This window comes from Streptomyces sp. NPDC023481 (genome assembly GCF_055560195.1).
The window spans coordinates 1-56,087 of sequence record NZ_JBVHJE010000007.1 but is presented as its reverse complement, the minus strand read 5'-3'; the positions used below and the strand labels follow the sequence as shown (position 1 = coordinate 56,087).

Annotated in this window: 49 protein-coding genes (1 of these 49 running past the window's edge); 23 read left to right on the top strand and 26 right to left on the bottom strand. The window is 70.4% G+C overall.

Features of this window, described 5'->3' with window-relative positions:
* The 3 genes from ACZ3ZD_RS16210 to ACZ3ZD_RS16200 all read right to left on the bottom strand — a co-directional run.
* Window positions 1–453: the start of an MFS transporter gene (locus ACZ3ZD_RS16210; RefSeq protein ID WP_467397331.1), read on the bottom strand. The gene continues 828 nt to the left of window position 1, outside the view; the window shows 453 of its 1,281 coding nt (coding positions 1–453); the start codon lies at window positions 451–453; its stop codon lies beyond the left edge, outside the window.
* Between the two features lie 103 nt (window positions 454–556).
* Window positions 557–1,639 (bottom strand): inositol-3-phosphate synthase, encoded by a 1,083-nt coding sequence (locus tag ACZ3ZD_RS16205; RefSeq protein WP_467397330.1) that lies wholly within the window; start codon window positions 1,637–1,639, stop codon window positions 557–559.
* Between the two features lie 43 nt (window positions 1,640–1,682).
* Complete coding sequence (locus ACZ3ZD_RS16200; RefSeq protein ID WP_467397328.1) at window positions 1,683–2,366, bottom strand: PadR family transcriptional regulator; 684 nt, start codon at window positions 2,364–2,366, stop codon at window positions 1,683–1,685.
* Between the two features lie 396 nt (window positions 2,367–2,762).
* Here ACZ3ZD_RS16200 and ACZ3ZD_RS16195 point away from each other — a divergent pair, with 396 nt between their 5' ends.
* Together ACZ3ZD_RS16195 and ACZ3ZD_RS16190 are read left to right on the top strand one after the other, a co-directional pair.
* Window positions 2,763–5,444 carry a transglycosylase domain-containing protein gene (locus tag ACZ3ZD_RS16195; protein ID WP_467397325.1) on the top strand — a complete coding sequence of 894 codons (2,682 nt, stop codon included), beginning with the start codon at window positions 2,763–2,765 and terminating at the stop codon, window positions 5,442–5,444.
* Window positions 5,445–5,572: 128 nt separating this feature from the next.
* Window positions 5,573–7,126: a glycosyltransferase family 87 protein gene (locus ACZ3ZD_RS16190; RefSeq protein WP_467397322.1), complete on the top strand. Its 1,554-nt coding sequence runs from the start codon at window positions 5,573–5,575 to the stop codon at window positions 7,124–7,126.
* A 115-nt stretch (window positions 7,127–7,241) separates the two neighbouring features.
* Here ACZ3ZD_RS16190 and ACZ3ZD_RS16185 read toward each other — a convergent pair whose 3' ends face one another.
* The 3 genes from ACZ3ZD_RS16185 to ACZ3ZD_RS16175 all read right to left on the bottom strand — a co-directional run bounded on the left by ACZ3ZD_RS16185 (window position 7,242) and on the right by ACZ3ZD_RS16175 (window position 9,912).
* A complete protein-coding gene (locus tag ACZ3ZD_RS16185; protein ID WP_467397320.1) occupies window positions 7,242–8,273 on the bottom strand; it encodes an alanine racemase in 1,032 nt (343 codons plus the stop codon).
* Between the two features lie 85 nt (window positions 8,274–8,358).
* Entirely contained in the window at window positions 8,359–9,477 is a 1,119-nt protein-coding gene (locus tag ACZ3ZD_RS16180; RefSeq protein ID WP_467397317.1) for a lipid II:glycine glycyltransferase FemX, read from the bottom strand.
* 120 nt (window positions 9,478–9,597) lie between these two features.
* The gene (locus ACZ3ZD_RS16175; protein ID WP_467397315.1) at window positions 9,598–9,912 is read right to left on the bottom strand and encodes a hypothetical protein; all 315 of its coding nucleotides are present in this window, start codon (window positions 9,910–9,912) and stop codon (window positions 9,598–9,600) included.
* Between the two features lie 274 nt (window positions 9,913–10,186).
* Between ACZ3ZD_RS16175 and rpsF the strand changes: the two genes are divergently transcribed.
* From rpsF to rplI, 4 genes are all read left to right on the top strand, one after another.
* Entirely contained in the window at window positions 10,187–10,477 is a 291-nt protein-coding gene (gene rpsF, locus ACZ3ZD_RS16170) for a 30S ribosomal protein S6 (protein ID WP_023548633.1), read from the top strand.
* A 78-nt stretch (window positions 10,478–10,555) separates the two neighbouring features.
* Window positions 10,556–11,140 (top strand): single-stranded DNA-binding protein, encoded by a 585-nt coding sequence (locus tag ACZ3ZD_RS16165; RefSeq protein ID WP_467397311.1) that lies wholly within the window; start codon window positions 10,556–10,558, stop codon window positions 11,138–11,140.
* A gap of 57 nt (window positions 11,141–11,197) precedes the next feature.
* The gene (rpsR, locus tag ACZ3ZD_RS16160) at window positions 11,198–11,434 is read left to right on the top strand and encodes a 30S ribosomal protein S18 (protein ID WP_003949403.1); all 237 of its coding nucleotides are present in this window, start codon (window positions 11,198–11,200) and stop codon (window positions 11,432–11,434) included.
* A gap of 18 nt (window positions 11,435–11,452) precedes the next feature.
* Complete coding sequence (gene rplI, locus ACZ3ZD_RS16155; protein WP_030938854.1) at window positions 11,453–11,899, top strand: 50S ribosomal protein L9; 447 nt, start codon at window positions 11,453–11,455, stop codon at window positions 11,897–11,899.
* A 119-nt stretch (window positions 11,900–12,018) separates the two neighbouring features.
* On the opposite strand, the gene ACZ3ZD_RS16150 is transcribed toward rplI, so the two are convergent.
* A complete protein-coding gene (locus ACZ3ZD_RS16150; RefSeq protein ID WP_467397309.1) occupies window positions 12,019–13,356 on the bottom strand; it encodes an MATE family efflux transporter in 1,338 nt (445 codons plus the stop codon).
* A 481-nt stretch (window positions 13,357–13,837) separates the two neighbouring features.
* Between ACZ3ZD_RS16150 and dnaB the strand changes: the two genes are divergently transcribed.
* Together dnaB and ACZ3ZD_RS16140 are read left to right on the top strand one after the other, a co-directional pair.
* Window positions 13,838–15,316, top strand: coding sequence for a replicative DNA helicase (gene dnaB, locus ACZ3ZD_RS16145; RefSeq protein WP_467397307.1), 1,479 nt, complete (start codon window positions 13,838–13,840; stop codon window positions 15,314–15,316).
* Between the two features lie 71 nt (window positions 15,317–15,387).
* Window positions 15,388–16,773 (top strand): serine hydrolase domain-containing protein, encoded by a 1,386-nt coding sequence (locus tag ACZ3ZD_RS16140; RefSeq protein WP_467397304.1) that lies wholly within the window; start codon window positions 15,388–15,390, stop codon window positions 16,771–16,773.
* A gap of 69 nt (window positions 16,774–16,842) precedes the next feature.
* On the opposite strand, the gene ACZ3ZD_RS16135 is transcribed toward ACZ3ZD_RS16140, so the two are convergent.
* Both ACZ3ZD_RS16135 and ACZ3ZD_RS16130 read right to left on the bottom strand, forming a co-directional pair.
* Window positions 16,843–17,295: a GNAT family N-acetyltransferase gene (locus ACZ3ZD_RS16135; protein ID WP_467397302.1), complete on the bottom strand. Its 453-nt coding sequence runs from the start codon at window positions 17,293–17,295 to the stop codon at window positions 16,843–16,845.
* Window positions 17,296–17,305: 10 nt separating this feature from the next.
* Entirely contained in the window at window positions 17,306–17,764 is a 459-nt protein-coding gene (locus ACZ3ZD_RS16130) for a MarR family winged helix-turn-helix transcriptional regulator (RefSeq protein WP_467397299.1), read from the bottom strand.
* Between the two features lie 144 nt (window positions 17,765–17,908).
* On the opposite strand from ACZ3ZD_RS16130, the gene ACZ3ZD_RS16125 reads away from it, so the two are divergent.
* Together ACZ3ZD_RS16125 and ACZ3ZD_RS16120 are read left to right on the top strand one after the other, a co-directional pair.
* Window positions 17,909–19,117: an MFS transporter gene (locus tag ACZ3ZD_RS16125; protein WP_467397297.1), complete on the top strand. Its 1,209-nt coding sequence runs from the start codon at window positions 17,909–17,911 to the stop codon at window positions 19,115–19,117.
* A gap of 98 nt (window positions 19,118–19,215) precedes the next feature.
* Complete coding sequence (locus ACZ3ZD_RS16120; protein WP_467397295.1) at window positions 19,216–19,635, top strand: GlcG/HbpS family heme-binding protein; 420 nt, start codon at window positions 19,216–19,218, stop codon at window positions 19,633–19,635.
* A 75-nt stretch (window positions 19,636–19,710) separates the two neighbouring features.
* Here ACZ3ZD_RS16120 and ACZ3ZD_RS16115 read toward each other — a convergent pair whose 3' ends face one another.
* From ACZ3ZD_RS16115 to ACZ3ZD_RS16095, 5 genes are all read right to left on the bottom strand, one after another.
* Window positions 19,711–20,577, bottom strand: a complete 867-nt coding sequence (locus ACZ3ZD_RS16115; protein WP_467397292.1) for a GNAT family N-acetyltransferase — start codon at window positions 20,575–20,577, stop codon at window positions 19,711–19,713.
* A gap of 184 nt (window positions 20,578–20,761) precedes the next feature.
* A complete protein-coding gene (locus ACZ3ZD_RS16110) occupies window positions 20,762–21,244 on the bottom strand; it encodes an NUDIX domain-containing protein (protein ID WP_467397290.1) in 483 nt (160 codons plus the stop codon).
* A gap of 72 nt (window positions 21,245–21,316) precedes the next feature.
* Window positions 21,317–22,465, bottom strand: coding sequence for a cystathionine gamma-lyase (locus tag ACZ3ZD_RS16105; RefSeq protein ID WP_467397287.1), 1,149 nt, complete (start codon window positions 22,463–22,465; stop codon window positions 21,317–21,319).
* Window positions 22,462–22,953, bottom strand: a complete 492-nt coding sequence (locus tag ACZ3ZD_RS16100; protein WP_467397285.1) for a low molecular weight protein-tyrosine-phosphatase — start codon at window positions 22,951–22,953, stop codon at window positions 22,462–22,464. Before ACZ3ZD_RS16100 ends, ACZ3ZD_RS16105 begins: the two co-directional genes overlap by 4 nt.
* 7 nt (window positions 22,954–22,960) lie before the next feature.
* A complete protein-coding gene (locus ACZ3ZD_RS16095) occupies window positions 22,961–23,338 on the bottom strand; it encodes a phage holin family protein (RefSeq protein WP_467397282.1) in 378 nt (125 codons plus the stop codon).
* 59 nt (window positions 23,339–23,397) lie between these two features.
* Between ACZ3ZD_RS16095 and ACZ3ZD_RS16090 the strand changes: the two genes are divergently transcribed.
* The 4 genes from ACZ3ZD_RS16090 to ACZ3ZD_RS16075 all read left to right on the top strand — a co-directional run bounded on the left by ACZ3ZD_RS16090 (window position 23,398) and on the right by ACZ3ZD_RS16075 (window position 25,771).
* The gene (locus ACZ3ZD_RS16090) at window positions 23,398–23,715 is read left to right on the top strand and encodes a cupin domain-containing protein (RefSeq protein WP_467397280.1); all 318 of its coding nucleotides are present in this window, start codon (window positions 23,398–23,400) and stop codon (window positions 23,713–23,715) included.
* A 132-nt stretch (window positions 23,716–23,847) separates the two neighbouring features.
* On the top strand, window positions 23,848–24,060 hold the full coding sequence (locus tag ACZ3ZD_RS16085; protein ID WP_467397277.1) for a DUF5326 family protein: 213 nt from the start codon (window positions 23,848–23,850) through the stop codon (window positions 24,058–24,060).
* A 383-nt stretch (window positions 24,061–24,443) separates the two neighbouring features.
* Window positions 24,444–25,235 (top strand): IclR family transcriptional regulator, encoded by a 792-nt coding sequence (locus ACZ3ZD_RS16080; protein WP_467397855.1) that lies wholly within the window; start codon window positions 24,444–24,446, stop codon window positions 25,233–25,235.
* Between the two features lie 98 nt (window positions 25,236–25,333).
* On the top strand, window positions 25,334–25,771 hold the full coding sequence (locus ACZ3ZD_RS16075) for an SsgA family sporulation/cell division regulator (RefSeq protein ID WP_467397274.1): 438 nt from the start codon (window positions 25,334–25,336) through the stop codon (window positions 25,769–25,771).
* Between the two features lie 133 nt (window positions 25,772–25,904).
* Here the strand turns inward: ACZ3ZD_RS16075 and ACZ3ZD_RS16070 are convergent, their stop codons facing one another.
* Window positions 25,905–27,362: a YibE/F family protein gene (locus ACZ3ZD_RS16070; RefSeq protein WP_467397853.1), complete on the bottom strand. Its 1,458-nt coding sequence runs from the start codon at window positions 27,360–27,362 to the stop codon at window positions 25,905–25,907.
* Window positions 27,363–27,612: 250 nt separating this feature from the next.
* On the opposite strand from ACZ3ZD_RS16070, the gene thiC reads away from it, so the two are divergent.
* Window positions 27,613–29,394: a phosphomethylpyrimidine synthase ThiC gene (gene thiC / locus ACZ3ZD_RS16065; RefSeq protein WP_467397272.1), complete on the top strand. Its 1,782-nt coding sequence runs from the start codon at window positions 27,613–27,615 to the stop codon at window positions 29,392–29,394.
* A 30-nt stretch (window positions 29,395–29,424) separates the two neighbouring features.
* Here the strand turns inward: thiC and ACZ3ZD_RS16060 are convergent, their stop codons facing one another.
* The 3 genes from ACZ3ZD_RS16060 to ACZ3ZD_RS16050 all read right to left on the bottom strand — a co-directional run bounded on the left by ACZ3ZD_RS16060 (window position 29,425) and on the right by ACZ3ZD_RS16050 (window position 33,024).
* Window positions 29,425–30,285 (bottom strand): hypothetical protein, encoded by an 861-nt coding sequence (locus ACZ3ZD_RS16060; protein WP_467397269.1) that lies wholly within the window; start codon window positions 30,283–30,285, stop codon window positions 29,425–29,427.
* Window positions 30,286–30,467: 182 nt separating this feature from the next.
* Window positions 30,468–31,547: a metallophosphoesterase gene (locus ACZ3ZD_RS16055; protein WP_467397267.1), complete on the bottom strand. Its 1,080-nt coding sequence runs from the start codon at window positions 31,545–31,547 to the stop codon at window positions 30,468–30,470.
* A 364-nt stretch (window positions 31,548–31,911) separates the two neighbouring features.
* Window positions 31,912–33,024 carry a LacI family DNA-binding transcriptional regulator gene (locus tag ACZ3ZD_RS16050; protein WP_467397264.1) on the bottom strand — a complete coding sequence of 371 codons (1,113 nt, stop codon included), beginning with the start codon at window positions 33,022–33,024 and terminating at the stop codon, window positions 31,912–31,914.
* 451 nt (window positions 33,025–33,475) lie between these two features.
* Here ACZ3ZD_RS16050 and hisC point away from each other — a divergent pair, with 451 nt between their 5' ends.
* The 4 genes from hisC to cydD all read left to right on the top strand — a co-directional run bounded on the left by hisC (window position 33,476) and on the right by cydD (window position 41,209).
* Window positions 33,476–34,555 (top strand): histidinol-phosphate transaminase, encoded by a 1,080-nt coding sequence (gene hisC / locus ACZ3ZD_RS16045; RefSeq protein ID WP_467397262.1) that lies wholly within the window; start codon window positions 33,476–33,478, stop codon window positions 34,553–34,555.
* A 523-nt stretch (window positions 34,556–35,078) separates the two neighbouring features.
* Window positions 35,079–36,587, top strand: a complete 1,509-nt coding sequence (locus ACZ3ZD_RS16040; RefSeq protein WP_467397261.1) for a cytochrome ubiquinol oxidase subunit I — start codon at window positions 35,079–35,081, stop codon at window positions 36,585–36,587.
* Window positions 36,588–36,602: 15 nt separating this feature from the next.
* Window positions 36,603–37,622, top strand: coding sequence for a cytochrome d ubiquinol oxidase subunit II (cydB, locus tag ACZ3ZD_RS16035; protein WP_467397258.1), 1,020 nt, complete (start codon window positions 36,603–36,605; stop codon window positions 37,620–37,622).
* Window positions 37,623–37,672: 50 nt separating this feature from the next.
* Window positions 37,673–41,209: a thiol reductant ABC exporter subunit CydD gene (gene cydD, locus ACZ3ZD_RS16030; protein WP_467397255.1), complete on the top strand. Its 3,537-nt coding sequence runs from the start codon at window positions 37,673–37,675 to the stop codon at window positions 41,207–41,209.
* Between the two features lie 217 nt (window positions 41,210–41,426).
* On the opposite strand, the gene ACZ3ZD_RS16025 is transcribed toward cydD, so the two are convergent.
* On the bottom strand, window positions 41,427–42,317 hold the full coding sequence (locus tag ACZ3ZD_RS16025; RefSeq protein WP_467397253.1) for an HAD-IIB family hydrolase: 891 nt from the start codon (window positions 42,315–42,317) through the stop codon (window positions 41,427–41,429).
* A gap of 429 nt (window positions 42,318–42,746) precedes the next feature.
* On the opposite strand from ACZ3ZD_RS16025, the gene ACZ3ZD_RS16020 reads away from it, so the two are divergent.
* Window positions 42,747–43,904 carry a metallopeptidase domain-containing protein gene (locus ACZ3ZD_RS16020; protein WP_467397251.1) on the top strand — a complete coding sequence of 386 codons (1,158 nt, stop codon included), beginning with the start codon at window positions 42,747–42,749 and terminating at the stop codon, window positions 43,902–43,904.
* Between the two features lie 33 nt (window positions 43,905–43,937).
* Here ACZ3ZD_RS16020 and ACZ3ZD_RS16015 read toward each other — a convergent pair whose 3' ends face one another.
* The 5 genes from ACZ3ZD_RS16015 to ACZ3ZD_RS15995 form a co-directional block, all read right to left on the bottom strand.
* On the bottom strand, window positions 43,938–44,408 hold the full coding sequence (locus ACZ3ZD_RS16015; protein WP_467397248.1) for a hypothetical protein: 471 nt from the start codon (window positions 44,406–44,408) through the stop codon (window positions 43,938–43,940).
* Window positions 44,409–44,517: 109 nt separating this feature from the next.
* Window positions 44,518–45,192, bottom strand: a complete 675-nt coding sequence (locus ACZ3ZD_RS16010; protein WP_467397245.1) for a hypothetical protein — start codon at window positions 45,190–45,192, stop codon at window positions 44,518–44,520.
* The gene (locus ACZ3ZD_RS16005) at window positions 45,189–46,841 is read right to left on the bottom strand and encodes a polyprenyl synthetase family protein (RefSeq protein WP_467397243.1); all 1,653 of its coding nucleotides are present in this window, start codon (window positions 46,839–46,841) and stop codon (window positions 45,189–45,191) included. The genes ACZ3ZD_RS16010 and ACZ3ZD_RS16005 overlap by 4 nt, the downstream gene beginning before the upstream one ends.
* Complete coding sequence (locus ACZ3ZD_RS16000; protein ID WP_467397240.1) at window positions 46,834–47,919, bottom strand: hypothetical protein; 1,086 nt, start codon at window positions 47,917–47,919, stop codon at window positions 46,834–46,836. The genes ACZ3ZD_RS16005 and ACZ3ZD_RS16000 overlap by 8 nt, the downstream gene beginning before the upstream one ends.
* 212 nt (window positions 47,920–48,131) lie before the next feature.
* The gene (locus ACZ3ZD_RS15995; protein ID WP_467397238.1) at window positions 48,132–49,790 is read right to left on the bottom strand and encodes an NHL domain-containing protein; all 1,659 of its coding nucleotides are present in this window, start codon (window positions 49,788–49,790) and stop codon (window positions 48,132–48,134) included.
* A gap of 622 nt (window positions 49,791–50,412) precedes the next feature.
* Here ACZ3ZD_RS15995 and ACZ3ZD_RS15990 point away from each other — a divergent pair.
* The 3 genes from ACZ3ZD_RS15990 to ACZ3ZD_RS15980 all read left to right on the top strand — a co-directional run bounded on the left by ACZ3ZD_RS15990 (window position 50,413) and on the right by ACZ3ZD_RS15980 (window position 52,998).
* Complete coding sequence (locus ACZ3ZD_RS15990; RefSeq protein WP_467397236.1) at window positions 50,413–51,024, top strand: hypothetical protein; 612 nt, start codon at window positions 50,413–50,415, stop codon at window positions 51,022–51,024.
* 20 nt (window positions 51,025–51,044) lie between these two features.
* A complete protein-coding gene (locus tag ACZ3ZD_RS15985) occupies window positions 51,045–51,911 on the top strand; it encodes a choice-of-anchor K domain-containing protein (RefSeq protein WP_467397233.1) in 867 nt (288 codons plus the stop codon).
* Between the two features lie 172 nt (window positions 51,912–52,083).
* Window positions 52,084–52,998, top strand: a complete 915-nt coding sequence (locus ACZ3ZD_RS15980; RefSeq protein ID WP_467397230.1) for an LLM class flavin-dependent oxidoreductase — start codon at window positions 52,084–52,086, stop codon at window positions 52,996–52,998.
* A 215-nt stretch (window positions 52,999–53,213) separates the two neighbouring features.
* Here ACZ3ZD_RS15980 and ACZ3ZD_RS15975 read toward each other — a convergent pair whose 3' ends face one another.
* Window positions 53,214–54,980, bottom strand: coding sequence for an SDR family oxidoreductase (locus ACZ3ZD_RS15975; RefSeq protein ID WP_467397227.1), 1,767 nt, complete (start codon window positions 54,978–54,980; stop codon window positions 53,214–53,216).
* Entirely contained in the window at window positions 54,977–55,819 is an 843-nt protein-coding gene (locus ACZ3ZD_RS15970) for a M24 family metallopeptidase (protein ID WP_467397224.1), read from the bottom strand. Before ACZ3ZD_RS15970 ends, ACZ3ZD_RS15975 begins: the two co-directional genes overlap by 4 nt.
* Window positions 55,820–56,087: the final 268 nt, after the last annotated feature.

Sequence of the window (56,087 nt, the reverse complement as noted above, 5' to 3'; positions counted from 1 at the left end):
CGGGGAGAGCGAGTTGGCCAGCACCAAGCGCTCGGCGTCGACGACCCGGGGCAGGGCGGCGGACAGCCCGGCGAGGACGAAGCGGTTGACGGCGGTGACGCACAGCGCCGAGGCGTAGAAGAGCCAGTCGGGGGCGTCGCCGATCATCAGGACGGCGGTGGCCGCGGCCAGCAGGGCGCGCAGCAGGTTGCCGTAGACGAAGACCTGCCGGCGGCGCCACCGGTCCAGCAGGACCCCGGCGAAGGGGCCGACCAGGGAGTAAGGGAGCAGCAGGACCGCCATCGCCGAGGCGATCGCCGTTGCCGAGGTCTGCTTCTCCGGGGAGAAGACGACGTACGCGGCGAGTGCGACCTGGTAGACGCCGTCGGCCCCCTGGGACAGCAGGCGGACGGACAGCAGGCGCCGGAAATTCCTCAGGCGCAGCAGGACGCGCAGGTCACGGACGACGGGCATGGACCACACCCTCACACATGCGGAAGGTCCCCGGGTCGCGGGACCCGGGGACCTTCACAGCCCTGGCAGGAGCGTTCTCGTGCGAGCGGGGGCGCCGGACGTCCTAGCGCTCGACCTCACCGCGGATGAACTTCTCGACGTTCTCGCGGGCCTCGTCGTCGAAGTACTGGACCGGCGGGGACTTCATGAAGTACGAGGACGCCGACAGGATCGGGCCGCCGATGCCGCGGTCCTTGGCGATCTTCGCGGCGCGCAGGGCGTCGATGATGACACCCGCGGAGTTCGGGGAGTCCCAGACCTCCAGCTTGTACTCCAGGTTCAGCGGGACGTCACCGAAGGCGCGGCCCTCGAGGCGGACGTAGGCCCACTTGCGGTCGTCCAGCCAGGCTACGTAGTCGGACGGGCCGATGTGGACGTTCTTCTCGCCGAGGTCCCGGTCGGGGATCTGGGAGGTGACGGCCTGCGTCTTGGAGATCTTCTTGGACTCCAGGCGCTCGCGCTCGAGCATGTTCTTGAAGTCCATGTTGCCGCCGACGTTCAGCTGCATCGTGCGGTCCAGGATGACACCGCGGTCCTCGAACAGCTTCGCCATGACGCGGTGCGTGATGGTGGCGCCGACCTGGGACTTGATGTCGTCACCGACGATCGGGACACCGGCCTCGGTGAACTTGTCCGCCCACTCCTTGGTGCCGGCGATGAAGACCGGGAGGGCGTTGACGAAGGCGACCTTGGCGTCGAGAGCGCACTGGGCGTAGAACTTCGCCGCGTCCTCGGAGCCGACCGGCAGGTAGCAGACCAGGACGTCGACCTGCTTGTCCTTCAGGACCTGGACGACGTCGACCGGCTCGGCGTCCGACTCCTCGATGGTCTGGCGGTAGTACTTGCCGAGGCCGTCGAGCGTGTGGCCGCGCTGCACGGTGACACCGGTGCTGGGCACGTCGCAGATCTTGATGGTGTTGTTCTCGGAGGCGCCGATGGCGTCGGCGAGGTCGAGACCGACCTTCTTGGCGTCGACGTCGAACGCGGCGACGAACTCGACGTCGCGCACGTGGTAGTCACCGAACTGCACGTGCATCAGGCCGGGGACCTTGGACGCCGGGTCGGCGTCCTTGTAGTACTCGACTCCCTGCACCAGCGACGCGGCGCAGTTGCCCACGCCGACGATGGCTACGCGAACCGAACCCATTCCGGTTGCTCCCTGTGTGTACGAGTGAGGCCCTGACTGGGTCTCACGTGGCGGTGTCGTCGGGCGTATCCGTCCCGGGGGTGTCCCCGGGACGGGGCAGGCCGCCCGTCGATCCAGTGGTGGTGTCCTGCTGAGCGGGCCCCCCGGATACGGAACCCTTGAGGTCCCGACCGGCCCGCTCGCTCTCGATGAGCTCGTTCAGCCAGCGCACTTCGCGCTCCACGGACTCCATCCCGTGGCGCTGGAGCTCAAGTGTGTAGTCGTCGAGGCGCTCCCGGGTGCGCGCCAGGGAGGCGCGCATCTTCTCCAGGCGCTCCTCCAGACGGCTGCGCCGGCCCTCCAGGACGCGCATGCGCACATCGCGCGAGGTCTGCCCGAAGAAGGCGAAACGTGCGGCGAAGTGTTCGTCCTCGTACGCGTCGGGGCCGGTCTGCGAGAGCAGCTCCTCGAAGTGCTCCTTGCCTTCCGCGGTCAGCCGGTAAACGATCTTGGCGCGGCGTCCGGCGAGGGGAGCGGCGAGGGCGTCGTCGTGGGTGTTCCCGGGTTCCTCGATCAGCCAGCCGTTGGCGAGCAGCGTCTTGAGGCAGGGGTAGAGCGTGCCGTAGCTGAACGCGCGGAACACACCGAGTGACGTGTTAAGGCGTTTGCGCAGCTCGTAGCCGTGCATCGGGGACTCCCGGAGCAGGCCGAGCACGGCGAACTCGAGGATGCCGGAGCGCCGGCTCATCGTCGCCTCCTCCCGGTCCCGCAGGTCGGTCCCGCAGGTCTCGCAGTGCCTGTCAGCGTCTTTATCTCGTGCTGATGTATCGACTCGATACATCAGCACGATAGAACGGCCCATCGCAGGCGACAAGGGGGGCGGTGGTGAACGGGATCACATCACCGATTCGCAGGAGGCAACTTGCCTGTTTTGGGGTGAACTTCGTGGCTCGGCGGGTTTCGGCGGTGCGTAGTCTGTGCGGCATGCACACCACCGGGAACCGCGTGATGCCCGGGGAGCGTCGTCGTCCCTGGTGCAGTACGGGTGAATGCAGGACCGATCACATCCGTACTTCGGGGGGACCGGAAACCAGCCGCCGTTCCAGGCGCGCACGGGTGCGCCTGCCCGAGGAGTAATCGTTCGATGAGCGAGCACCGTCGCAAACCGCCGCAGCCGCAGGGAGGCGGACGTGCCGCGGCCCGACGCGGCCAGTCCGGCCCGTCCTCCGGCCGCCGTGCGGCACCGCGAGGCGCCACCGGATCTCCTGCCGACTCCTATGGGGCCCCTTCCTATGGGTCGGAGGCCACGGGTCCGGGAGGCGAGGACCGTCCCTACGGCGGCCGTGCCGAGGCCCGCCGTGCCGCGCAGAAAGGCAGCCGGCGCAGAGCCGACAACACGGCCCCCGGCGGCCGGCGCGGCGACCCGGCCGGGCCGAGCGGCCCCGGGCGGGGGCGGGGCCGCGCGACCACGGCACCCGGCAAGAAGCGGTTCGTCGACTACCCCAGGGTCGGCAAGCACGGCTGGCGACGCTGGGTACCGTCCTGGAAGCTGGTCAGCGGGCTGTTCATCGGCTTCGTCGGCTGCATCGTGGTGATGGTCGGCGTCGGCTACGCGATGGTGCAGGTGCCCGACGAGAACAAGGCCGCCAGGTCCCAGAACAACGTCTACTACTGGGAAGACGGCACCCAGATGGTGGCCACCGGCACCGGCGTCAACCGGCAGAACGTCAGCATCGAGCAGATTCCCGAGGCGATGCGGTTTGCGGTGATCTCCGCCGAGAACAAGTCCTTCTACCAGGACTCCGGTGTCGACCCCATGGGCATCGCGCGTGCCGTCGTCAACATGGCACGGGGCGGTCAGACGCAGGGTGGTTCGACGATCACCCAGCAGTACGTGAAGAACACGTACCTGAGCCAGGACCAGACGCTCACCCGGAAGTTCAAGGAGATGTTCATCTCCATCAAGGTGGGCGCGAAGCTCAACAAGAACGACATCCTGAAGGGCTACCTGAACACCTCGTACTTCGGACGGGGTGCCTACGGCATCCAGGCGGCGGCGCAGACCTACTACGGCAAGAACGCGGTCGACCTCAAGCCGAGCGAGTGCGCCGTCCTCGCGGCGCTGCTCAAGGGCCCGACCTACTACGACCCCGCCGGCAACCAGGACCTGGACAAGTCGGCGAACCCGCAGGCCAACCTGAAACGCTCCCAGGAACGCTGGGCCTGGATCCTCGGCGAGATGCACAAGGACAAGCACCTCACCGACGCCCAGTACCAGGAGGCGATCAAGAAGTACCCGATGCCCGAGGGCCGCAAGGCCACCAAGGGAATGACCGGGCAGATCAGCTACCTGGCCGACACGGCGAAGAAGTACGTCCTCGCCCACTCCGACATCACCGAGGCCCAGTTCGACCAGGGCGGCTACCAGATCTACACGACCTTCGACAAGAACAAGGTCAACGCGCTGGCCAAGGCCGTCAAGAACGTCCAGAAGGAGCGCCTCGACCCGAAGCACCGGGATCTGGACAAGTATGTCCAGTTCGGTGCGGCCTCGGTGAAGCCCGCGGACGGGGCGATCGTCGCGCTGTACGGCGGTGACGGCTACGAGAACGGGCACTTCACCAACAACGCGGACACCTCCGGTGTCCCCGTGGGCTCGACATGGAAGCCGTTCGTGCTTGCCGCCGCCATGCAGTACGGCACCTACAAGTCCGATGGCCAGGGTGTCTCCCCGCTGAGCAAGTACAACGGCAACGACCATCTCAAGGTCTACAAGCCAGATGGGTCGTACTACCTCAACAAGGACAACACGCCCTTCTACCAGAACAACGAGAGCGATCACGCGTGGGGCTACATCAGCCTGCGCAAGGCGATGGAGCAGTCCATCAACACGCCGTTCGTGCAGCTCGGTGTGGATGTGGGGATGACGCACGTCAGGGATGTGGCCAAGTCGGCCGGCATCCTCGACCAGAGCATGTCGCAGAACCTCAACCCGTCGTTCGCCATCGGTACGTCGACGCCCAGCGCGATCCGGATGGCCGACGCCTATGCGACGTTCGCCGCCTCCGGCAAGCGGGCGGACCCGTATTCCGTGACCGCCGTCAAGGCGGACGGCGTCGACGCGCCCAGCTTCGTCAAGCCGAAGCCCGACCCCGTGCAGGCGATGGACGCGAACATCGCCAACAACGTCACGGATGTGCTGGAGAACGTCATCCAGAACGGTACGGGTGAGAAGGCCAAGTCCCTCGGCCGTACGGCGGCGGGCAAGACCGGTACCACCGACGAGAACAAGTCGGCCTGGTTCGTCGGCTACACCCAGCAGCTGTCGACCTCCGTGGCGATGTTCCGTGAGAACCCCAAGGACCACAAGCTGCTGTCCATGAACGGCACGGCGGGTGTGGACTCCATCCACGGTGGCGACATCCCGACGCTTGTGTGGACCGAGTACATGAAGTCCGCGCTCAAGGGCGCGAACGACTCGGGCTTCCCGGACGCCACCGAGATCGGCAAGATCCAGGACGAACCGGGAGCCCCCTCCCCGACCCCCAGCGTCACCATCACGCCGAGCCAGAAGCCGAGTTCCACGCCGAGCCCGTCGCCGAGCCAGACCTCCACCACGCCGTCTCCGTCGGCGAGCGAGTCCTGCCAGTTCGGCGCCTGGGACCCGAACTGCAACGGGAACGGCAACGGCAACGGAGGCGTCGACACCGGTGGCGCCGACGGAGGCGGTGAGACGACACCGTCGCCCACGGCCACCGACACGACCGGTACCGGCACCACCCGAGGAAACGGCAACGGAGGCATCTTCGGAGGCCAGACGGGTTAGCCCGGGATCCGACCGGTTGGCGACCATATCGGCCGCCAGGGGTGTTTCACGTGAAACAGGGGCCGCCGCACCCACCAGGTGCGGCGGCCCCCGGCGTTTTCCCAGGCGGGTACGGCAGGATGTGCCCCATGCCCAGTGCAGAGATGACGCCCGCCAGCATGCCCGAGCCCGAGCCCGCACGGGCCGCCGTGGCAGAGCCGGTGCAGCCGACCAGGGAGGACGGGGTCGCGGCTGCCGGGAGTGAGCTGATCGGTGGTCCCCTGGGGCGGCGCGCGCTGCTCGGGACCTCCTGGTGGACCCCCGTACGGGTCGTGGCGCTCGTGGCGATCGGCATGTTCGCCCTCGGCCTGGTCCAGAAGGCGCCCTGCTACCACAGCGCCTGGTTCTTCGGCGCGAGCAGCCAGTACACGCACGCCTGCTACTCGGACATCCCGCACCTCTACCAGGGCCGTGGGTTCGCCGACCATCTCGTGCCGTACTTCGACAAGCTCCCCGGCGACATGGACTACCTCGAGTACCCGGTGCTGACCGGTGTGTTCATGGAGGTGGCCTCGTGGCTGACGCCGCACAGCGGCAGCATCCAGCACCAGGAGCAGTGGTACTGGTTCGTCAACGCCGGGATGCTGATGGTGTGCGCCGCCGTCATCGCCGTCTGTGTGGCCCGCACCCACCGCCGGCGCCCCTGGGACGGTCTGCTGGTCGCCCTGGCGCCCGCCTTCGCGTTGACCGCGACCATCAACTGGGACCTGCTGGCGGTGGCGCTGACGGCCGCCGCGATGCTGATGTGGGCGCGCGGCCGGGCCATCGCCTTCGGTGTCCTCCTGGGGCTCGCCACGGCCGCCAAGCTGTATCCGGTCGTGCTGCTCGGGCCCCTGCTGGTCCTGTGCTGGCGGGCCGGCAAGTGGCGCGAGTTCTCCAGGGCCGTGGCCGGCGCGGTGGTCGCCTGGCTCGTGGTGAACCTGCCCGTGATGCTCGCGCACGACGCGACGGGCTTCCACATCCGCGAGGGCTGGGCGAAGTTCTACACCTTCAGCCAGGAGCGGGGTGTCGACTTCGGCTCCTTCTGGCTGATCTGGGCGCAGAACTCCGGCAACCCGCCCACAACGACCTTCGTCAACAACGCGGCCATCGTGCTGGTGGTGCTGTGCTTCCTCGGCATCGTCGCGCTGACGTTCACCGCACCGCGCCGGCCGCGCTTCGCCCAGCTGGCCTTCCTGATGGTGGCCGCCTTCGTCCTCACCAACAAGGTCTACTCCCCGCAGTACGTCCTGTGGCTGGTGCCGCTGGCGGTCCTCGCCCGGCCCAAGTGGCGGGACTTCCTGATCTGGCAGGCGTGCGAGGTGGCGTACTTCCTGGGCATCTGGATGTACCTCGCCTACACGACCAGCGGGGACGCCCACAAGGGCCTGCCGACGCAGGGCTACCAGTGGGCGATCGTGGTGCACCTGGTGGGCACGCTGTACCTGTGCGCCGTCGTCGTACGGGACATCCTGATGCCGGAGCGGGACGTGGTGCGCCGGTCCGGTGACGACGACCCCTCGGGCGGCGTGCTGGACGGCGCGGAGGACGCGTTCGTGCTCGGGGCGGCGGCCCACCCGCCGCGCCACGCCGCGTCCTTCGAGGGGTCCCAGGTGGACTGGGGCCGCCCCGGCGAGGCCGCCCACCAGGGTCGTTCGCTCTGAGCGAACGCACGACGACGCCAACTCGAAACGCCGCCGACGAGCGACGCCGTCTGTACACGCGCGAAGGCCGTACCCGGGGGATCCGGATACGGCCTTCGCGCTGTCCTGGACGGTCTCAGCGGTCCACGAGGCGGTCGAACTGGGTCGTGGTGTGTCGCAGATGGGCCACCAGCTCGTCGCCGACCTTGGGCTCGGGAGCGTCCGAGGGCACGAACAGAATCGACACCTGCATGTGCGGCGGCTCGGCGAACCAGCGCTGCTTGCCGCCCCAGACGAACGGCGACAGGTTCCGGTTGACCGTGGCGAGGCCGGCGCGTGCGACGCCCTTGGCGCGCGGCATGACGCCGTGCAGGGCCTTCGGGGCCTCCAGACCCACCCCGTGCGACGTACCGCCCGCCACGACCACCAGGAAGCCGTCCGAGGCCGCCCTCTGCTGCCGGTAGCCGAACCGGTCGCCCTTCGCCACGCGCGTGACGTCGAGGACGGCACCGCGGTACTCGGTGGCGTCGTGGTCCCCCAGCCACAGCCGCGTGCCGATGCGCGCGCGGAACCTGGTCTGCGGGAACTGCTGCTGGAGCCGGGCCAGTTCGTCCGCCTTGAGGTGGCTGACGAACATCGTGTGCAGCGGCAGCCGTGCCGCACGCAGCCGGTCCATCCAGCCGATGACCTCCTCGACGGCGTCCGAGCCGTCGGTGCGGTCCAGCGGCAGGTGGATGGCGAAGCCCTCCAGCCGGATGTTCTCTATGGCCTGGTGCAGCTGGGGCAGGTCCTGCTCGCTGATGCCGTGTCGTTTCATCGAGGACATCACCTCGATGACGACCCGGGCGCCGACGAGGCCGTACACGCCGTCGATCGACGAGACCGAGCGGACGACCCGGTCGGGCAGCGGCACGGGCTCCTCGCCGCGCCGGTACGGGGTCAGCACCAGCAGGTCACCGCCGAACCAGTCCTTGACGCGCGCGGCCTCGTAGGTGGTGCCGACGGCGAGCAGGTCGGAACCGAGCCGAGTGGCCTCCTCGGACAGCCGTTCGTGCCCGAAGCCGTAACCGTTGCCCTTGCAGACCGGGACGAGTCCCGGGAACTGCTCCTGCACGTGCTTGTGGTGCGCACGCCAGCGCGCGGTGTCGACGTAGAGCGTGAGCGCCATGGCCGGACCCGGAACCTTTCTCGTGGCTGCGGTGGATCAGAGGTGTGTGAGGTGTGAGGGCTGTGGAATCAAACGCCCGTGTGGCTCAGCGGCGCGACATGTAGATGTCGAGCGCCTTGTGGAGCAGCTTGTTCAGCGGGAAGTCCCACTCGCCGAGGTACTCGGCGGCCTGGCCGCCGGTACCGACCTTGAACTGGATCAGGCCGAAGAGGTGGTCGGTCTCGTCCAGCGAGTCGGAGATGCCGCGCAGGTCGTAGACGGTGGCGCCGAGCGCGTAGGCATCGCGCAGCATGCGCCACTGCATCGCGTTCGACGGGCGGACCTCGCGGCCGATGTTGTCGGAGGCGCCGTAGGAGTACCAGACGTGGCCGCCGACGATCAGCATCGTCGCCGCGGACAGGTTCACGCCGTTGTGGCGGGCGAAGTACAGCCGCATGCGGTTGGGGTCCTCGGTGTTGAGGGCCGTCCACATGCGCTGGAAGTACGACAGGGGGCGGGGCCGGAAGTGGTCACGGACAGCCGTGATCTCGTACAGCCGCTGCCACTCGGCCAGGTCCTGGTAGCCGCCCTGGACGACCTCGACACCGGCCTTCTCGGCCTTCTTGATGTTGCGGCGCCACAGCTGGTTGAAGTTCTTGTGGACCTCTTCCAGGGAGCGGTTCGCCAGCGGCACCTGGTAGACGTAGCGGGGCTGTACGTCGCCGAAGCCGGCGCCGCCGTCCTCGCCCTGCTGCCAGCCCATGCGGCGCAGCTTGTCGGCCACCTCGAAGGCGCGCGGCTCGATGAAGTCGGCCTCCAGGTCGCGCAGCCGCTTGACGTCCGGGTCCTGGATGCCCCGCTTGATGGTCTCGGCGTTCCAGCGGCGGATGATCACCGGCGGGCCCATCTTCACCGAGAAGGCACCCTGCTGCTTCAGGTGCGCCAGCATCGGCTGGATCCAGTCGTCCAGGTTCGGCGCGTACCAGTTGATGACCGGGCCCTCGGGCAGGTAGGCCAGGTAGCGCTTGATCTTGGGCAGCTGGCGGTAGAGGACCAGGCCGGCGCCGACCAGCTGGCCGCTCCGGTCGAACCAGCCGAGGTTCTCCGAGCGCCACTCCGCCTTCACGTCTGCCCAGGCCGGGACCTGCATGTGGCTCGCCGACGGCAGGCTCTGGATGAAGGCCAGATGCTGCTCGCGACTGATGGTCCTCAGGGTCAGGCTCATTCGGGGCGCTCCTCGGGCTGGTGTGTCCCCATGGGTACAGGGGCTCCGGCTCTCGCGCCGAAGCCTACTGCGCCTTGCGAGCGCCCTGACTGGGCGTAGGGGCCTTGAGCCCCGGCGACGTCAGCTGATGAGCCCACCGAAGAGGCCGCCGTGGGCCATGCCGATCAGGAAACCGACCCCCGCGGCACCGAGTCCGAGGATCAGGAAGAACCGCTGCCGCGTGGTCACCGAGACCCACTGGCCGTAGACGCCGGCGGCCAGCGCCACCAGACCCGTCCACGAGGTCAGCAGGTGGAGGCTGTGGAAGAAGGACGTGATGAAGGACAGCAGGCCCAGGGCGAAGGTCACCGCCATCAGGGCGTCCTGCAGCGGATGGCGCTTGCCGTCCGTGGCGAAGAGGGATCCGGCGGTGTTGGGCTGCAATACCTGTGCCATGGGCACCTCCTGCGGAAGCGGCGCATCGTAGCGCCGCACACACCCGATGTGTACCGATTGTGGGCCTCGGGGGCCGGATTTCAACCGGAAGCGGGTGTGCGGGTAGTCTGTACCGTCTGCACTGGTGTCTGCCCCGACCTGGACCAGGTCACACTGCCCGGCTTCCCTGAGGGAACCCCGATTGTCAGTGGCGGCGGATACCGTTGCGTACGCATCACAACCCTCCTGCCACGGAACGACCGTGGCCGCTGAGTCCAAAGGAGGTGGGTTCCACATGCGTCACTACGAGGTGATGGTCATCCTCGACCCCGATCTGGAGGAGCGCGCTGTCGCCCCCCTGATCGAGAACTTCCTCTCCGTCGTCCGCGAGGGCAACGGCAAGGTGGAGAAGGTCGACACCTGGGGCCGTCGTCGTCTCGCGTACGAGATCAAGAAGAAGCCCGAGGGCATCTACTCGGTCATCGACCTGCAGGCCGAGCCTGCGGTCGTCAAGGAGCTCGACCGCCAGATGAACCTGAACGAGTCGGTCCTCCGGACCAAGGTCCTCCGCCCCGAGATGCACTGAGCCTTCGCGCTCAGCTGATCTCGGGATTCGAGTAGCAGCACCAAGCAGCCAGCAGCAAACCCGCCGAGAGGTTCCCCCATGGCAGGCGAGACCGTCATCACGGTCATCGGCAATCTTGTCGACGACCCCGAGCTGCGCTTCACCCCGTCCGGTGCGGCGGTCGCGAAGTTCCGTGTCGCGTCCACCCCCCGCACCTTCGACCGCCAGACGAACGAGTGGAAGGACGGCGAGAGCCTGTTCCTGACCTGCTCGGTCTGGCGCCAGGCGGCGGAGAACGTCGCCGAGTCGCTCCAGCGAGGCATGCGCGTCATCGTGCAGGGCCGGCTGAAGCAGCGGTCCTACGAGGACCGCGAGGGCGTCAAGCGCACGGTCTACGAGCTGGACGTCGAGGAAGTCGGCCCCAGCCTGCGCAACGCCACGGCCAAGGTCACCAAGACCGCCGGTGGCGCTCGCGGTGGCCAGGGCGGTTACGGCGGCGGTGGCGGCGGCCAGCAGGGCGGCGGCTGGGGCGGAGGCTCCGGTGGCGGCCAGCAGGGCGGCGGCGCTCCGGCCGACGACCCGTGGGCGACCGGCGCTCCCGCCGGTGGCAACCAGGGTGGCGGCGGCTGGGGCGGTGGCTCCGGCGGCAGCGGTGGCGGCTACTCGGACGAGCCCCCCTTCTAGGTCCTCGGACCAAGGGTGGGTCGTACCCCAACTTCTTGATCACACAGGAGATACACCATGGCGAAGCCGCCTGTGCGCAAGCCGAAGAAGAAGGTCTGCGCTTTCTGCAAGGACAAGGTCACGTACGTGGACTACAAGGACACGAACATGCTGCGGAAGTTCATTTCCGACCGCGGCAAGATCCGTGCCCGCCGCGTGACCGGCAACTGCACGCAGCACCAGCGTGACGTCGCCACGGCCGTGAAGAACAGCCGTGAGATGGCGCTGCTGCCCTACACGTCCACCGCTCGCTAAGGGAAGGGTGACCGACTCATGAAGATCATCCTCACCCACGAGGTCTCCGGCCTCGGTGCCGCGGGCGACGTCGTCGACGTCAAGGACGGTTACGCTCGCAACTACCTGATCCCGCGGAAGTTCGCTATCCGCTGGACCAAGGGTGGCGAGAAGGACGTCGAGCAGATCCGTCGCGCTCGCAAGATCCACGAGATCCAGACCATCGAGCAGGCCAACCAGGTCAAGGCTCAGCTGGAGGGCGTGAAGGTCCGTCTGGCCGTCCGCTCCGGCGACGCCGGTCGTCTCTTCGGTTCCGTCACCCCGGCCGACATCGCGTCCGCGATCAAGGCTTCCGGTGGCCCCGAGGTCGACAAGCGCCGCATCGAGCTGGGCGCTCCGATCAAGACCCTGGGCGCCCACGAGACGTCCGTGCGTCTGCACCCCGAGGTTGCCGCCAAGGTCAACATCGAGGTCGTCGCGGCCTGATCGCCGCGTGATCGCCGTGCTCGTCTGAGCCGGTGAAAGGGGCCGCACCCTTCGTGGGTGCGGCCCCTTTCCCATGGCCGGGATCCCATGGCCGGGACGGCATGTTTCACGTGAAACGGTCAGCGGGTCGCGCCCGTCACGATCCAGCGGCCCGAGCGGGCCCGCAGCCACAGGGTCAGCATGCGGATCGTCATCATCAGTGTCATCGCTGCCCAGAGCGCGGTGAGCCCACCGCCGAATGCGGGGACGAGCAGGGCCACCGGAGCGAACACCGCCAGGGTGACGACCATGGCCCCGGCCAGGTAGGGACCGTCGCCCGCGCCCATCAGGACGCCGTCCAGGACGAAGACGATCCCGCAGACCGGCTGCGAGAGTGCCACGAGCAGCAGGGCCGGCAGCGCCGCGCCCTTCACCCCGGAGTCGCTGGTGAACAGGGGCAGAAAGACCGGTCGGGCGACCACCACGAGCAGGCCCAGTACGACCCCGGCCGCGATGCCCCACTGGATCATGCGTCGGCAGGCCAGGCGGGCCCCTGGGGCGTCGTCCGCGCCGAGATAGCGGCCGATGATGGCCTGCCCCGCGATGGCGATCGCGTCGAGTGCGAAGGACAGCAGGCTCCACAGGGACAGGACGATCTGGTGCGCGGCGATGTCGGCGTCACCGAGTCGTGCCGCGACCGCTGTGGCGATCATGAGGATCGCCCGCAGGGACAGCGTGCGGATCAGGAGGGGGACGCCGGCCTGGGCCGAGGCCCGGATGCCGGCGGCGTCGGGCCGCAGGGAGGCGCCGTAACGCCGGGCTCCGCGGACGACGACGGTCAGATAGACGGCGGCCATGCCGCACTGGGCGATGACCGTGCCCCAGGCCGAACCGGCGATGCCGAGTCCGGCGCCGTAGACCAGTCCCGCGTTGAGCGCGGCGTTGGCGACGAAGCCGGCGACGGCGACGTAGAGCGGGGTCCTGGTGTCCTGCAGGCCGCGCAGCACTCCGGTCGCGGCCAGGACGATGAGCATGGCGGGGATGCCCAGGGCCGAGACGCGCAGATAGGTGGTGGCGTAGGGGGCCGCGGTGGTGGAGGCGCCGAAGAGGTCCACGATGCCGGGGGCCAGGGGCAGGACGACGGCGATGACGGCGAGGCCGAGCAGCAGGGCCAGCCAGATGCCGTCCATTCCCTGGCGGATGGCCGCCGGGAGATCACCGGCGCCGACGCGGCGGGCCACGGCGGCCGTGGTGGCGTAGGCGAGGAAGACGAAGATGCTCACGGCGGTCGTCAGGAGCGCGGAGGCGACGCCGAGACCGGCGAGCTGGGCGGTCCCGAGATGGCCGACGATCGCACTGTCCGCCATGACGAAGAGAGGCTCGGCGACGAGAGCGCCGAAGGCCGGGACGGCCAGCGCGACGATTTCTCGGTCGTGCTGACGCCGGGTGGCCTTGGGGATCTCTGGAGCCTGTGTCATGAGCATCAATGTAATCGTCCACAGGTAAGAGATGCAACTGACTTGTGCTCCTTACTTCTCGGTCGGAGGCGTGTCCTTTCGGGTGCCGTTCGAGGCGATCTTGGCCCGACTGGGGAAGTTTTTTCTCTGCACAGCCGGTGGATCGTGAAGGTGCAGGTCAGCGGCTTGTTGATGGGGAGATCGAGGGCTTGTTCACAGGGCTTTCCACCGGGTCGTGCACAGGTTTCGCCGAGTTCTCCACAGCATCGGGGCCGTCGTCCACATGGCCTGTGGATAACCAGATTGGCTGACGGTGCCGACGGGCCTACGGTTGTCCGGCGCCCGCTCCTCCCTCCGGCTCGGCAAGCGTGCTGTTCCCGGTCGGGGAATCGTCACAAATCCGACGCGCCAGAACCGGAGTTGGGCCTCTCAGTTGTCAGTGTCGTGCCGTACAAAAGAGGACACGGCGAGGTCCGCCGTGCGGACGGGAGGAGGTGGCTCGGTGAGCATTTCCGAGCCCTTGGACGATCCGTGGGCCGACAGCGGGCCCAGTGATCGTCTGCCGGCCTCCCGTCGGCGCGGTGACGGCGGCCGGGGTCGTGACGAGCAGCACGACCGGGGCCGGGACAACGGGGCCTGGGGCGGCGGAGGGTCGTCCTTCGAGCGGGTCCCGCCGCAGGACCTGGACGCCGAGCAGTCGGTCCTGGGCGGCATGCTGCTGTCCAAGGACGCCATCGCCGACGTCGTCGAGATCCTCAAGGGCCACGACTTCTACAAGCCCGCGCACGAGACGATCTACACGGCCATCCTGGACGTCTACGCCAAGGGCGAGCCGGCCGACCCGATCACCATCGCCGCCGAACTCACCAAGCGCGGCGAGATCAACAAGGTCGGAGGGGCGGCGTATCTGCACAGCCTCGTCCAGACCGTGCCGACGGCGGCCAACGCCGAGTACTACGCGGAGATCGTCCACGAGCGGGCCGTACTGCGCCGCCTGGTCGAAGCCGGCACCCGCATCACCCAGATGGGATACGCGGCCGACGGAGACGTGGACGAGATCGTCAACCGCGCCCAGGCCGAGATCTACGCCGTCACCGAGCAGCGCACCAGCGAGGACTACCTCCCCCTCGGCGACATCATGGAGGGCGCTCTCGACGAGATCGAGGCGATCGGCTCCCGCAGCGGCGAGATGACCGGCGTGCCCACCGGGTTCACCGACTTCGACTCGCTGACGAACGGCCTCCACCCGGGTCAGATGATCGTCATCGCGGCCCGTCCCGCCATGGGTAAGTCGACCCTCGCCCTGGACTTCGCCCGGGCCGCCTCCATCAAGCACAACCTGCCGAGCGTCATCTTCTCGCTCGAAATGGGCCGCAACGAGATCGCGATGCGTCTGCTGTCCGCCGAGGCCCGGGTCGCCCTGCACCACATGCGGTCCGGCACGATGACGGACGAGGACTGGACGCGGCTCGCCCGCCGGATGCCGGACGTGTCGGCGGCGCCGCTCTACATCGACGACTCACCGAACCTGTCGATGATGGAGATCCGCGCCAAGTGCCGGCGCCTCAAGCAGCGCAACGACCTGAAGCTGGTCGTCATCGACTACCTCCAGCTGATGCAGAACGGTGGTTCCAAGCGCGCCGAGAGCCGTCAGCAGGAGGTCTCGGACATGTCCCGTAACCTCAAGCTGCTCGCGAAGGAGCTTGAGATCCCGGTCATCGCGCTCTCCCAGCTCAACCGTGGTCCCGAGCAGCGCACCGACAAGAAGCCGATGGTCTCCGACCTGCGTGAGTCCGGCTCCATCGAGCAGGACGCCGACATGGTCATCCTGCTGCACCGCGAGGACGCCTACGAGAAGGAGTCTCCGCGCGCGGGAGAGGCCGATCTGATCGTCGCCAAGCACCGAAACGGCCCGACGGCCACCATCACCGTCGCCTTCCAGGGCCACTACTCCCGTTTCGTGGACATGGCCCAGACCTGATCCGCCGGGCGCCCCCGAGGTGCCCGGCAAATGGATTCGACGCCCGTCTCCGTACCGGGTGGACTGGGCCCATGACGACAACTCAGGAAACCCTGCTGCCCGGTACTCGCCGCGCCCTGCTGCACCGGATCGCCGTCGCGCAGGCCAAGGGACGGGCTCCGTCACTGGTGGCCGCCGTCGTACGGGACGGGCAGACCGTGTGGCACGGGGCACGGACCTCGGTGGACGGGGAGAGCCCGGACGAGACGGTGCAGTACCGGATCGGGTCCATCACCAAGACCTTCACCGCCGTCCTGGTGCTGCGGCTGCGGGACGAGGGCGTGCTCGACCTCGGCGACGCACTGGAGAAGCATCTGCCGGGCACCGGGGTGGGGGAGGCGACGATCGCGCAACTCCTCGCCCACACCGCGGGGTTGGCCGCCGAGTCGCCCGCGCCCTGGTGGGAACGGACCCCCGGGTCGCTGCGGCCCGAGCTGAGCGATGTGCTGGGGAAGCAGCCCCTGCTGCATCCCGTCGGCCGGCGACACCACTACTCCAACCCGGGCTACACCGTGCTCGGCGCCCTGGTGGAAGCGGTACGCGGCGCTCCCTGGGAGGAGGTGCTGCGCCACGAGATCCTGGAGCCGCTCGGGCTGCACCGCACCGGCGTGGAGCCGGTCTTTCCGCACGCGGGCGGCTGGGCCGTTCACCCGTGGGCCGACGCGATGCTGCCCGAGCCGCTGGAGGACCTGGGCCGGATGGCGCCGGCCGGCCAGCTCTGGTCGACCACCGGGGACCTCGCGCGGTTCGCCGCGTTCCTGGCCCGAGGGGACGAGCGGGTGTTGAGTGCCGAGTCGGTACGGGAGATGCGCACCCCGGGGGCACCGGCCGAAGCCGCGGACGTGCTGGACGGGGTCACCTACGGCCTGGGCCTGCAGATCCAGCGCCGGGACGGCCGGCTGCTCGTCGGGCATTCCGGTTCCCTGCCCGGCTTCCTGGCGAACCTGAGCATCAGCGTGGAGGACGACGTGGCCGCGGTGGTGCTCGCCAACTGCACCAGCGGACCGCTGCTGGGTGCCGTGGGAGCCGATCTCGTCCGGATCGTCGCGGAGGCGGAGCCACGCATCCCGGAGCCCTGGCGGCCGCTGCGCGAGGTCGATCCGTCGGTGCTGGAGCTGGTGGGGCAGTGGTACTGGGGTACGTACGCCTTCGGCCTGCGCGCGACCGCCGATGGCCTTCTCTCCCTGGCACCGCTGGCCGGCGGCGGCCGTAGCGCCCGCCTCCGGGCGAACGGCGACGGCACCTGGACGGGCCTGGAGGGCTACTACGCCGGTGAGCTGCTGCGGCCCGTACGGCGCCCGGACGGATCCGTGAGCCACCTGGATCTCGGCTCGTTCGTGTTCACCCGGCAGCCGTACGACCCCGAGGTCCCGGTCCCCGGCGGCGTGGACCCGGAGGGATGGCGGGGCATCGGCTAGGCCGTGGCTGCGCAGGGGTGTGTTTCACGTGAAACCCACCCCTGCCGCTCACGGCGGTTCGGTGCGCGGTCAGAGCGCCAGCTTGAAGCCCTCGTGGGAGGCGGTGAAGCCCAGCCGCTGGTAGAAGCGGTGGGCGTCGGTGCGCGACTTGTCGGACGTCAGCTGCACCATGCGGCAGTCGAGCGCGCGGGCGGTGTCGATCGCCCACTCGATCAGCCGGCTGCCCAGCCCGCTGCCGCGCTCGTCGGCGTGGATGCGCACGGCCTCGATGAGCGCGCGGGTGGCTCCCCGGTGCGAGAGCCCGGGGATGATCGTGAGCTGGAGGGTGCCGATCACGCGGCCTGCGCGCACGGCGACGACGACATGCTGGTTCGGATCGGCGGCGAGGCGCTCGAAGGCCGCCTCGTAGGGCGTCAGATCGTCGGGTGACTCGCGCCGGGCACCGAGCGGATCGTCGGCGAGCATGGCGACAATCGCCTGCAGGTCCTCGGCGGTCACGGGCCGTATCTCAAGATCGTCCATGCACCGCACCCTACGCGGGCACGTTCAGCGACTCCACCGCTCGGACCAGCGGCGCCAGCTCGGGGTGCTTGGCGGCGGCGTCCAGGGCCTCGCGCAGCGCGGCGTCGTTGGTGGGCCGCGCCTCCTCCAGCAGCCGCAGGCCCGCCGGGGTGACGTTGGTGTAGATGCCGCGCCGGTCGGTGGGGCACAGGTAGCGCTCCAGCAGGCCGCGGTCCTCCAGTCGGGTCACCAGGCGGGTGGTGGCGCTCTGGCTGAGCACGACCGCGTCGGCGACCTGCTTCATCTGCAGATGCCCGCCCTCACCGTCGTGCTGCCTGCTGAGCACGTCCAGCAGCGAGTACTCGCGCACGCTCAGCTCGTGTCGGGCCTGCAGTGCGCGCTCGATGTGCGACTCGATCCTTCCGTGCAGCGCAGAAAGGGCGCACCAACCCTGGGCGAGGGCGGTGAGCGCGGGGTCCGTCGCTGTCATGGGGGTCCTCCTTCGTCCCGAGCGGCTGCACACCCAGGATAGAGCACCACCGCAATAGCCTGCGCTTGCATTTAGTCAGCGTCTGCAATTATTGTGAACGAACACAAAGCGCTCGTGCAATCGTCCGGGAAAGGTGTACCCCCTATGCCTCTCGCGCTTCTGGCCCTCGCGATCGGGGCCTTCGGAATCGGAACGACCGAGTTCGTGATCATGGGCTTGCTGCCTGAGGTCGCGGGCGACTTCGGGGTCTCCATCCCCACGGCGGGCCTGCTCGTCACCGGCTATGCGCTCGGTGTGGTCATCGGCGCCCCGCTGATGACCGTGCTCGGCACCAGGGTCCCGCGCAAGCGGATGCTGATGCTGCTGATGGGCCTGTTCATCGTCGGAAACCTGGTCTCCGCCGTGGCCCCGGCCTTCTCGATCATGCTGATCGGACGAGTGATCGCCTCGCTCGCCCACGGTGCCTTCTTCGGCATCGGCTCCGTCGTCGCGGCCGAACTGGTCGCGCCCGAGAAGAAGGCCGGCGCCATCGCCATGATGTTCACCGGCCTGACCGTCGCCAATGTCGTCGGCGTCCCGCTGGGCACGTTCGTCGGACAGAGCGCCGGCTGGCGTGTCACCTTCGGCATCGTCGCCGCCCTCGGCGTCGTCGGTCTCGCCGGCATCGCCAAGCTCGTGCCCGAGCTGCCGCGACCGGAGGGAGTACACCTGCGACACGAGCTGGCCGCCTTCAAGAACACCCAGGTCCTGCTCGCCATGGCGATGACCGTCCTCGGCTTCGGCGGTGTCTTCGCGGCCATCACCTACATCGCGCCGATGATGACCCACATCGCCGGGTTCGCCGACGGCTCGGTCACCTGGCTGCTCGTCCTGTTCGGCCTCGGCATGGTCGGCGGCAACCTCGTCGGCGGCAGGTTCGCCGACCGCGCCCTGATGCCGATGCTGTACGTGTCCCTGGGTGCCCTGGCCGTCGTCCTGGCCCTCTTCACGTTCACCGCCCACAACAAGATCGCCGCCGCGGTGACCATCGCCCTGATCGGCGCCCTGGGCTTCGCCACCGTGCCGCCGCTGCAGAAGCGCGTCCTGGACCAGGCGCACGGCGCCCCGACGCTCGCCTCGGCCGTGAACATCGGCGCCTTCAACCTGGGCAACGCCCTGTCCGCCTGGCTCGGCGGCATCGTGATCGCGGCCGGCTTCGGCTACACGTCCCCCAACTGGGTCGGCGCCGCCCTCGCCGCCGCCGCCCTGGTCCTCGCCTTCCTGTCCGCCGCCCTGGAGCGCCGCGACCCCGCACACCGCACCGTGGCCGCCTCCGGGACTCCGGCGGGACAGCGGACGCCCGTCCACCACTGAGCCGACGCCCCGGCACCCTCCCCGCACAGACGTCCGTTGCCCGGGCCCTCCCGGTACGGAGAAGCACCCACCACAGCACCATCGAAGGAGACAGCTCCATGAGCACCACCGCCGTCACCCCGCTCACCACCGAGGACGCCGAGCTGCTCGTCGCCACGGCCCGCCGGGCGGCCGAGGACGCCGGGGCCACCGTCAGCATCACCGTCCTGGACGCGGGCGGCCACCTGCTCGCCTTCCGCCGGGACGACCGGGCCGTGCTGATCTCCGGCGAGACCAGTACCCGCAAGGCCTACACGGCCCTCCAGCTGAACACCCCCACCGCCGGCCTCGTCGACGCCGTCCAGCCCGGCGGCCTCTTCCACACGCTGCCCACGGCCCTGGACCGGCCCCTGCTGTTCATCGCGGGCGGTGTCCCGGTCCACCGCGACGGACGGCTGATCGGTGCGATCGGTGTCGGTGGCGGTACGCCGGAGCAGGACCATGGCTTCGCCACCGCGGCCGTGCAGGCGCTCGCCTGAGCCACAGCCCGGACCTCCATGACGCCGGCCCCGTCGCTTCGAGCGGCGGGGCCGGACGTGTGTCGTAGGAGGGGCTCAGCCCGCGGCGACCGTGAGCGGTGCGAACCGCCGGGTCCAGTCACCCGGCAGGTCCGTGATGCCGTACGTCATCACCGAGTTGAAGGCGACGGAGGCGAGCCCCCGCTCCTTCGCCCAGGCGAGCAGCTCTTCATGGCGCACGTCGATGTCGGTGCGCAGGGGCCGCTCCGTGTGGGCCGCCAGCGAGGCGATGAGCGCCTTGGCGGTCTCCGTGTCCCGGGCGATCAGCGGGCCGACGACATGGGTGTCCATGTTGGGCCACGCGGCCGTGTAACCGATGAGCCGGCCGCCCTCCTCGGCCACCCGCAGCTGATCGGCGAAGGCGGGCAGCCGGGTGATGAGGTGCGTACGGTCGCTGCCGAACACCTCCTCGTCGAGGCACAGGATCGCGGGCAGGTCCTCCGCGGTGGCGGCCCGCGTGACGACGGAGGATTCCGGCCCGCCGGGGGCGAAGCGGCCCCTCAGCATCTCGGCCCGGCCCGTCACCTTGAAGCCCAGCTCCTCGTAGAGCGGCCGTCCGTACGGTGTCGCGTGCAGGGTCAGCGGTGTGGTCCCCATGGCCGACAGGACGTGCCGCATCAGCCGTCGTCCGACGCCTCGGCGGGCGTGACGTCCGGCCACCAGGACCATGCCGATGGCGCCGAGATCCGGCCGCTGCCACGCGCCGTACTCCGTGATCACGCACGCGGCGACGAGACCGCCCTCGGGGTCGTCGATGCCCAAGCCCTTCCCGGCCGAGAGGAGCAGGCCCCACTTGTGTTCCTCGCGTGGCCACCCCCGGTCTTCGGACAGGTCGGCGCACGCGGTGAGATCGCGAAGGGTCAGGCGGCGGATGGGCAGGGCGGCGAGGGAAGGAGTTGGCACGCAGGTCAGGCTGTCCGACCGGCACCCCCGCCGTCCACCCGTTTCGGCACGGACGCACGTGCTTTTGGCCATCTCGTGGGCAGCCGGACAGCCCCCGGTCATCCGTTGGTGTTTCACGTGAAACACCGGCAGCCGCGCGAGTGGACCCTCCCTTTCGGATCTTGCCGACGTCGCAGGAAAGGACCTAGCCGAGGTCGGGAGCGTGCATGGCGCGCACTCCCTCGATGTTCCCGTCGAGGTAGTGGCGCAGGGACAGCGGGACGAGGTGGACGGAGGCGATGCCGACCCGGGTGAACGGAATGCGGACGATCTCGTACTCGCCGGCCGGCTCGTCCACTTCGGGCCCGTGGCGCAGGGACGGGTCCATGGACTCCAGCCGGCAGACGAAGAAGTGCTGCACCTTCACCCCGGTCGCGCCGCCGTCCTCACCGATGTGCTCCACCGTGTCCACGAAGCACGGCACCACATCGGTGATCTTGGCGCCTAGTTCCTCGTGCACCTCCCGGTGCAGGGCGTCCACGACGGTGGAGTCCTCGGGTTCGACTCCGCCACCGGGGGTGACCCAGTAAGGATCGACACCCGGCTTGGTGCGCTTGATCAGGATCAGGTCGTCACCGTCCAGGAGGACAGCACGGGCGGTGCGCTTGACCACGGGTCGGACGGTCATGGGAGAAATGTGGCCCGGCTGGTTCCACGTGAAACCTCGCACCACGCACGACACGCGGCGCGTGCACCGTGCTTACCCGGCGGATTCGTCCAGGGCACGCAGGACGTCGGCCACCAGGTCCTCGGGGTCCTCCGCGCCGACGGACATACGGATGAAACCGTCCGGCACGGCGTCCCCGCCCCAGCGGCGGCGGCGCTCGGCGGTGGACCGTACACCGCCGAAACTCGTGGCGTCCTCCACCAGGTGCAGGGCCGAGAGGAAACGCTCGGCTCGCTCGCGCGTAGGCAGGGTGAAGGAGACGACGCAACCGAAGCGACGCATCTGCTGCGAGGCGATCTTGTGCGAGGGGTCGTCGGGCAGGCCCGGGTAGCGCAGGCCGGAGACCTCGGGACGCTGCCGCAGCGCCTGCGCGACCGCGAGCGCGGTGGCGTTCTGCCGGTCGACGCGCAACTGGAGCGTGGCGATGGACCGGTGCGCGAGCCAGGCCTCCATGGGCCCGGCGATCGCGCCGACGATCTTACGCCAGCGGCGCACGGCGGTCATCGCCTCCGCGTCGCGGCCGCTGACGTAGCCCAGCAGGACATCGCCGTGGCCGGTGAGCTGCTTGGTGCCACTGGCCACGGAGAAGTCGGCGCCCAGCTCCAGCGGACGCTGGCCGAGCGGGGTGGCGAGGGTGTTGTCGACGGCCACCAGAGCGCCCCGCGCGTGGGCCGCATCCGCCAGCCGCCGGATGTCGCACACATCGAGCCCCGGGTTCGACGGAGTCTCGATCCACAGCAGCCGCGCCCCGTCGAGCACCTCCAGCTGGGCGTCACCGCCGGTCGGCGCGGTGCGCACCTCGATGCCGTACGCCTCCAGCTGGGCGCCGACCAGCGGCAGCACCTGGTAGCCGTCGGACGGCAGCACGACCGCGTCCCCGGCACGCAGCTGCGAGAACAGCACGGCGGAGATCGCCGCCATGCCGGAGGCGAACACCAGCGTCTCGGCGTCGTCCCGCCCGGGTGCCTCCAGCTCGCTGACGGCCCGCTCCAGCAGGGTCCAGGTCGGGTTGTCGTCACGGCCGTAGGAGTAGGGGCCCGTCACCTCGCCGGGCAGGTGGAAGTGGGCCGCGAAGACCGGTCCGGGCAGGGTCGGTTCGTGCTTGACCGGCTCGGGCAGCCCCGCCCGCACCGCGCGCGTGCCGTCGCCGGTGCGGCCCTCGTCCTTCGTGGCGTCGCTCATGCGGCCCGTCCTCCCAGTTCTTCCCGTACGGTGGCGAGCAGACCGGTGCTCGCCGCCTCCACCATCTCAAGGACCTCCTCGAAGCCGTCCCGGCCCCCGTAGTACGGGTCCGGTACGTCGAGATCGTCACCGGCGGCGGGGTCGAAGGAGCGGAGCAGCCGGATCTTGCGCACGTCCTCCTCGGTGGGCGCCAGGCGGCGCAGCGCTCCGAGGTGGCCGGTGTCGAGAGCGATCACGAGGTCGAGGCGGCCGAACCACGACGGCAGGAACCGGCGGGCCGTGTGCTCACTGTCGTAGCCGTGCTCCTCCAGGACCGAGACGGTGCGTGGGTCGGCCGGCTCGCCCTCGTGCCAGCCGCCGGTGCCGGCGCTGTCGGCCGCCACCCGGTCCGCCAGCCCGGCCTCCGCCACGCGCGCGCGGAAGACGGACTCGGCCATCGGGGAGCGGCAGATGTTGCCGGTGCACACGAAGCAGACGCGGTAGGTCATGGTGTGGTCAGTCCTCGTCGGGCAGAACGATGTGCAGCGCCCAGGAGACGACGGAGACGATCAGACCACCGAGGACGGCCGTCCAGAATCCCTCCACATGGAAACTGAGGTGGAGCCTGCCGCACACCCAGGAGGTCAGCAGCAGCATCAGCGCGTTCACGACGAGGGTGATCAGACCGAGCGTCAAGAGGAACAACGGGAAGGTGAGTACCTTCACGATCGGCTTGACCAGCCAGTTCACCAAGCCGAAGATCAACGCGACGACGATCAGCGTGCCGGCCTTCTTGGCGGTGTTGTCACCGGTCAGGGTGATCTTGTCGAGCAGCCAGACCGCGACCGCCAGGGCGCCCGCGTTGGCGATCGTCTTGACTAGGAAATTCTTCATGTGTCTGATCGTGGCAGACCGGAACACCAGTGAGCAGCGAGGCGAGGGCGGCAGCGTCGATGAAGGCATTTCGGCTGGACGAACTGGAAGCGGAACGCATCGCCAACGAGGGGGCCTATCTGCAGTTCCTGCGCGAGCGGAACATGTCGGTGGGGCTGTACGCGCTGAACGCGGGCGATCACGACCCGCAGAAGCCGCACGGCCAGGACGAGGTGTACTTCGTCGCCAGTGGCCGGGCCTCGATCACGGTCGGCCTGGAGACGACCGAGGTGGGGCGGGGCAGCGTCGTGTACGTGCCCGCCGGAGTCCCGCACAAGTTCCACCACATCAGCGAGGACCTCAGGGTGCTCGTGGTGTTCTCTCCGCCCGAGGCGTGAGGCCCCGACTCAGGGTTCCCTAGGGGACAGGTCAGGGGACGGCAAGGGATGTGAGACCTCCGCGAGGGCTCTCCACGGCCCTAACATCGAATGCGGTACATCGACACGATCGAGACGCAAAGGACGAGGGCGATGCGAGAGATCTTCGCGGGCATGCCGTGGTGGGTGAAATGGGTCGCGGTGCCGGTCATCGCCCTGGTCGTGTTCGGCGGCCTGATTGCGAGCGTGGTCGGATTCCTGATCGGCCTGCTGTTCAAGGCGCTGGTCTTCGTCGCGCTGGTCGGCGGACTGATCTACATCGTGCGCAGGTTCATGGCGAACTCCGCGTCCCGCAGCGACTGGTGACGTGCCCGGGAGCCGGTCACCCGTGACGGGAGTACCGGTTCCCTCGGGGGAGGGAAGTTTCGCCGGGAGCCGTCTGCGTGCGGTGGCAGACGGTTAAAGTCCGGAACTCCCCACGGGGTCACACCCCGTGGGTGGCGCAGACCCCCTCCGTGCTTGTCCGCACGGGCTGCCCCCTCGCGCTTCGGGAGTGACCCTTGGCCACGGTTGACACCGCACCGGCAGAACCCCACGCACCCCCCGCCCCACCGCGCTCCTGCGCTTCCCCCCTCCCGCGGCCGGTCCCCGTGGCCGTCCCCGGTCAGCCCCACGCGGCGGACGTCTCCGACGGCGCCCCGCAGCCCGCGGACCGCCCCGGACCACCGTCCGCGGACCGCCCCGGCCCACTGTCCTGCACTGCCCGGCCGGCTCCCCCGGCGACCGACGCACCCCCCGCCACACTCATCGGATCCGTCCAGCGCGCCATGCGTCTGCTGGAGAGCGTCGCCGCCCACACGTACGGCGCCCCCGCCAAACAGCTCGCTCGCGAGACCGGGCTGGCGCTGCCCACGACCTACCACCTCCTGCGCACCCTGGTGCACGAGGGCTACCTGCGCAGAGAGAAGGGGCTGTTCTTCCTCGGTGACGCGGCGGAGCGGCTGGGCCGCAGCGGAGCGCGGCAGAAACGTCGCAGCACGGTGGCGGACACGCTCGCGCACTGGCGCGATTCCATCGGTGCCCCGATGTACTTCGCGATGTACCGGGACGGCGAGATCGAGGTCGTGTGCGTCTCCGCCTCCCGCCAGGCGCCCGCGGTCGAGGAGTGGGCGGACTTCCGCGAGACCGGCCACGCCCACGCCATCGGCCAGTGCCTGCTCTCCCAGTTGGACGAGGACGCACGGCGCGACCATCTCACCCGGTATCCCGTGCAGCCCGTCACGCCGTACACCGTGCGGGACAACGACGCGTTGCTACGGCGACTGGCCCGGACGCGCCGTATGGAACCGGTGATCGAGCGTCAGGAGTACGCGGTCGGGACGGTCTGCGCGGCGGTGCCGATCACGGTCGGAGCCACCGCGGCCACCATGGCCATCTCGCTCCCCGCCCACCAGGCCGACCGGCTGCTGCCCGCGGCCCACCGCCTCCAGACGGAGATCGGGCGGCACTTGGGAGCGCTCACCCTCTCTATCAGTATCTGAAAACTCACTCCTTGTGATCTCTCGTGTACGTTCAGCAAGATTTGACCATGGCCAGAGGATCGATCCCGGCCAGTCGATGTCATATGACGGGGTAGGCGATGCGCGAGTCCGTACAGGCAGAAGTCATGATGAGCTTTCTCGTGTCGGAGGAGCTCTCCTTCCGCATCCCAGTGGAGTTGTGCTACGAGACCTGCGATCCCTACGCCGTGCGGCTCACCTTTCATCTGCCCGGTGACGCCCCGGTGACCTGGGCGTTCGGGCGGGAGTTGCTGATCGACGGGGTCGGCCGTCCGTGCGGGGAGGGGGACGTGCACATCGCTCCCACCGATACCGAGGTGCTGGGCGAGGTGCTGATCCGGCTTCAGGTCGGCGGCGACCAGGCCCTGTTCCGCTCGTCGGCACCCCCGCTGGTGGCCTTCCTCGACCGCACGGACAAGCTCGTCCCGCTTGGTCAGGAGGGTGCGCTGGCCGACTTCGACGCGCATCTCGACGAGGCTCTGGACCGCATCCTGGCCGAGGAGCAGAGCGCCGGCTGAAGCGCTACGGCGAGGGCGGTGGGCGCTTCGCCGTGCCGCACGGAAGCGTGCAAAAACGCTTCTGCAGCGGGCTCGCCCCCGGCACCTCAGGCGCCCCCCACTGCTGTACGTACCGGTCCCGCACCGTGGGTGCTCAGTGCTTCCGGCGTCGGCCCCGGCCGATCCGGGCCGGCGCGGGCTGCGCCCCGGCGGGAGCCGCAGCAGGCGGGCCTGGCCGGTCGGCTGACACGACGAGGGCGGCCAGCGCGGTGGTCACCGGCACCGAGGCGACCAGACCGATCGACCCCACCAGCGTGCGCACGATCTCCTCGGCCACCAGCTCGCTGTTGGCCACGGTCCCGACGCTGGACTGCGCGATCGAGAACAGCAGCAGCAACGGCAGGGCGGCACCGGCGTAGGCGAGGACGAGGGTGTTGACCACGGAGGCGATGTGGTCGCGGCCGATCCGGATGCCCGCCCGGTACAGGGCACGCCGGCCCATCGACGGGTTGGCCTCGTGCAGTTCCCATACGGCCGAGGTCTGGGTCACCGTCACGTCGTCCAGGACGCCGAGCGAACCGATGATGACCCCGGCGAGCAGCAGACCGCTCATGTCGATCGACGGATACAGGCCGTGGATCAGGCCGGTGCTGTCGTCCGTGTTGCCGGTCAGCGCCGCCCAGCCGATGAAGAGCAGGCCGAGCACGCCGATCAGCGAGAGCGAGACCAGCGTGCCGAGCACCGCCACCGACGTACGCGCCGACAGACCGTGGCACATGTACAGGGCGATCAGCATGATGGCGCTGGCCCCCACCACGGCCACCACCAGCGGATTCGCCCCCTCCAGGATCGCCGGCAGGATGAACAGCGTCAGCACCAGGAAGCTCACGACCAGGGCGACCAGCGCCATGACACCGCGCATCCGGCCCACCACGACGACGGCCACCGCGAAGATGCCCGCGAGCAGCGCCATGGGGAACTTGCGGTCCGCATCGGTCACCGAGTACTGCAGCTCCCTGGGGGCCGAGGGCTCGTAGGCGACCACGACCTTCTCGTCTTGGTGCAGCTGCCGTGTCTGGTCGGGCTGCACGATCTCGGTGAACGTACGGCCCTTGTCCTTGCCGGTGTCGACGCGGACGGTCGCCTTCTTGCAGGTGCCGGCGGCCTGTTGGCGCGCCGACGTGCCCCCGGCGGTGGCCGTGTCGCCGGTCGGGGCACCACCGGAGGCGTTCACCGACGTGCAGCTGACCTCGACGACCCGGGTGACCGTGGCCTGCTGGGTCTGCCGGTCGAAGCCGACCCCCGTGCGTTTGTGGGACGGTGCCGCACCGGGCCAGAGCACCACGAGACCGACCAGGACCGCCGCGGTGAAGGGGACCAGGATCGCCGCGATGACCTTGCGCAGGTGCTTGGACACGGGGGCGGCGGGCCCGTGGCCGTGACTGTGGCCGTGCCCGTGAGCGTGGCCGCCTGGGTGACCGCCGCCGTTCGGACGACCGTGGCGCGCAGCGGCATGGCGGTTGCCCTCGTGGGCCTCGTGGCCGGATGCGACGCCCTGGTCCGGGCCGGCCCGGTGGGGCGGCTCGGGCGGCTGGTAGGGGTACTGCTCCATCCTGGTCACCGCCCGATCATCGCAAGAACGATGGGGGCCCACTGTTCACCGCGCCACACATGGCGCTAGCGTGGAGGCACCTTTGCACACGCGGGAGCTCGGAGCACCGGGCTGAGAGGGCGCTGACCTCCGTACACGCGATGTTTCACGTGGAACAACCGATGTTCCACAGGAAGCGTCGGCAGACGGACACCGCTGCGTCGACCGCCGAACCTGTTACCGGGTAATGCCGGCGTAGGGAGTAGGTCTGATGACCAACAAGGACGCACGCACGCCTGTCTCCATCCAGGACGAGAAGCAGGAGGCCGGGAAGTCCATCGGCTGGCACAAGGCGTACGTCGAGGGTTCGCGCCCCGACCTGCGCGTGCCGATCCGTCAGGTGCACCTCACCAACGGGCAGTCGGTCACGCTGTACGACACGTCGGGCCCGTATACCGATCCGCTCGTCGCCACAGACGTCCGCCGGGGCCTGCCGCCGCTGCGGGAGAACTGGATCATCGCCCGCGGCGACACCGAGGAGTACGCGGGCCGTCCGGTCCGTCCCGAGGACGACGGCATCAAGCACACCGCGCCGCGCGGCGGGCTGCGCAACCTGGACGCGGTCTTCCCGGGACGCCCGCGGCAGCCGCGCCGGGGCCGGGACGGCCAGGCAGTGACGCAGCTCGCGTATGCGCGCCGGGGCGAGATCACGCCCGAGATGGAGTACGTGGCCATCCGGGAGAACGTTGCGCCCGAAGTGGTCCGCGAGGAGATCGCGGCGGGCCGGGCCGTGCTGCCGGCCAACGTCAACCACCCGGAGATCGAGCCGATGATCATCGGCAAGCGGTTCCTGGTGAAGGTGAACGCCAACATCGGCAACTCCGCGGTGACCTCCTCCATCGAGGAGGAGGTCGAGAAGATGACCTGGGCGACCCGCTGGGGCGCCGACACGGTCATGGACCTGTCCACCGGCCGCAACATCCACACCACCCGCGAGTGGGTGCTGCGCAACTCCCCCGTCCCCATCGGCACGGTGCCGCTCTACCAGGCCCTGGAGAAGGTCGACGGCAAGGCCGAGGAGCTGACCTGGGAGATTTACAAGGACACGGTCATCGAGCAGGCCGAACAGGGCGTGGACTACATGACCGTCCACGCGGGCGTCCGGCTGGCGTACGTCCCGCTCACCGCCAACCGCAAGACCGGCATCGTCTCGCGCGGCGGCTCGATCATGGCCGCGTGGTGCCTGGCGCACCACAAGGAATCGTTCCTCTACGAGAACTTCGAGGAGCTGTGCGAGATCCTCGCCGCCTACGACGTCACGTACTCGCTGGGCGACGGCCTGCGGCCCGGGTCGATCGCGGACGCCAACGACGAGGCGCAGTTCGCGGAGTTGCGCACGCTCGGGGAACTCAACCGGATCGCCAAGCGTTTCCATGTACAGACGATGATCGAGGGCCCGGGACACGTCCCGATGCACAAGATCAAGGAGAACATCGACCTTCAGCAGGAGATCTGTGATGAAGCTCCGTTCTATACGCTCGGCCCGCTGACCACGGACGTCGCGCCGGCATACGACCACATCACCTCCGGCATCGGTGCCGCGATGATCGCCTGGTGGGGCACGGCGATGCTCTGCTACGTCACGCCCAAGGAGCACCTGGGCCTGCCCAACCGGGACGATGTCAAGACCGGGGTCATCACCTACAAGATCGCGGCACACGCGGCCGACCTGGCCAAGGGGCACCCGGGCGCCCAGGAGTGGGACGACGCGCTGTCAGACGCCCGCTTCGAGTTCCGGTGGGAGGACCAGTTCAACCTCGCCCTGGACCCGGACACGGCACGGGAGTTCCACGACGAGACCCTGCCCGCCGAGCCCGCCAAGACGGCCCACTTCTGCTCCATGTGCGGCCCGAAGTTCTGCAGCATGAAGATCTCGCAGGACATCCGGCGTGAGCACGGGGGCAGTCGGGCCGAGATCGAGGAGGGGATGGCCCAGAAGTCGAAGGAGTTCGCCGAGGCGGGGAACCGGGTGTACCTGCCGATCGCGGACTGAGCACCGCTGCGGCGACGGTGCCGAACCGGGTCACTCGGGCTGGTGCTCGGGGCCGCCGAAGTCCGGGCTCGAGTAGTCGGGGCTGGTGAAGCTGGGGCGGCCGGAGTCGGTGCCGTCGTCGGGGCTGCTGAAGCCGGGCCGGTCGTAGCCCAGGCGGGGCATGCGGCCGGTCGGTGCGGGCGGGTCCGGGTGGCGTACGGCGGGCGTGCCGGGTTCGGCGAGCGCCTCCTTGAGGAAGGGCAGGATGCCCCGCTCCAGCAGGGCGTCCCGCCAGGCCTCCCGGGCCCGGGCCAGCTCCTCGTGGGCCGCGTCCCGGGCCTGGTCGTCCGCCGGGGAGCTGTTGCGCAGGGCGGTGAACAGCAGGCCGACGGCGGCGACGAGGATCGCCGCCGCGGTGATGGCGCCGAACACCCAACCGGTGGTGAGCAGGGTCCGGGCGAGGGCGTGCCCGGGGTCCAGCACCTTCAGGATGTAGCCGACGAGGAGGAAGACCACCGCGGCGGTTCCGGAGAGGACGGGAGCCAGGACGGCGATGACCGCGATGGCGCCCGCTCCGGTGCCCTCGGCGGTTTCGCCGAGAGCGGTGGCGAGGCCCGTGTCCGAACCAGGGTGCGCGGTCTCCGAGTTGTCGGCGGTGGGCGCGGCGGACAGCACCGGGTGGCGCAGTTCGTCGCGGAGTTCGACGTAGTGCTGGTACTCGGCCGCCGCGGCTGCCGTGATCAGGGCGGAGGCGCTGAGTGCCATGGTGCGCAGTTGTTCGACGTTGAGGCGCCGGCCGACGGCGGCCAGTTCCGGTCGGTGCGGTGCGGAGCGCAGCGCCTCATCGAGGAGCCGCTCGAATTCCTGGCGGTCCTCGCTCTGCAGGTGCTGCGGAACGCTGTTCATGTGCATCCCCCGGTGCTCCGTAGGGCTTGGGGCTCGCACGCCGGCGAGCCGTCGGGCAGAAACGGAGGGGAGCCTGCTACGGATAATCCGATGGTAGAGCCGTGACGGCGCGTGTCGACAGTGGATTGCCGGAAATTGCGTTCCTGCCTGCGCGGACTCGGCCGGGGGGCCGCCTGCCCGGCAACCCCTCAGGTGTCCAGGGGCAGTTGCTGGACCAGCAGCTTTCCGGCCATGGTCACCCCGCCGTCCATGGCGATGGCCAGCCCGTCGGCGTAGATGTGCGGTCCCTCGACGACCGGGCCGGCGTTCTCCTCGCCGTCCTCGGAGCCGACCTCGCCGAGGAGGTAGGGAATGGGGCTGTGCCCGTGAACGACCCGGGTGCCGCCGTACGTATCGAGGAGGGAGCGCACGGCGTCGGCGCCGCCCTCGTCGCGGAAGGAGAAGCGCTTGGTGAACTTGCGGAACAGGTCCCAGACCTCGTCGGCGTCGTTGCGGGTGAGCGTCTCGCGGACGGTGTCGTTGACCGCCTCGATGGAGTCGCCGTAGTCGAGGTAGGCGGTGGTGTCGGAGTGCAGCAGCAGATAGCCGTCAACCTCCTCGACGGCGTCGAGGCGGGACATCCACTGCAGGTGGTGGTCCTGGAGGCGGTCCATGTCGGTCTTCTGGCCGCCGTTGAGCAGCCAGGCCGCCTGGAAGGTGGCGGTGCCCGCGCCGGAGTTGACGGGGGTGTCGCCGAACCGTTTGGCGCCGAGCAGCAGCAGCTCGTGGTTGCCCATCAGGGCCTTGCAGTAGCCGCCCGCCGCCGCGGCCTCGGCGGACAGCCGCATGACCAGGTCGATGACGCCGATGCCGTCGGGGCCGCGGTCGGTGAAGTCGCCGAGGAACCACAGCCGGGTGGTGCCGGCGCACCACTGGCCCGAGGCGTCGATCAGCCCCTGCTCCTGCAGGGCGGCCACCAGTTCGCCCAGGTAGCCGTGGACGTCACCGACGACGTAGAGCGGCCCGGGGCCGGGCGCGGGCTGCGGCGCCGGCGCGGCGGGGGCGGGCTCGACGGGGACCTGGACGGTGTCGCCGCGGTTGATGACGGGCAGGTCGCGCTGGGTGGGCGTGTACCCCTCGGGGTACGCCTCGTCGGCCGGCGGGACGACGTCACCGGGGTGGACGCTGTGGACGTACGGAGCGGTCTCATGGACGTACGCGGGTACCCGGAAGTCGCGCAGCGTCGCCGTCCGCTCCGTCTCGGGTCCCTGACCGGCCCCCTGAGTCATCAGACCCCTCCACCATCGCGCCGCATCTGCACCGCTTCGGACTGCCTGGTCGCAGCGGTCCGCGGTGTCGTGGGCCCATCATAGGAACGCGCGTCGCGCCGTGTGATGACCCAGGGGTGGTGAATCGGAACAACACTCCGGTACGCCGCGGCTTTCGCCCCGTTTGGGCAGATGTTCGACGGGCTGTCGGCCGATCGGGACGTCGACCGCCCGGTCTCCGGCCCGATCGGCCCTGCGACCGACCGGTACGCCCTCCCACCGCACCGATCGGTCCCTGCCGCACCGGCCGCGCCCCGAGCCGGCCGGTGCGGCAGGCCGCTCTGGGGCCCGCGACGCCGTCAGGATCCGAACGAGGGGAGAGGGCCTAGGTGTTGTCCGGCGTCCGGGGCGGACTGACCGTCGTGCGTGGAGGCCGCCGCTGGGAGGAGGTGCGCACGATGAGTTCGGTCGGTATCACCTGCTCGACCGTGTGGTCGGACTCGACGCCTTCGATGGCGTCGATGAGCAGCTGGACGACGGCGGTGCCGATGCGGCGCGGCTTCAGGGAGAGCGTGCTGATGGGCGGCTCGGTGCTGGCGTACACCGTGGACTCGCTGCAGCAGACCAGCAGCAGGTCGTCGGGGACGCGGAGGCCGTAGCGGCGGGCGGCGGCGAGCAGGTCGGTGCCGTTGGGATCGAACAGGCCGTAGACCGCGTCGGGCCGGTCGGGGCGGGCGAGCAGCCGGTCGGCGGCGACGGCGCCCGCGCACGGGTCGTGCGCCGGGTAGGACTCGTAGACCGGGTCCTGGCCGACGCGTTCGCACCAGCGCAGGTAGGCGGTGGTCGACAGATGGGTGTAGGTGTCCGTCGAGGTGCCCGTGAGCAGGCCGATGCGGCGGGCGCCGGCGTCGGCGAGGTGGTCGAGGATGCCGAGGACGGCTGCCTCGTGGTCGTTGTCGACCCAGGCGGTGACGGGCAGGGAGCCGGCCGGGCGGCCGTCGGAGACGACCGGCAGGCCCTGCCGGACGAGCTCGCTGACCACCGGGTCCTGGTCGGAGGGGTCGATGACGACCGTGCCGTCCAGGGCGACGTTGGACCAGACGTCATGGCGGGAGGTCGCGGGCAGGATGACGAGGGCGTAGCCGCGGGCGAGCGCGGCCGAGGTGGCGGCCCGGGCCATCTCGGCGAAGTACGCGAACTCCGTGAAGGTGAAAGGTTCATCCCCGTACGTCGTCACGGTCAGGCCGATCAGGCCCGACTTGCCGGTACGGAGGGTGCGGGCGGCGGCCGAGGGTCGGTACCCCAGTCGGTCGGCGACCTCGCGGACATGGCGCCGGGTGGCATCCGGGAGCCGGCCCTTGCCGTTGAGGGCGTCGGACACGGTTGTGATGGAGACCCCGGCGGCGGCGGCAACGTCTCTGATGCCCGCCCGGCCCGGCCGACTGCCTCGACGTGAGGTTTCCGCGCGGCTCACCTGGTGCTTCCCTGCTGCTGTCATGGCGAGCCGATAGTAGGGCTCATGGGGTGGGGTAGTGCGGACGCATATGCACCCGTTGACAGGCACGTTTCTGCATGGTCAATGGAGGTCAATTGCCTTGGAAGACAAGGCAGTTGAGCGATCCAATAGTAAGACGTTACTTGTCGACGCGGATGGGCCTACCAAGTGCCCGATGTCTCGAAGAGGTCTCAACTCACCTTCACGAGGGACGCGCGCCACGGCGCAAGCCACCGGCGCATAGATATATGTACGGCGCGCCCCCCGAAACGTACGCCTTCGTACGGCGATGCCCCTGATGCCGGTGGGCGGCGTGGGACCCGCAGCGCCCCGGGGAGTGCCCGCGCTCGCGGGTGTCCCGTCACCTGTTCGCAGCGGGGCCGAATCCTCTTATGGTGAGGAGTATTGGAAGCCGGTGGCGCCGAGGCCGCCGGTGGTCGCGAGGAGGACTGCGGTGAGCGAGACGAGCCCCAAGCTGCGCGCCGAGCTGGAGGGGATCCCCACCTACAAGCCGGGCAAGCCGGCCGCGACCGGCGGCCCGGTCGCCTACAAGCTGTCCTCCAACGAGAACCCGTACCCGCCGCTGCCCGGCGTGCTGGAGAGCGTGACCGCGGCGGCCTGCGACTTCAACCGCTACCCGGACATGGCCTGCACCGGGCTGATGAACGAACTGTCCGACCGCTTCGGGGTGCCGCTGACCCACCTGGCCACCGGCACCGGCTCGGTGGGGGTCGCCCAGCAGCTGATCCAGGCCACCAGCGGCCCCGGCGACGAGGTGATCTACGCCTGGCGGTCGTTCGAGGCGTACCCGATCATCACGCAGGTCAGCGGGGCCCGGTCGGTGCAGGTGCCGCTGACGCCCGGTGATGTGCACGACCTGGACGCGATGGCGGACGCGATCACCGACCGGACGCGGCTGATCTTCGTCTGCAACCCCAACAACCCGACCGGCACGGTGGTGCGGCGGGCCGAGCTGGAGCGGTTCCTCGACCGGGTGCCCGCTGACGTGCTGGTGGTGCTGGACGAGGCCTACCGGGAGTTCATCCGCGACCCCGAGGTGCCCGACGGGGTCGAGCTGTACCGGCAGCGGCCCAACGTGTGCGTGCTGCGGACCTTCTCCAAGGCGTACGGCCTGGCCGGGCTGCGCGTCGGCTTCGCGATAGCCCATGAGCCGGTGGCGGCGGCGCTGCGCAAGACGGCGGTGCCGTTCGGGGTGAGCCAGCTGGCGCAGGACGCCGCGATCGCCTCGCTGCGGGCCGAGGACGAGCTGCTGGGCCGGGTCGGCTCGCTGGTGTGCGAGCGGACGCGCGTGGTCGACGGGCTGCGGTCCCAGGGCTGGACGGTGCCGGAGACGCAGGCCAACTTCGTGTGGCTGCGGCTGGGGGAGCGTACGGTCCCGTTCGCGCAGGCCTGTGAGGAGCACGGTGTGGTGATCCGGCCGTTCCCGGGCGAGGGCGTGCGGGTCACGGTCGGCGAGGCCGAGGCGAACGACATCTTCCTGAAGGTGGCCGAGGGCTTCCGTAAGGAGATCTAGGCCCTCTCTTTCGGATCTTGCCGGCGTCGCGGGGCCTGGCACGCACATCTGCGGCGTTGTCGTCGGTCGCCGACGCTCCGCGTCGACTCCCTCCTCCGCCTTGCAGCTGCACGCACCAGACCCCGCTCGGGTCAGCCGAAAGGCACCGCCGCCCCAGGCCGACCTGATCCGAAAGAAAGGACCTAGCCCGGCAGGACTCCACTCCTCGATCGGCTCCAGCCGGACTCGATCGGCTCCATCCGGACGGGGTCGCCGTCCCGCGCGCTCGGCGGGATGCCGGCGGCCCCGTCCGTGCGTCCCGGTTCACGTGGAACCGGGACGCCATACAACAAAATGTTGAATTCACCGCCCGGGTCTTGACGGGAAGGCGAAGGAGGGACCCCCCTTCGACGGCCGAAAATCAGTGCGTCATAATGGCTTGTGAATGTGAACGCGTTCACAAGCGCGTCCCGTTTGCTCTGTATGTGTGCAGCAAAAGGGGCAAATCGCCGCTGTACCACGGCGTAGTAAGGAGAGTGACGACGTGGACCTGGCTCTGGCGCCGGAGACACTGGCGCGCTGGCAGTTCGGCATCACCACCGTCTACCACTTCCTGTTCGTTCCGCTGACGATCTCCCTGGCCGCCCTCACGGCCGGGCTGCAGACGGCCTGGGTGCGCACGGAGAAGGAGAAGTACCTCAGGGCGACGAAGTTCTGGGGCAAGCTCTTCCTGATCAACATCGCGATGGGCGTGGTCACCGGCATCGTGCAGGAGTTCCAGTTCGGCATGAACTGGTCGGACTACTCGCGCTTCGTCGGTGACATCTTCGGCGCCCCGCTCGCGTTCGAGGCGCTGATCGCGTTCTTCTTCGAGTCCACCTTCATCGGCCTGTGGATCTTCGGCTGGGACAAGCTACCCAAGAGGATCCACCTGGCCTGCATCTGGATGGTCTCGATCGGCACGATCCTGTCGGCGTACTTCATCCTCGCCGCCAACTCGTGGATGCAGCACCCGGTCGGCTACCGGATCAACCACGCGAAGGGGCGCGCCGAGCTGACCGACTTCTGGGCCGTGCTGACCCAGAACACCGCCCTGAGCCAGGCCTTCCACACCCTCTCCGCCGCCTTCCTGACCGGTGGCGCCTTCATGGTGGGCATCTCCGCCTACCACCTGACCCGCAAGAAGCACATCCGCGAGATGAAGACCTCGCTGCGGCTCGGCCTGGTCACCGTGGTCATCGCCGGTCTGCTCACCGCGGTCAGTGGCGACACCCTCGGCAAGGTGATGTTCAAGCAGCAGCCGATGAAGATGGCCGCCGCCGAAGCGCTGTGGGACGGCCAGAAGCCGGCGCCGTTCTCGATCTTCGCCTACGGCGATGTGGACAAGGGCCACAACAGCGTGGCCATCGAGATACCGGGCCTGCTGTCCTTCCTCGCCAACGACGACTTCACCTCGTACGTGCCCGGCATCAACGACGTCAACAAGGCCGAGCAGCAGAAGTTCGGGCCCGGTGACTACCGGCCCAACATCCCGGTCGCCTTCTGGGGCTTCCGCTGGATGATCGGCTTCGGCATGGCCTCGTTCGCCATCGGGCTGGCCGGGCTCTGGCTGACCCGGAAGAAGTTCATGCTGGCGCAGCACCTGCGGGTCGGCGACGACGAGATACCGCACCTGGTGCTGTTCAGGAACAAGGCGCTCGGCGCGAAGCTCACCCCCTGGTACTGGCGGATCGCGACCTGGACCATGGCCTTCCCACTGATCGCCAACTCCTGGGGCTGGATCTTCACCGAGATGGGCCGCCAGCCATGGGTCGTCTACGGCGTCCTGCGGACCCGGGACGCGGTCTCCCCCGGTGTCTCCCAGGCCGAGATCATCACCTCGATGACCGTCTTCACGGCGCTGTACGCGGTCCTCGCCGTGGTCGAGGTCAAGCTGCTCGCGAAGTACGTCAAGGCCGGCCCGCCCGAGCTGACCGAGGCCGACCTCAACCCGCCCACGAAGATCGGCGGCGACACCAGTGACGCCGACAAGCCGATGGCCTTCTCGTACTAGGCCGAGGGAACAGCCATGGAACTTCACGACGTCTGGTTCGTCCTGATCGCCGTCCTGTGGACCGGCTACTTCTTCCTGGAGGGCTTCGACTTCGGAGTCGGCATCCTCACCAGGCTGCTGGCCCGGAACCGCCCCGAACGCCGGGTGCTGATCAACACCATCGGTCCGGTCTGGGACGGCAACGAGGTGTGGCTGCTCACCGCGGGCGGCGCGACCTTCGCCGCGTTCCCGGAGTGGTACGCCACCCTCTTCTCCGGCTTCTACCTGCCGTTCCTCGTCATCCTGGTCTGCCTGATCGTCCGGGGGGTCGCCTTCGAGTACCGGGCCAAGCGACCGGAGGAGACCTGGCAGCGCAACTGGGAGACGGCGATCTTCTGGACCTCGCTGCTCCCGGCGTTCCTGTGGGGCGTGGCCTTCGGGAACATCGTGCGGGGTGTGAAGATCGACCGGCACTTCGAGTACGTCGGCGGCGTCGGGGACCTGTTCAACCCCTACGCGCTGCTCGGCGGTCTGGTGACGCTCACGCTGTTCACCTTCCACGGGGCGGTGTTCACCGCGCTCAAGACCGTCGGGGACATCCGGGTACGGGCGCGGATGCTGGCCCGGTGGGTCGGGCTGGTCGCGGCCGTCGCGGCGCTCGCCTTCCTGCTGTGGACGCAGGCCGACCGCGGTGACGGCACGAGCCTGATCGCCCTGGTCGTGACCGTCGTCGCCCTGGTGGCCGCCCTCGTGGCCAACCAGCTCGGGCGCGAGGGATGGGCGTTCGCGCTGTCCGGCGTCACCATCGTGGCCGCCGTGGCGATGCTCTTCCTGTCGCTCTTCCCGAACGTCATGCCGTCCACGCTGAACGGGGACTGGAGCCTGACGGTCACCAACGCCTCGTCGAGCCCGTACACGCTGAAGATCATGACGTGGCTGGCGGTGATCGCCACACCGGTCGTCCTGCTCTACCAGGGCTGGACCTACTGGGTGTTCCGCAAGCGGATCGGCACGCAGCACCTCGCTGCCGACGCTGCCGCCGGCACCGCGCACTGAGTCCGCCGAGGGTGCGTTTCACGTGAAACACACCCTCTGGACCGAAGGGCATGTTTCACGTGAAACCAATCGATCCACGCCTTCTGCGGTACGCCCGCGCCACCCGGCTCTTCCTCGTGGCGGTCGTCGGGCTGGGTGCCGTGGGTGCCGGGCTGGTCATCGCCCAGGCGATGCTCGTCGCCGAGATCATCGTCGGAGCGTTCCAGCACGGGCAGTCGGCCGCCGAACTGCGCACACCGCTGCTGCTGTTGGCCGCCGTGGCCGTGGGGCGGGGGGTGGTCGCGTGGCTCACCGAGCTTGCGGCCCACCGTGCGAGTGCGGCCGTGAAGTCCGAACTGCGCGGGCGGCTGCTCGACCGGGCGGCGGCGCTCGGACCGGGTTGGCTGAGCGGCCAGCGGACCGGCTCGCTGGTCACCCTGGCCACGCGCGGGGTCGACGCCCTGGACGACTACTTCTCGCGCTACCTGCCGCAGCTGGGGCTCGCCGTGGTCGTACCGGTCGCGGTGCTGGCGCGGATCGTCACCGAGGACTGGGTGTCGGCGGCGATCATCGTCGGGACCCTGCCGCTGATCCCGGTCTTCATGATGCTGATCGGCTGGGCGACCCAGTCCCGGATGGACCGGCAGTGGCGGTTGCTGTCGCGGTTGTCCGGTCACTTCCTGGACGTCGTCGCGGGGCTGCCCACGCTGAAGGTGTTCGGCCGGGCCAAGGCACAGGCCGCGTCCATCCGGCGGATCACCGGTGAGTACCGGCAGGCCACACTGCGGACCCTGCGGATCGCCTTCCTCTCCTCCTTCGCGCTGGAGCTGCTGGCCACGCTGTCCGTGGCGCTGGTCGCCGTGACGATCGGGATGCGGCTCGTGCACGGCGAGATGGACCTGTACATCGGGCTGGTGATCCTCGTGCTGGCGCCCGAGGCCTATCTGCCGCTGCGGCAGGTGGGGGCGCAGTACCATGCGGCGGCGGAGGGGCTGGCCGCGGCGGAGGAGATCTTCACCGTGCTGGAGACGCCGGCGCCGGTGCCGGGTACCGGTGCGGTGCCGGAGGGTGCCCTGGCCTTCGAAGGGGTCACCGTGCGCTATCCGGGGCGGGCCTCGGACGCGGTGACCGGTGTGTCGTTCACCGTGGAGCCCGGGGAGACCGTGGCGCTGGTCGGGCCGAGCGGGGCGGGCAAGTCGACGCTGCTGAGCGTGCTGCTGGGGTTCGTACGGCCCACCGAGGGGCGGGTGCGGATCGGCGGCGCGGACCTCGCCGGGCTCGATCCGGCGCAGTGGCGGTCGCGGATCGCGTGGGTGCCGCAGCGGCCGCATCTGTACGCCGGGACCATCGCGGAGAACGTACGGCTGGCCCGGCCGGAGGCCGACGACGACGCGGTGCGCCGGGCGCTGCGGGACGCGGGGGCGTGGGAGTTCGTGGCCGCCCTGCCGGAGGGCGTCGACACCGTGCTCGGGGAGGACGGGGCGGGGCTTTCGGCGGGGCAGCGGCAGCGGCTCGCGTTGGCCCGGGCGTTCCTCGCGGACCGGCCGGTGCTGGTGCTGGACGAGCCGACGGCCGCGTTGGACGGGGGGACGGAGGGGGACGTCGTGGCCGCGGTGCGCAGGCTCGCCGTGGGGCGCACCGTACTGCTCGTCGTGCACCGGCCGGCGTTGCTGGGCGTGGCCGACAGGGTGGTACGGCTGGGAGACGGCGAACTCGTGCGGCGCCCGGGGCACGGCGGGTCTCCCGGGGAGCTCCACTCCTTGGACCTTCACCCGCGCCCAGCCGTCACTCGACTCGGTGGGCTGGAGGGCTTCCGGGCCGGTGGGGTGGACGGTGGTGCGGGGCGGCCCGGCCGGAGTCGGCGGGTGCTGGCGCGGGTGCGCCGGGCCGGGCGGCGGTGGTCGGGGCGGCTGGCCGGGGCCCTGGGGCTGGGGAGCCTGGCGGTCGGGAGCGCTGTCGGGCTGATGGCGACCTCCGGGTGGCTCATCTCGCGGGCCTCGCAGCAGCCGCCGGTGCTGTACCTGATGGTGGCGGTCACCGCGACCCGGGCCTTCGGGATCGGGCGGGCCGTGTTCCGGTACGCGGAGCGGCTGGTCTCGCACGACGCCGTGCTGCGCATGCTGGCCGACGCCCGGGTGGCGGTGTACCGGCGGCTGGAGCGCCTGGCCCCCGCGGGGCTGCGCGGCACCCGGCGCGGTGATCTGCTGACCCGGCTGGTCGCGGACGTGGACGCCTTCCAGGACTACTGGCTGCGCTGGCTGCTGCCCGCCGGAGTCGCCCTGACCGTCTCCGCCGCCTCCGTCGGCTTCACGGCCTGGCTGCTGCCCGGGGCCGGTGCCGCGCTCGCGGTGGGCCTGCTGGCGGCCGGCGTCGGCGTCCCCCTGCTGACCGCGACCGTGGCCCGACGGACCGAGCGGCAGCTGGCACCCGCCCGGGGCGCACTCGCGACCCGAGTGGCCGACCTGCTCACCGGCACGGCCGAGCTGACCGTGGCCGGTGCGCTGCCGGCCCGCACGGACGCGGCCCGGCGGGCCGACGGCACGCTCACCCGGATCGCCGCGCGGGCCGCCACCGTGACCGGGCTGGGAGACGGGCTGACCGCGCTGATCTCCGGGCTGACCGTCACCGCCACCGCGGTGTTCGGCGCCCAGGCGGTGGCCTCCGGACGGCTGGGGGGCGTGGCGATGGCCGTGGTGGTCCTGACCCCGCTGGCCGCCTTCGAGGCCGTACTCGGGCTGCCGCTCGCCGTGCGGTACCGGCAGCGGGTGCGGCGCAGCGCGGAGCGGGTGTACGAGGTGCTGGACGCCCCCGAACCCGTACGCGAGCCGGAGTCGCCCCGGCAGGCGCCCGTCTCGCCGTTCCCGGTGGTGGTCAAGGGTGTGGTCGCGCGGCACGAGGGCCAAGGGCAGGACGCCCTGGCCGGGCTGGACCTGACGCTGGAGCAGGGGCGCCGGGTCGCGGTGGTGGGGGCGTCCGGCGCCGGCAAGACGACCCTCGCGCAGGTGCTGCTGCGGTTCCTCGACCCGGCGGAGGGTGCCTACACGCTGGCCGGTGTGGACGCGTGCGCGCTGGCCGGTGACGATGTGCGGCGGCTCGTCGGGCTGTGCGCCCAGGACGCGCATCTCTTCGACAGCTCGGTGCGCGAGAACCTGCTGCTGGCCAGGAAGGACGCGACCGAGGCCGAGCTGCGCGGGGCGCTGGCCCGGGCCCGGCTGCTGGACTGGACGGACTCGCTGCCCGACGGCCTGGACACGCTCGTCGGCGAGCACGGGGCGCGGCTGTCCGGGGGGCAGCGGCAGCGGCTGGCGCTGGCCCGCGCGCTGCTGGCCGGGTTCCCGGTGCTGGTGCTGGACGAGCCCGCCGAGCACCTGGACCTGCCGACGGCCGACGCGCTGACCGCGGATCTGCTGGCCGCCACGGAGGGCCGTACGACGCTGCTGATCACCCACCGGATGGCGGGGCTGGACGCGGTGGACGAGGTGATCGTGCTGGACGCGGGCCGGGTGGTGCAACGGGGGCCGTACGAGAAGCTGATCACCGAGGACGGGCCGCTGCGGGAGATGGCCCGCCGGGAGGCCGAGACGGAGGCGCTGCCGGCGGCGGGCTGAGGCTCGGCACAGCGATCGGTGCGGGGGCGATCTCACCGGCTCCGCGTCGGCCGCCCCCGCACGACCCCCCCCAGCGGGCCGGCCACCCCGGGTCGGCCGCCCCCGCAACGAGCCCCCCAGCGGGCCGGCCGCCCAGCGCCGACCGCCCCCGGCACGGGCACCGTACGGACCGCCCCCGCACGGGCCGTCCCCGGCATGAGAACTGTCGCGCCCCCGGCTACCGTCCCCGACCGTCCAGCAGTCGCTCGATCACCACCGCCACCCCGTCGTCGTTGTTGGCGACCGTGCGGCCCGATGCGGCGGCGATGGCGGCCGGGTGGGCGTTGCCCATCGCGTATGACCGGCCGGCCCAGGTCAGCATCTCGACGTCGTTGGGCATGTCACCGAAGGCCACGACCTCCTCGTGCGAGATACCGCGCTCGGCGCAGCACAGGGCGAGGGTGCTGGCCTTGGACACGCCGGGCCCGCTCAGTTCCAGCAGGGCGCTGGGGCTGGAGCGGGTGACGTTGGCGTGGCCGGCGACGGCCGACCGGGCGAGGGTGAGGAAGACGTCGGGGTCGAGGAAGGGGTGGTAGGCGAGGATCTTGAGTACGGGCTGGTCGGCGTCGGGACCGTCGGGCGCGAGCAGTTCCTCGGCGGGACGGAGGTTGTCGGGTATCTCCATGTGCAGCTTGGGATAGTCCGGCTCCTGGTGGAAGCCGTACGTCTGCTCGACCGCGAACACCGTGCCGGGTGCCGCGTCGCGCAGCAGGCGTACGGCCTTCAGGGCGTTCTCCCGGCACAGTTCGCGGACCTTCACGAACCGGTGGGCGCCGGGCCCGCCGTGCAGGTCGACCACGGCGGCGCCGTTGCCGCAGATCGCCAGGCCGTGGCCGTGGACGTGCTCGCTGACCACGTCCATCCAGCGGGCCGGCCGACCGGTGACGAAGAAGACCTCGATCCCGGCCTCCTCGGCGGCGGCCAGGGCGGCGACGGTCCGCGGAGAGACCGATTTGTCGTCGCGCAGCAGAGTGCCGTCCAGGTCGGTGGCGATCAGCCGCGCGGGCGTGGCGGCGGCAGGGGTCCCGGGCTGTCTGGTCGCTGAGGTCACCCGGTCATTCTCGCGCATATGCCCGCACGGCCGTGCGGGGCTCCGCACAGATGAGACGCAGATGACGCTCGGCCCGCCACTCGGCTGACACCCGGCCCGCTGTTCGGCTGACGTTCGACCCGCTGCTCAGCCCGGCTCGAACCGCTGCTCAGCCCGGCTGGGCGAGGCCAGACGGTCCACCGGCTCCGTCGGCGGACCGTCACGCAGGATCGAGGCTGAGGGCAGTCATGCGCCGGGCGCCTACCGCTCCACTCCATGAGGTGAGTTTGCCCATATTGCCCCGGCCTGCCCCGCTGGAGTCGCGATGGTCGTCCCATGAGTGAGACTCGAGCACTGCGTGATGGAACTCCGGCAGAGGTCCGGCCGGGCCACGTGCCCCGGTTGCCGGGGAAAGGCCGCAACATCCCGCGCTTCCGGCTCCCCCGGACGCGACGCCCGCTCCCCTTAGTGGTCCTGTGGGCCCTCGCGGTTCTGCTCGCCCTGACCACGACCGCCGCCCCCGCCCAACGTGCCCACGCCGTCAACGGGAGCACCTCGCCCTGTGCGCTGCAGGGGTGGGGAACCACGGTCAACGAGGGTCAGAACACCGACTACACCCAATTCCTGAATCCCGTCGGGATCAAGAACGTCGGCGTGGTCTACGTGGACTTCCCCGATGTGGCCGGCGCCGGTGATGTCGCGGGCTACTACAACCTGCTGACCCCGGCCGCCGACTGGGTGTGGAACGCCTCGTACGGCAGGACGGGGCTGAGCATGCGTCCGATCGTGAACCGGTGGGTGCGGATGCCGTCGGCCTCCAACGCCTACGGCACCTCCAGTCCCACCTACCAACAGCACACCCGGTACGTGACCGACGCCCTCAGGGCAGCGGCCGACGCCGGCGCCGATCTGGCCAGGTATGACCTGTTCTACGTCGTCTCCACCGCTCACTCCCAGGTCAGCGGCTCCCACACGTGGTACTGGACGCCCACCCAGCCGATCGTCATCAAGGGCACGACGATTCGTTGGGCGGTGACGTTCGGCACCGACATGTGGCACTGGGGCCACAAGGTGGCCGCCCACGAGACCGCCCACGTGTTCGGAGCTCCCGACCTGTACGCCTTCAGCGGTGATCAGCACCGGTACGTCGGCGGCTGGGACGTCATGGGCCACGTGGCCGGAGCCGCCCCGCAGTACTTCGGCTGGCTGTCCTGGAAGTTCGGCTGGACCGGGGACGACCAGGTCGTGTGCGTGTGGCAGAACAGGACCCAGAACACCGCTGCCCTGAACGGCGTGGAGTACGTCGGCGGCACCAAGTTGCTGGCAGTCAGAACCGGCACCACCACCGCCTACGTCGCCGAGGCCCGCAGAAAGGCCCACAACGATTCCGGTGCCTGCTCCTCCGGCGTTGTCATCTACAAGGTCGACACGTCCGTCGCGACCGGTCAGGGACCGATCCGGGTGGTGCCCAACCCGGATGCCGCGGCGCCGCCGCCAGGCTGCGGCACGCTGGACATGGCCACCTGGCAGCCCGGCCAGACCTTCCACGACCGAGCTGCCGGTGTCCAGTTCACCGTCCGGTCCGCCGACGCCTACAACAGCACGGTGAACGCCATCAAGTGGTGACCGTCAGGAGTCGGGCCGGTTCGTCGGGAGGGCTCAGTCCTCGTTGGGGTCGAGGACGCGGCCCTTGAGCTTGATCGGGTTGGCAGCGCCCACCTTGAGCTGGCCGTCGGTGTAGCGGCCCGGTGTCGCGCCGTCGACGGCGGTCACCTGGGCGCCGTAGCCGATGCACTCCTGGTTGGTGGACAGGTACGGGTTGTGGGTGAAGGTCAGGGTGCGGCCCCCGTCGCCGAGGGTGCCCTGGGTGGTCTCCAGATTTCCCTTCGCCTGGAGGGTGTTGACGTCGTGGTAGGCCCAGGAGAGCCAGCCGGTGAAGACGAAGCCGGTTGGTGCCTTCAGCGTGAAGGTGATGTCTCCGGGGTTCACCGGGTCGGGGACGGTGCTGAGGATGCCGAAGCTGAGGTGGGCGGGAACTCCGCCCGGCGCGTCCTCGACGATGCCCTGCTGAAGGATGTAGAGCTTGTTCTCGGAACCCGGTTGGACGGGGGCCTGGGTCTGCGTGGCCATGGGTGTCCCTTCTGTGGATGGGTGCGTCCGCGTGAGCGGATCCGCCGGTGGCGGGCTTGGGGACCGGGCCCGCTCATGGACCGTCGGGGGCCGGTACGGGCGTCATGAGCTAGGCGGAGGGCGCGGGATCAGTCGGTGCGTGGTCGGCCAGGAGGGGGCCGAGGACGGACAGGGCGCCGAGGGCGATGTCCTCGTAGAGGTAGAAGCCCGCTTCCAACGGCGGCGGTTCGGCGACCGTGTGGTCCGTGACCGGTTCCGGGCCGGTGGCGTAACCCGCGTCGTCGTCGGGGGTGGTGCGCGGTCCGAGCAGGTCGGTGAGGTCCTGCGCGGCACCCAGGAGGGTGCTGCGGGCGGTAGTGGCCAGCAGGCGCAGGGGAAGGTCGAGGACGGCGGTCGTGCGCTGGCCGGGAACCAGTCTCGTCGCCTCCGGTGCCTCCTGCGTGGCCGCGGCGATCCACTGCACGGGAAACGTGCAGGCGGCGACGATCCGCTCGGTGGGCATCATGGGCGGGGGGTCGCCGTCGATCATGAGGTCCTCCCACTCCATCAGGTCGAAGAGGAACTGGCCGCCCTTGTAGAGGGGCCAGGGCCGGACGGTGTCGAGCAGGAGGCGGGCGCGTTCGGGGGCGTCGCGGCGCACGGCCACGCCGTGCCTGGCCAGGGTGCACAGGCACTGGCGCAGACTGCTGTTGACGTGGCCGAGGAAGGCGAAGGCCCGGTGGTCGGTGGGGGTCAGCGGGCCGATGGCGGCGGGATCGGCCGGCGGGGGCGGGGTGGTGGTCACAGTGGCCTCGAGGTGACGTAGTGGGCGATCTGCCGCAGGACGGCTTTGCCTTCGTTCTCGGGGATGAACCGGAGGTCTTCCTCGAAGCGGGCGATGCCTTCGGCGGCGAGCCGGTCGGCGAGGTCGGTGGCGTACTCGATGGAGCCGTGCCGGCGCATGGCGGCGAGGAGTTCCTCGGCGTGCTGCTGGGTCTTGTCGGTACGGCGCTGTCGCAGGATGTCGAAGAGGCGGGGGCGCTCGTGGGCGTACGCGGTGCGGAAGAGGTGGATCAGCATCACCGTGCGCTTGCCTTCGAGCAGGTCGCCCAGCGGCTCCTTGCCGTAGAGGGCCTCCTCGCCGACCAGGTTCAGGATGTCGTCCTGGATCTGGAAGGCGATGCCGATCAGGCGGAACGCCTCGTCGAACCGGCTCAGCACGGCGGGGTCGGTGACGCCGGCGCAGACGGCGCCGATGCGGCACGGGCTGATGCAGGTGTACCAGCCGGTCTTCTTCGTGCTCATCGTGAAGTAGGCGTCGTCGGTTCCGGGGACGACCTCGTGGCGGATCCAGCCCAGCTCCATGGCCTGCCCCTCGATGGACTCACGGCACATGTGCACCGCCTCGTGGATGAGGCCGAGGGTGCGGACGAGACCGAGCGTTCCGAGGTTGGACAGGACGGCGTCGACGGCGAGCAGGTTCATCCCGTCGCCGACGTTGACGGCCAGGCCCAGTCCGTGTTCCTCGTGCATGGTGGGCAGGCCGCGCCGGTGCGTGGACTCGTCGGCGATGTCGTCGTGGACGAGGAAGCCGTTGTGGAACAGCTCCAGCGCGGCGGCGGCGCGTACGGCGTCGTCGGGACGCCCGCCGAAGGCGGCACACGCGGCGATGGTGAGGGTGGGCCGCAGTCCCTTGCCCTGGCGTGCGGGATAGGAGCGCATGAGGTCGTACAGCTCGGCCCGCGGCTCCCGGTCCGGCAGCAGCCGTTCGATCTCCTCGTTGGTGCGGGCCCGGCATCGGAGCATGGTCTCCAGCAGATCCGCGTCCTGGACGGTGTCCTCAAGTGACCAGTCGGTGCTGGTGCGGCCGTCCCACAGCAGGCGCGGCGCGGTGACGGTGGTGTCGCCGATCAGCGCGGGCGGTGCGGGCGCGTCCTCGGGGGAGCGTCGGGCGAGGAAGTCCAGTGCCGTCCAGCCGACCGGCTCGACGTCCGGTTGCCGGGCGGCGGGTGTCGCGCTGCCCCACAGCTGGGGCGCCTGTTCGCGGTAGGCCCCCCACAGTTCCTGCATGCTGCGCAGGCCGGCCGCGCGCTGGGACAGCAGGGTGAAGGCCCGCCAGACGGCGAGGGTGTCGTCGCGGGAGCCGCGGACGTCGAGGCTGTCGGGCAGGACCTGGTCGACGGGCGGGCGCTGGAGGTCGAACAGCAGGTTCATGGCCCGGTTGTCGAAGGCGACCTCGACGTCGGGGTCCCGGCACCGGTCCCGGTCCACCACGATACGGCTGTGCCGCACGGTGAGGGTGGCATGGCTGCCGTCGTTGAAGTGCAGGCCCAGCCGGATGCCGCGCAGCTGGTCGGCCGCGGCGGCGAGGATCGCCGGCGCCCGGTCGGACAGGGCGGCGACGGTCTCGTCCAGCAGCCGGGCACCGGTGAACGCGGGGACGGTCTCAGTCATGGGCACCCCCGGCGAACTCCACGATGCCCCCGGTGCTGAAGCCGATGCGGCGTCCGCCGACCCGGCCCTCCACGGTGCACGGGCCGAGCGTCTCGTGCACGCTGAACGGGTGCAGGCTGGTCTCGGACGGGTTGGCGATCCGGCCCGCCGTGTGCGAGCGGAAGTCGAGGACGAGACGGTCGTCGCCGAGCCGGGCGGTGATCAGCAGGCGTCCGGGCACCGCGGCCATCGGCGGGGTGCCCAGCCCGCCCGCCAGCGGCGGCACCATCGTCACCCGGTCACGGTCCAGGCTGCCGCTCACCGCCACCCGGAGATTGCGTCGGGGGAAGTGACGGATCATGCGTCCGTCGCGCCACAGCATCACCGATCCGTTGGCCGCGTCCGCGGGGTACGCGGGCTGGATCAGGGTGAAGACGACCGCCGCGGGGGGCGCCTGGTCGACGGGTCCCGAGGGGTCGTTGACGAATCCGAACACCCAGCCGCCGAGCGTGGGCCAGGACCACCGGCCGCGTACCCGCTCGTGGTAGCCGAGCAGGTCCGTCTCCACGGCCCTACCGTCGGCGTGCCGCAGGGTTCCGTCGCCTAGGACGCCGGGCTCCGACTGCCAGCGCAGATGCTCGTCGTCGCCGAAGGGCGCGCACTGCGAGGTGCACGGCCTGCTGGTCCGGGCCAGCCGTACGTCCGCCGCCGGCGCCTGCGAGCGGGCCGCCACCCGGAACGCGCCGGGCTCTCCGTGCGGGTGCGGTAACCGGAAGGCCGACCAAGGAAGTTCGGGTTGCTCGGCGTTGAACTGTGTCGCGCTCCAGCCGTGCCCTTCCCCGTAGAGGAGCAGGATCGCCATGTGCTGCCCCTCGGCCGCTGTGCCGGTGCCGCTGCGACGCCCGGTGGCCGGGGCGCCCGGATCGGCGAACACCGAGCCGGTGGAGGAGCCCAGGACGGAGAGGTTCGCGATGAGTGCCTGCTGCCCGCACCGCGACAGGAACGCGTAGTGCAGCCACTTGCGGTCGAGCGGGTGGGCGAGCGGGGCAGACGGGAAGGGGCCCTGTGGACCGAACCTCGGGAGGGCGGGCGTTAACACGTTTCGAACGCTAACCCACGGTCACTGTTCGCTGGCAATTCGTGACCATCATGGGGGTGACCTGGGAGCACAGAAACGATTACCTCCGCATTCGCGGTTTGAGAAGACCGAGAGCCGTCCGTGGCGGGTGGACCGCCACGGACGGTTTCGGATCTCGTGCGGGCCCTCGTGCCCTCGTGCCCTCGTCCGTCGCCAGTCGTCTTCAGTCGTCGTCAGTCCTCGTCCGCTTCGAGAACGCTCGCCTTGAGGCGCACTTCCGGCTGGCCGGCGATCACCGCCCGCCCGTCGGTGTAACGGCCCGGTTCGGCGTCGTCCAGTGCGCGGACGCCGAGCGTGTAGACCAGGGCCGCCGCCGGATGGCCGGGAGCGTTCAGGCGGGGCTCGTCCGCGACGACCAGCGACCGGCCGCCGTCCCCGACCGTCCCCGTCGCACCCCCGCCAGGGACGACCGTGCGATCCGCGCGGTAGTACGCGCAGGTCACCCGGCCGTCGAAGACGAAACCCGTCGGAGCCGCGAAGTGATGCTCCACGCGTCCCGGGACCCAGGGGTCGGTGGAGGAGACCCGTACGTGGATCACCTCGCTCTGTCCCCGGCGGAGCTCCAGGCCGACCTCCTGCCGGACCAGCAGCCGGGCGGGCTGCGCGGGCGCGGCGCCGTCGTCACCGGACGGTGCACTGCCGCCGCCGCGGTCCGGTTCCGGATTCCGCTCCGGTTCCGGTTCCGGTTCCGGGTTCCGCTCCGGCTCCGGTTGCCCGTCCGGCGTCGGCTTCTCGCCCCGTACCGGCTCGGAATCCCCGATGGGTGCGGTGGTGAGAGGCACGGCCGCGATCCGGTGGTGGAAGTTGTCCGCCACGAGCAGGCGCCCGGCAGGATCCACGGCGAGACCGCACGGATAACCCAGGGCGGTGTGCACGACGGCGTCGGCCGGGGCGCCGGACGCGGTGGTCTCGCCGGTGGTTGGGCCCGGCTGCCCCGCGACGACGCGGGCCGCTCCGTCGGCCAACCGCCACACGCGGTGTCCGGTCTGGTCGGCGACGTAGAGCACGCCCTCGCCGTCGACCGCCACCGCGCACGGCGCCCCCCAGTCGACCGCCGTGCCACCGGTGTCCCCGCCCGGCGGTCCCGCCAGTACCCGCAGGGCCCCGTTCGAGTCGAGCAGCAGTACCCTCCGGCCCTCCGGGTCGGCGATGTACACCCGGCCGGCCCCGTCGACCGCCAGGCCGGCGGGCAGGAACGCCTCGCCCGCGTCGGCCGCGCTCGCGCCACCGGACCACCTCGACGCCGCGACGACCGTGCCGATGACACCGTCTGCGTCGACCCTGCGCACCCGGGGAATGCCCGCCTCACCGATGAAGAGCCGGCCGGTCGCGTCGACGGCCACCGCGCACGGGGCGTTCAGCCGGGCACGGTCGGCCGGGCCGCCGTCGCCGTCATCCTCGCCCTGACCGCGCGAGCCGTCTCCCGCGACGGTGCGGATGACACCCGAGGGGTCGACACGACGGATCCGGTGGTTCAGCTCGTCGGCGACGAGCACGGCCCCGTCCGGGGCGACCACGAGCGCCGACGGGAAGCCGAGCCGGGCGCGCACCGCGTCGGCGCCGTCGCCGGTGAACCCCCGCAGTCCGTCCCCGGCGATCGTCGTCAGGGTGCCGGTGCCGTCGATCCGGCGGATTCGGTGGTTCGCGTGGTCGGCGACGAAGACCGCGCCGCCTCCCACGGCGACATCCGCGGGGAAGGCCAGCTGTCCGTCCGGCGCGGGCCCGCCGTCCCCGGAGTACCCGGCCGTGCCGTTGCCCGCCTCGGTGTCCGGCAGGCCGGCTCCATCGGACGCATCCGGCGGACGCCGCCCCGCCGCGGTCCCGGCCGTCACGCCGCCACCGCCCAGCACGAGTGCGGCCGGGCCCCGATGACGCCCGCCACCTCCCACCTGCACGGCCTCGTCTCCCGCATCGCCCTCTCCTTCCGCGCCGTCGTTGGCATTTCCCCTGCATACCGGGCGGAAGGGCACCGTGGGAGCAGCCACCGCGTGCGCCACCCGCATGAGGGAGGAGCCGGAAGAAGCGAACGGCGCCGCGATCAGTACGGGAAGTGGGCGGCGCATGCCGACGGCTCCAGCGGGACACGGACTGCATGGGCCGTACCCCGCTCCTGTGCGCCGTTTCATGCTTCGACTGCACTCGAACAAGTGACGCGGAATCGATTCGGCTTTTCAAACGGGGGAACGGCGGCATACACACGGCCGGCGCTGGCTAACGATGGACCCGGATGAAAGTCCGGTGCGTGCCGCAACGCCCGCATGAACGCCCGCTCGAAGCCACGGGCGGCGGGCTGCGTTCCGTCTTCCGGAGCGCGGCCCTCATGACGACCGCGTGCGGTGAACCGCGCGGGGTGGGGGCCCAGCTCTTGCCGCCTCCTGCGGGCCCGGGCGACCCGCACCCGGACGCCTCTCTTTCCGTCGCACGCTTCGACCACAGCCCCAGGAGGACTCGAAGATGAGCACCGACGTGCAGGCCAAGAAGGAAGCCTACAAGCGGGGGGAGGAACAGGGGCGTGCCGATGCGCTCGCCGGAAAGCCGTACACCGATCCGCCGCGCGACGGCTCGCGCGGGGAGCAGGACCAGTACGCGAACGGCTATGACTGGGGTTACGAGCAGGGCCGTGCCCAGAAACTCGACCTCGTGGTGTGGCAGGAGGGCGGGGTCGAGGACGCTCCCGGCGGTCTCGGCACCACCGTCAACGTCTGCGTCCGCACGCCGAACTGGAGCGAGACGGTCGACGCCGGCGAACGCGAGCACGTCTTCACCGCCCCCACCGGATTCCGCTGGAACGGCACGGTGGGCGCCCAGTACAAGCGCATGGACCAGACCACGGGCGGCAACCTGCCCCCCGTCCAGGCCAAGGTCAGCGACGACGGACGCACCCTCACCTTCACCTACCACGTGCATCTGAACACCAGCGACCAGGACAAGGACTGCATCGTCTACACCTGCGGTCTCGAAGCCGTGGACGGAGCCCGGCCCGGCCGCCACACCGACGGCGTCGCCCAGATCGGCACCGCGCCCCCGGCCAAGCTCAAGGCCGAGGTCATCGAGGACGAGGACTGAGAGAGCGGGAGCGAGCCACCATGACCACCGTCGTCACCTCCGGTGTCTTCACGTCCACCAATCCGGGCATCTCGCCGGTCAACGGCCTGGGCACCGACTACATCCAGTGGGGCAGCGCCGGCAGCCAGAGCGGGTACCAGTTCCGCGGAGAGGCCGCGGACGTCCAGCTCGACGGCACCGAGTTCGTCATCGGTACCTTCATCCACCGCAACAAGCCCACGACCGTCAGCCCGAGCCGGTTCGTCGTCCAGCTGACCATCAACGCCATGTTCGAGGACGGCAGCACGACCGACCTCACCTTCGGTTTCCGCCACGACGAGACGCCGAACAGCACCGGCACCAGTCCCGCGGACGACGACCTGGTCGACCTGGAGACCTTCGTCCACCCCCAGCCCGTCACGGTCAACGGCAAGCAGTACCGGGCGGTGCTGAGCGGGTTCGAGCGCAACGGCCAGATCGTTCGGCAGTTCCGCAGCCCGGAGGGCGGCATCAACTTCGCCGACGTGGTGTGCATGTTCACGCTCGACGAGCCCGACGTGATCATCTCCGGCCTTCGTCACCAGGGCACGAGCGCGGGCCAGGCCGACGAATACGTTGAGATCTTCAACCAGGGCGGTGCGCCCCAGGACCTGACCGGCTGGAAGGTCGAGGCCAAGCCCACCGGACACGCCTTCCCCTTCCCCCCGGGAACGGTCATCCAGCCCGGCCAGCGCTACCGCGTCTACACCAACGAGAACCACCCGCAGTACGGCGGCTTCTCCTTCGGCTCCTCCAACGAGGTCTGGCGGGACCAGGGCGGCATCGCCCGCCTGGTCGCGGACGACGGCTTCGTCGTCGACCAGTCCCCCTACCTGGACAAGGGGTTCAACAAGACCGGCACGCCGTAGGCCGGCCCCTCGGCCCTGCGATGGCAGGTGAGGGGAAGTGCGCCTCACCTGCCATGGTCGTTGTCGGCACCAAGGCGACGTCAGCGGAGACACTCCGGGCCACAGCCTGGTACGGCGGCCCAGCGCTGGCCGGCACCGCGGACGCGCCGAGGGGCGCCGTAGGCTCTGAGGTATGAGTCTGCGTCTGAGCACCGTGATCCTCCCGTACCGCCGCTGGCACGAGGGGAGCCGTGAGGCGTGGCAACGCGCCGAGCAGCTCGGGTTCCACACCGCGTACACCTACGACCACCTGTCCTGGCGCGTCCCGTTCCGCGATGGTCCCTGGTTCGGGGCGGTACCGACACTCACGGCCGCCGCGGGCGTCACCGAGCGGATGCGCCTGGGCACCCTCGTCACGTCGCCCAATTTCAGGCACCCGGTGACTCTGGCCAAGGAGCTGATCTCGCTGGACGACATCTCCGGCGGCCGGATCACGCTGGGCATCGGCGCGGGCGGCAATGGCTTCGACGCCACCGTGCTCGGTCAGCAGCCCTGGACCCCGCGCGAGCGTGCTGACCGGTTCGCGGAGTTCGTGTCGCTGCTCGACCGGCTGCTGACCGAGGACGGCACGAACGGTGTCTCCTACGCCGGTGACGTCTATGCGGCACATGAGGCGCGCAACATCCCCGGCTGCGTGCAACGCCCCAGGCTTCCTTTCGCTGTGGCCGCCACCGGCCCGCGCGGGCTGCGGCTCGCCGCGCGCCACGGCCAGGCGTGGGTGACCACGGGCGACCCCAGGTTGTACGAGACGGGTACGCCTGAGCAGTCCCGCCAAGCACTGCGTGACCAGGCCGAGAAGCTGGGAAAGGCGTGCGCGGACATCGGCCGCGACGCCGGTGCCATGGACAGGATCCTGCTGACTGGTTTCACGCCGGACCGTGGCCGTCCCCTGGAGTCCCTCGACGCCTTCGTCGACTTCGCCGGCAGGCACAGGGAACTCGGCTTCACCGAGATCGTCATCCACTGGCCGATCCCGGACACGGACTTCGCCGCTGACATTGACACCTTCGAGCGCATTGCCACCGAGGCCCTCGCGCAGCTGGGCTGACGCTCCCTGTCCGACCAGCACGCTCGCCGAAGCGCCAGGCACCAGGCACCAGGCACGGGCCGGCCGGTGCCCGCCGGGGCCGGGCTCCGGCGGACACCGACGCGAGGGGAGAGACGCGGATCACGCAGGTCGTTTGCCTCCGGAGGTTTGATCCACAACCAAGTGTGGTTATCCACAGGGGATTTGGCGAAACTGTGGACAACCGGTGGCGGTGTTCACAGCCTCGGTTCCACCCGGGCGATCCGTCGCAACAGCCCCGGCGCGAAACGCGACAGCAGATGCGCTCCCCTGGCCTCCGGGGTCACCGGGACCACCGCCCTGTTGTCCGCCACCGCGTCCAGAACGGCGGCGGCCACCTTCTCCGGCGGATAGTTGCGCAGGCCGTACAGGCGGGCGGAGCGCTGCCGGCGACGGAGTTGCTCCGCCTCGTCCACGCCGGTGAAGCGGGCCGTGGAGGTGATGTTGGTGTTGACGAAGCCCGGGCAGACGGCGGTGACGCCGATGTCCTGGCCAGCCAGTTCGGCGCGCAGGCACTCGGAGAGCATGAGCACGGCCGCCTTGGAGGTGCTGTAGGCGGGCAGGACCCGCGAGGGCTGGTAGGCCGCCGCGGACGCGATGTTGACGATGTGACCGCCCTGGCCGCGCTCGGCCATGCGCGCCCCGAAGAGCCGGCACCCGTGGATCACGCCCCACAGGTTGACGTCCAGCACCTTGCGCCAGTCGTCGGTCGTCGTGGCGAAGAAGGAGCCAGCCAGACCGATGCCCGCGTTGTTGACCAGCACGTCCGGCACGCCGTACGCGTGGTGGACCTTCTCCGCGAGCTTCTCCATGGCCTGTTCGTCCGAGACGTCGGCCGGTTCGGACCAGGCCTCGGCCGCCCCGGCCAGCCGGGCCAGTTCGGCGGTGCGGGCCGCGGCCTCGGCGTCGCGGTCGACGGCGACCACCCGGGCGCCGGCCTCCGCGAAGGCGAACGCGGTGGCCCGGCCGATCCCGCTGCCCGCGCCGGTGACCAGCACCAGCCGGCCGGCGAACCGGTCGGCGTGGCGGCCGGTGGCGGCCGGGGCGGGCCGTCCGCCGGCCACCGAGGTCACGAACTCCTCGATCCAGGCGGCGACCTGGTCGGGCCGGGTGCGCGGGACCCAGTGCCCGGCCGGGAGGGTGCGGCGGGTCAGCTGCGGCACCCACCGGTCCAGGTCGTCGTGGAGCCGCTCGGAGAGGAACGCGTCCCCTTCCGGCGTGATGAGCTGCACGGGCGTGTGTGCGTACGCGTCCGGGCGCGGCCTGCGCAGCCGGGTGCGGACGTTGTCCCGGTACAGCCAGGCGCCGTGCGCCGCGTCGGAGGGGAGGGACCCGGTCGGGTAGTCGCCGGCGGGGATCCGCTCGGCCCGCTCCAGGAGCTTCGGCCAGCGCCTGCCGAGCGGGCCGCGCCAGGCCAGTTCCGGCAGGACCGGGGTGTGCAGCAGGTAGACGTACCAGGACTTTGCGCCCTGGCCGAGGAGCTGGCCCACCCGGCGGGGCGTCGGGCGCTTCACGCGCACGTTGATCCAGTGCCCGAAGTGGTCGAGGGACGGCCCGGAGATCGAGGTGAAGGAGGCGATACGGCCCTCCGTGCGGGCCACCGTGACGAACTCCCAGGACTGCACCGAGCCCCAGTCGTGCCCGACGAGGTGCACCGGCCGGTCCGGGCTGACCGCGTCCACGACGGCCAGGAAGTCGTCCGTGAGCTTGGCCAGGGTGAAGCCGCCGCGCAGCGGCCGGGGCGCCGTGGAGCGGCCGTGGCCCCGGACGTCGTAGAGGACGACGTGGAAGCGGCCGGCGAGCCGGTCGGCCACCTCCGACCAGACCTCCTTGCTGTCCGGGTAGCCGTGCACCAGCACCACCGTGGGCTGCCGCGGGTCACCCAGCTCGGCCACGCACAGCTCGACCCCGCCGGTGCGCACCCAGCGCTCGCGCGCGCCGTCCGGCTTCGAAAGCGTCGTCACTCGTCCTCCGCCCAGCGCCGCACGTGCGGCAGATCGTCGTCCAGCCAGAACGCGCTCTCCCCGGGGTCCCGGGAGTCGGTGACCACCAGGATCTCCTCGAACTTCGCGCCCGTGCCGCGGAAACCGAGGTGCGGTTCGACCGCCCACAGGCCCGGCTGCGGCGGATGGTCCGAGAACCGGTACGGCGACCACAGCGGCGACCAGCCCTCGCGGTGGCCGCGCAGCGCGTCGGCGGCGAGCCCCTTGAGCGACTGCGTGCCGAACCCGAACAGGTGCGGGGAGAAGCGACGCCGCCGCACCCGGTCCACCTTGTGGGCGATCACCCCGAAGGGGTAGGCGCGGTGCCGGTTGGCGTACCCCTGGCGGACCATGAGCCGGTCCACGTCCTGGTAGATCTCCCGCAGCGGGCGCCGCTCGCGCACCTCGCGCAGGATCAGTTCGCGGTGGGCCTCCAGGTCGGCCATCAGCCGGTCCTGCACGGGGTTCGCGCCCAGCGAGCCGGAGTAGCCGATGTCCGCCGTGTATCCCTCGTACACCGGGGCCAGGTCCAGGATGAACGGCATACCCGGCGCCAGCGCGCGGTCGGTCGGGAAGAACTGCAGCGGGAAGCGGAAGTCCACGAACGCGGTGCGGTCCCCGAACCAGGCGAAGGGGAGGTGGAACCAGTCCCGCACCCCGCGCTCGCGCAGCCACGCGCGCTGCATCCGCGCCGCCTCGCGCTCGGTCACGCCCGGCTCCAGACGGGCCGCGACCGCCTCCGCGCACTCGTAGGCGAGGCGCTGCACCCGCCGGAACCCCCGCAGTTCCACGGAGAGTCCGCTGCTCACTGCCGTCGTCATGCGTCCGTCCCGTCGAGCGAGCTACTGGTCCGTAACCGACACAGGTGAATCTGGCAGTTGTTAGAGGCGGCGTCAATAGGCGGGATCAAGGCCTGTGGACGACGGCGGACCGGCACCCCCGCGCGACACCTCCGCCCGGTCCCCCGGCCCCACCCCTGGGTGGGCGCCCTAGGTGTATGGCCCTGTGAGGTTGGGGATGCGGCTGGCGGGTGGTTGGCCCTTCAGCGCGGTGTGTCCGCGGTGGTGATTGTAGGTGTGCAGCCACTGC

Excerpts from the sequence above, each read along its gene's own strand:
- ACZ3ZD_RS16205 (WP_467397330.1), bottom strand. The coding sequence starts at position 1,639 with ATGGGTTCGGTTCGCGTAGCCATCGTCGGCGTGGGCAACTGCGCCGCG.
- ACZ3ZD_RS16200 (WP_467397328.1), bottom strand. The coding sequence starts at position 2,366 with ATGAGCCGGCGCTCCGGCATCCTCGAGTTCGCCGTGCTCGGCCTGCTC.
- ACZ3ZD_RS16195 (WP_467397325.1), top strand. The coding sequence starts at position 2,763 with ATGAGCGAGCACCGTCGCAAACCGCCGCAGCCGCAGGGAGGCGGACGT.
- ACZ3ZD_RS16190 (WP_467397322.1), top strand. The coding sequence starts at position 5,573 with ATGCCCAGTGCAGAGATGACGCCCGCCAGCATGCCCGAGCCCGAGCCC.
- ACZ3ZD_RS16185 (WP_467397320.1), bottom strand. The coding sequence starts at position 8,273 with ATGGCGCTCACGCTCTACGTCGACACCGCGCGCTGGCGTGCGCACCAC.
- ACZ3ZD_RS16180 (WP_467397317.1), bottom strand. The coding sequence starts at position 9,477 with ATGAGCCTGACCCTGAGGACCATCAGTCGCGAGCAGCATCTGGCCTTC.
- ACZ3ZD_RS16175 (WP_467397315.1), bottom strand. The coding sequence starts at position 9,912 with ATGGCACAGGTATTGCAGCCCAACACCGCCGGATCCCTCTTCGCCACG.
- rpsF (WP_023548633.1), top strand. The coding sequence starts at position 10,187 with ATGCGTCACTACGAGGTGATGGTCATCCTCGACCCCGATCTGGAGGAG.
- ACZ3ZD_RS16165 (WP_467397311.1), top strand. The coding sequence starts at position 10,556 with ATGGCAGGCGAGACCGTCATCACGGTCATCGGCAATCTTGTCGACGAC.
- rpsR (WP_003949403.1), top strand. The coding sequence starts at position 11,198 with ATGGCGAAGCCGCCTGTGCGCAAGCCGAAGAAGAAGGTCTGCGCTTTC.
- rplI (WP_030938854.1), top strand. The coding sequence starts at position 11,453 with ATGAAGATCATCCTCACCCACGAGGTCTCCGGCCTCGGTGCCGCGGGC.
- ACZ3ZD_RS16150 (WP_467397309.1), bottom strand. The coding sequence starts at position 13,356 with ATGACACAGGCTCCAGAGATCCCCAAGGCCACCCGGCGTCAGCACGAC.
- ACZ3ZD_RS16140 (WP_467397304.1), top strand. The coding sequence starts at position 15,388 with ATGACGACAACTCAGGAAACCCTGCTGCCCGGTACTCGCCGCGCCCTG.
- ACZ3ZD_RS16135 (WP_467397302.1), bottom strand. The coding sequence starts at position 17,295 with ATGGACGATCTTGAGATACGGCCCGTGACCGCCGAGGACCTGCAGGCG.
- ACZ3ZD_RS16130 (WP_467397299.1), bottom strand. The coding sequence starts at position 17,764 with ATGACAGCGACGGACCCCGCGCTCACCGCCCTCGCCCAGGGTTGGTGC.
- ACZ3ZD_RS16125 (WP_467397297.1), top strand. The coding sequence starts at position 17,909 with ATGCCTCTCGCGCTTCTGGCCCTCGCGATCGGGGCCTTCGGAATCGGA.
- ACZ3ZD_RS16120 (WP_467397295.1), top strand. The coding sequence starts at position 19,216 with ATGAGCACCACCGCCGTCACCCCGCTCACCACCGAGGACGCCGAGCTG.
- ACZ3ZD_RS16110 (WP_467397290.1), bottom strand. The coding sequence starts at position 21,244 with ATGACCGTCCGACCCGTGGTCAAGCGCACCGCCCGTGCTGTCCTCCTG.
- ACZ3ZD_RS16105 (WP_467397287.1), bottom strand. The coding sequence starts at position 22,465 with ATGAGCGACGCCACGAAGGACGAGGGCCGCACCGGCGACGGCACGCGC.
- ACZ3ZD_RS16100 (WP_467397285.1), bottom strand. The coding sequence starts at position 22,953 with ATGACCTACCGCGTCTGCTTCGTGTGCACCGGCAACATCTGCCGCTCC.
- ACZ3ZD_RS16095 (WP_467397282.1), bottom strand. The coding sequence starts at position 23,338 with ATGAAGAATTTCCTAGTCAAGACGATCGCCAACGCGGGCGCCCTGGCG.
- ACZ3ZD_RS16090 (WP_467397280.1), top strand. The coding sequence starts at position 23,398 with ATGAAGGCATTTCGGCTGGACGAACTGGAAGCGGAACGCATCGCCAAC.
- ACZ3ZD_RS16085 (WP_467397277.1), top strand. The coding sequence starts at position 23,848 with ATGCGAGAGATCTTCGCGGGCATGCCGTGGTGGGTGAAATGGGTCGCG.
- ACZ3ZD_RS16075 (WP_467397274.1), top strand. The coding sequence starts at position 25,334 with ATGCGCGAGTCCGTACAGGCAGAAGTCATGATGAGCTTTCTCGTGTCG.
- ACZ3ZD_RS16070 (WP_467397853.1), bottom strand. The coding sequence starts at position 27,362 with ATGGAGCAGTACCCCTACCAGCCGCCCGAGCCGCCCCACCGGGCCGGC.
- thiC (WP_467397272.1), top strand. The coding sequence starts at position 27,613 with ATGACCAACAAGGACGCACGCACGCCTGTCTCCATCCAGGACGAGAAG.
- ACZ3ZD_RS16060 (WP_467397269.1), bottom strand. The coding sequence starts at position 30,285 with ATGCACATGAACAGCGTTCCGCAGCACCTGCAGAGCGAGGACCGCCAG.
- ACZ3ZD_RS16055 (WP_467397267.1), bottom strand. The coding sequence starts at position 31,547 with ATGACTCAGGGGGCCGGTCAGGGACCCGAGACGGAGCGGACGGCGACG.
- ACZ3ZD_RS16050 (WP_467397264.1), bottom strand. The coding sequence starts at position 33,024 with ATGACAGCAGCAGGGAAGCACCAGGTGAGCCGCGCGGAAACCTCACGT.
- cydB (WP_467397258.1), top strand. The coding sequence starts at position 36,603 with ATGGAACTTCACGACGTCTGGTTCGTCCTGATCGCCGTCCTGTGGACC.
- cydD (WP_467397255.1), top strand. The coding sequence starts at position 37,673 with ATGTTTCACGTGAAACCAATCGATCCACGCCTTCTGCGGTACGCCCGC.
- ACZ3ZD_RS16025 (WP_467397253.1), bottom strand. The coding sequence starts at position 42,317 with ATGCGCGAGAATGACCGGGTGACCTCAGCGACCAGACAGCCCGGGACC.
- ACZ3ZD_RS16015 (WP_467397248.1), bottom strand. The coding sequence starts at position 44,408 with ATGGCCACGCAGACCCAGGCCCCCGTCCAACCGGGTTCCGAGAACAAG.
- ACZ3ZD_RS16005 (WP_467397243.1), bottom strand. The coding sequence starts at position 46,841 with ATGACTGAGACCGTCCCCGCGTTCACCGGTGCCCGGCTGCTGGACGAG.
- ACZ3ZD_RS15990 (WP_467397236.1), top strand. The coding sequence starts at position 50,413 with ATGAGCACCGACGTGCAGGCCAAGAAGGAAGCCTACAAGCGGGGGGAG.
- ACZ3ZD_RS15985 (WP_467397233.1), top strand. The coding sequence starts at position 51,045 with ATGACCACCGTCGTCACCTCCGGTGTCTTCACGTCCACCAATCCGGGC.
- ACZ3ZD_RS15980 (WP_467397230.1), top strand. The coding sequence starts at position 52,084 with ATGAGTCTGCGTCTGAGCACCGTGATCCTCCCGTACCGCCGCTGGCAC.
- ACZ3ZD_RS15970 (WP_467397224.1), bottom strand. The coding sequence starts at position 55,819 with ATGACGACGGCAGTGAGCAGCGGACTCTCCGTGGAACTGCGGGGGTTC.